Source organism: Gordonia metallireducens, assembly GCF_021245825.1.
Lineage (GTDB): Bacteria > Actinomycetota > Actinomycetes > Mycobacteriales > Mycobacteriaceae > Gordonia > Gordonia namibiensis.
Genome location: NZ_JAJQJP010000037.1, coordinates 1 through 57,671, shown reverse-complemented (window position 1 = coordinate 57,671; position 57,671 = coordinate 1). Strand labels below are relative to the sequence as shown.

53 protein-coding genes and 1 riboswitch (1 of these 54 running past the window's edge) are annotated in these 57,671 nt (G+C 68.7%); of the genes, 21 read left to right on the top strand and 32 right to left on the bottom strand.

Annotated elements, in window-relative coordinates; all coding sequences use genetic code 11:
- Nucleotides 1-144, top strand: the end of a protein-coding gene (locus LQD00_RS15595; RefSeq protein WP_232718088.1) for a universal stress protein. The gene continues 786 nt to the left of window position 1, outside the view; only the last 144 of its 930 coding nucleotides appear in the window; the start codon falls outside the window, past its left edge; the stop codon is at nucleotides 142-144.
- Nucleotides 145-179: 35 nt separating this feature from the next.
- Nucleotides 180-926 (top strand): type 1 glutamine amidotransferase, encoded by a 747-nt coding sequence (locus tag LQD00_RS15590; protein ID WP_232718087.1) that lies wholly within the window; start codon nucleotides 180-182, stop codon nucleotides 924-926.
- A gap of 5 nt (nucleotides 927-931) precedes the next feature.
- On the opposite strand, the gene LQD00_RS15585 is transcribed toward LQD00_RS15590, so the two are convergent.
- Together LQD00_RS15585 and LQD00_RS15580 are read right to left on the bottom strand one after the other, a co-directional pair.
- Complete coding sequence (locus tag LQD00_RS15585; protein ID WP_232718086.1) at nucleotides 932-2,362, bottom strand: NAD(P)/FAD-dependent oxidoreductase; 1,431 nt, start codon at nucleotides 2,360-2,362, stop codon at nucleotides 932-934.
- Nucleotides 2,359-3,858, bottom strand: a complete 1,500-nt coding sequence (locus LQD00_RS15580) for a gamma-aminobutyraldehyde dehydrogenase (protein WP_232718085.1) — start codon at nucleotides 3,856-3,858, stop codon at nucleotides 2,359-2,361. Before LQD00_RS15580 ends, LQD00_RS15585 begins: the two co-directional genes overlap by 4 nt.
- A 110-nt stretch (nucleotides 3,859-3,968) precedes the next feature.
- On the opposite strand from LQD00_RS15580, the gene LQD00_RS15575 reads away from it, so the two are divergent.
- From LQD00_RS15575 to LQD00_RS15565, 3 genes are all read left to right on the top strand, one after another.
- A complete protein-coding gene (locus LQD00_RS15575) occupies nucleotides 3,969-4,433 on the top strand; it encodes an Lrp/AsnC family transcriptional regulator (RefSeq protein WP_232718084.1) in 465 nt (154 codons plus the stop codon).
- Nucleotides 4,434-4,449: 16 nt separating this feature from the next.
- Nucleotides 4,450-5,841 (top strand): aspartate aminotransferase family protein, encoded by a 1,392-nt coding sequence (locus LQD00_RS15570; RefSeq protein WP_232718083.1) that lies wholly within the window; start codon nucleotides 4,450-4,452, stop codon nucleotides 5,839-5,841.
- A 76-nt stretch (nucleotides 5,842-5,917) separates the two neighbouring features.
- Nucleotides 5,918-7,222 carry a D-alanyl-D-alanine carboxypeptidase family protein gene (locus LQD00_RS15565; protein ID WP_232718082.1) on the top strand — a complete coding sequence of 435 codons (1,305 nt, stop codon included), beginning with the start codon at nucleotides 5,918-5,920 and terminating at the stop codon, nucleotides 7,220-7,222.
- 90 nt (nucleotides 7,223-7,312) lie between these two features.
- Here the strand turns inward: LQD00_RS15565 and yhjD are convergent, their stop codons facing one another.
- From yhjD to LQD00_RS15550, 3 genes are read right to left on the bottom strand one after another with little or no spacing between them, the layout of a single operon-like run.
- Nucleotides 7,313-8,377: an inner membrane protein YhjD gene (gene yhjD, locus LQD00_RS15560; protein WP_232718081.1), complete on the bottom strand. Its 1,065-nt coding sequence runs from the start codon at nucleotides 8,375-8,377 to the stop codon at nucleotides 7,313-7,315.
- A 48-nt stretch (nucleotides 8,378-8,425) separates the two neighbouring features.
- Nucleotides 8,426-9,460: a tryptophan--tRNA ligase gene (gene trpS, locus LQD00_RS15555; RefSeq protein ID WP_232718080.1), complete on the bottom strand. Its 1,035-nt coding sequence runs from the start codon at nucleotides 9,458-9,460 to the stop codon at nucleotides 8,426-8,428.
- A gap of 48 nt (nucleotides 9,461-9,508) precedes the next feature.
- Nucleotides 9,509-10,345, bottom strand: a complete 837-nt coding sequence (locus LQD00_RS15550; protein ID WP_232718079.1) for an exodeoxyribonuclease III — start codon at nucleotides 10,343-10,345, stop codon at nucleotides 9,509-9,511.
- 168 nt (nucleotides 10,346-10,513) lie between these two features.
- Between LQD00_RS15550 and LQD00_RS15545 the strand changes: the two genes are divergently transcribed.
- Together LQD00_RS15545 and bfr are read left to right on the top strand one after the other, a co-directional pair.
- Nucleotides 10,514-10,696, top strand: coding sequence for a (2Fe-2S)-binding protein (locus LQD00_RS15545; RefSeq protein WP_232718078.1), 183 nt, complete (start codon nucleotides 10,514-10,516; stop codon nucleotides 10,694-10,696).
- A 107-nt stretch (nucleotides 10,697-10,803) separates the two neighbouring features.
- A complete protein-coding gene (bfr, locus tag LQD00_RS15540) occupies nucleotides 10,804-11,289 on the top strand; it encodes a bacterioferritin (protein WP_232718077.1) in 486 nt (161 codons plus the stop codon).
- Nucleotides 11,290-11,296: 7 nt separating this feature from the next.
- Here the strand turns inward: bfr and LQD00_RS15535 are convergent, their stop codons facing one another.
- Nucleotides 11,297-12,571: an MFS transporter gene (locus tag LQD00_RS15535; RefSeq protein WP_232718076.1), complete on the bottom strand. Its 1,275-nt coding sequence runs from the start codon at nucleotides 12,569-12,571 to the stop codon at nucleotides 11,297-11,299.
- Nucleotides 12,572-12,660: 89 nt separating this feature from the next.
- Nucleotides 12,661-14,568 (bottom strand): cutinase family protein, encoded by a 1,908-nt coding sequence (locus LQD00_RS15530; protein ID WP_232718075.1) that lies wholly within the window; start codon nucleotides 14,566-14,568, stop codon nucleotides 12,661-12,663.
- 270 nt (nucleotides 14,569-14,838) lie between these two features.
- Nucleotides 14,839-14,960, top strand: a riboswitch (SAM riboswitch).
- Between the two features lie 63 nt (nucleotides 14,961-15,023).
- Between LQD00_RS15530 and LQD00_RS15525 the strand changes: the two genes are divergently transcribed.
- A complete protein-coding gene (locus LQD00_RS15525; protein ID WP_232718074.1) occupies nucleotides 15,024-16,346 on the top strand; it encodes a bifunctional o-acetylhomoserine/o-acetylserine sulfhydrylase in 1,323 nt (440 codons plus the stop codon).
- A gap of 16 nt (nucleotides 16,347-16,362) precedes the next feature.
- The gene (gene metX / locus LQD00_RS15520; RefSeq protein ID WP_232718073.1) at nucleotides 16,363-17,517 is read left to right on the top strand and encodes a homoserine O-acetyltransferase MetX; all 1,155 of its coding nucleotides are present in this window, start codon (nucleotides 16,363-16,365) and stop codon (nucleotides 17,515-17,517) included.
- Nucleotides 17,518-17,556: 39 nt separating this feature from the next.
- Here metX and LQD00_RS15515 read toward each other — a convergent pair whose 3' ends face one another.
- The 3 genes from LQD00_RS15515 to LQD00_RS15505 form a co-directional block, all read right to left on the bottom strand.
- Nucleotides 17,557-19,098, bottom strand: coding sequence for an Hsp70 family protein (locus LQD00_RS15515; RefSeq protein ID WP_232718105.1), 1,542 nt, complete (start codon nucleotides 19,096-19,098; stop codon nucleotides 17,557-17,559).
- 162 nt (nucleotides 19,099-19,260) lie between these two features.
- Complete coding sequence (locus LQD00_RS15510; RefSeq protein WP_154882920.1) at nucleotides 19,261-19,542, bottom strand: DUF3017 domain-containing protein; 282 nt, start codon at nucleotides 19,540-19,542, stop codon at nucleotides 19,261-19,263.
- Between the two features lie 119 nt (nucleotides 19,543-19,661).
- Nucleotides 19,662-20,567: a bifunctional methylenetetrahydrofolate dehydrogenase/methenyltetrahydrofolate cyclohydrolase gene (locus LQD00_RS15505; RefSeq protein ID WP_232718072.1), complete on the bottom strand. Its 906-nt coding sequence runs from the start codon at nucleotides 20,565-20,567 to the stop codon at nucleotides 19,662-19,664.
- 55 nt (nucleotides 20,568-20,622) lie between these two features.
- Here LQD00_RS15505 and LQD00_RS15500 point away from each other — a divergent pair, with 55 nt between their 5' ends.
- Nucleotides 20,623-21,561, top strand: coding sequence for a serine/threonine dehydratase (locus LQD00_RS15500; RefSeq protein WP_232718071.1), 939 nt, complete (start codon nucleotides 20,623-20,625; stop codon nucleotides 21,559-21,561).
- 55 nt (nucleotides 21,562-21,616) lie between these two features.
- Nucleotides 21,617-22,081: a tRNA (cytidine(34)-2'-O)-methyltransferase gene (locus LQD00_RS15495; protein ID WP_232718070.1), complete on the top strand. Its 465-nt coding sequence runs from the start codon at nucleotides 21,617-21,619 to the stop codon at nucleotides 22,079-22,081.
- Here LQD00_RS15495 and LQD00_RS15490 read toward each other — a convergent pair.
- Complete coding sequence (locus tag LQD00_RS15490; protein WP_005195902.1) at nucleotides 22,078-22,305, bottom strand: DUF167 domain-containing protein; 228 nt, start codon at nucleotides 22,303-22,305, stop codon at nucleotides 22,078-22,080. The two genes, LQD00_RS15495 and LQD00_RS15490, sit on opposite strands and share 4 nt — an antisense overlap.
- A gap of 46 nt (nucleotides 22,306-22,351) precedes the next feature.
- Nucleotides 22,352-25,636 (bottom strand): error-prone DNA polymerase, encoded by a 3,285-nt coding sequence (locus LQD00_RS15485; RefSeq protein ID WP_232718069.1) that lies wholly within the window; start codon nucleotides 25,634-25,636, stop codon nucleotides 22,352-22,354.
- A 173-nt stretch (nucleotides 25,637-25,809) separates the two neighbouring features.
- Between LQD00_RS15485 and LQD00_RS15480 the strand changes: the two genes are divergently transcribed.
- The gene (locus tag LQD00_RS15480; protein WP_232718068.1) at nucleotides 25,810-27,750 is read left to right on the top strand and encodes an SDR family oxidoreductase; all 1,941 of its coding nucleotides are present in this window, start codon (nucleotides 25,810-25,812) and stop codon (nucleotides 27,748-27,750) included.
- Nucleotides 27,747-28,832: an alanine racemase gene (locus LQD00_RS15475; protein WP_232718067.1), complete on the top strand. Its 1,086-nt coding sequence runs from the start codon at nucleotides 27,747-27,749 to the stop codon at nucleotides 28,830-28,832. Before LQD00_RS15480 ends, LQD00_RS15475 begins: the two co-directional genes overlap by 4 nt.
- A 5-nt stretch (nucleotides 28,833-28,837) precedes the next feature.
- Here the strand turns inward: LQD00_RS15475 and LQD00_RS15470 are convergent, their stop codons facing one another.
- The 3 genes from LQD00_RS15470 to LQD00_RS15460 form a co-directional block, all read right to left on the bottom strand.
- Nucleotides 28,838-30,487, bottom strand: a complete 1,650-nt coding sequence (locus tag LQD00_RS15470; RefSeq protein WP_232718066.1) for a DNA polymerase Y family protein — start codon at nucleotides 30,485-30,487, stop codon at nucleotides 28,838-28,840.
- Nucleotides 30,487-31,254 carry a hypothetical protein gene (locus LQD00_RS15465; protein ID WP_232718065.1) on the bottom strand — a complete coding sequence of 256 codons (768 nt, stop codon included), beginning with the start codon at nucleotides 31,252-31,254 and terminating at the stop codon, nucleotides 30,487-30,489. The genes LQD00_RS15470 and LQD00_RS15465 overlap by 1 nt, the downstream gene beginning before the upstream one ends.
- A gap of 430 nt (nucleotides 31,255-31,684) precedes the next feature.
- Nucleotides 31,685-32,716: an Rv2578c family radical SAM protein gene (locus tag LQD00_RS15460; protein ID WP_232718064.1), complete on the bottom strand. Its 1,032-nt coding sequence runs from the start codon at nucleotides 32,714-32,716 to the stop codon at nucleotides 31,685-31,687.
- 78 nt (nucleotides 32,717-32,794) lie between these two features.
- Here LQD00_RS15460 and LQD00_RS15455 point away from each other — a divergent pair, with 78 nt between their 5' ends.
- Nucleotides 32,795-34,057 carry a serine/threonine-protein kinase gene (locus LQD00_RS15455; RefSeq protein ID WP_232718063.1) on the top strand — a complete coding sequence of 421 codons (1,263 nt, stop codon included), beginning with the start codon at nucleotides 32,795-32,797 and terminating at the stop codon, nucleotides 34,055-34,057.
- A 93-nt stretch (nucleotides 34,058-34,150) separates the two neighbouring features.
- On the opposite strand, the gene LQD00_RS15450 is transcribed toward LQD00_RS15455, so the two are convergent.
- The gene (locus LQD00_RS15450) at nucleotides 34,151-34,870 is read right to left on the bottom strand and encodes a LuxR C-terminal-related transcriptional regulator (protein WP_232718062.1); all 720 of its coding nucleotides are present in this window, start codon (nucleotides 34,868-34,870) and stop codon (nucleotides 34,151-34,153) included.
- Complete coding sequence (locus tag LQD00_RS15445) at nucleotides 34,867-36,138, bottom strand: ATP-binding protein (protein ID WP_232718061.1); 1,272 nt, start codon at nucleotides 36,136-36,138, stop codon at nucleotides 34,867-34,869. Before LQD00_RS15445 ends, LQD00_RS15450 begins: the two co-directional genes overlap by 4 nt.
- A gap of 152 nt (nucleotides 36,139-36,290) precedes the next feature.
- Between LQD00_RS15445 and LQD00_RS15440 the strand changes: the two genes are divergently transcribed.
- Complete coding sequence (locus tag LQD00_RS15440) at nucleotides 36,291-37,778, top strand: PspC domain-containing protein (RefSeq protein ID WP_232718060.1); 1,488 nt, start codon at nucleotides 36,291-36,293, stop codon at nucleotides 37,776-37,778.
- Nucleotides 37,775-38,005 (top strand): hypothetical protein, encoded by a 231-nt coding sequence (locus LQD00_RS15435; RefSeq protein WP_232718059.1) that lies wholly within the window; start codon nucleotides 37,775-37,777, stop codon nucleotides 38,003-38,005. Before LQD00_RS15440 ends, LQD00_RS15435 begins: the two co-directional genes overlap by 4 nt.
- A 61-nt stretch (nucleotides 38,006-38,066) precedes the next feature.
- On the opposite strand, the gene guaA is transcribed toward LQD00_RS15435, so the two are convergent.
- Complete coding sequence (guaA, locus tag LQD00_RS15430) at nucleotides 38,067-39,659, bottom strand: glutamine-hydrolyzing GMP synthase (protein WP_232718058.1); 1,593 nt, start codon at nucleotides 39,657-39,659, stop codon at nucleotides 38,067-38,069.
- A gap of 49 nt (nucleotides 39,660-39,708) precedes the next feature.
- On the opposite strand from guaA, the gene LQD00_RS15425 reads away from it, so the two are divergent.
- Genes LQD00_RS15425 through LQD00_RS15415 form a run of 3 tightly spaced genes read left to right on the top strand, consistent with a single transcriptional unit; the run spans nucleotide 39,709 to nucleotide 41,634 of the window.
- Complete coding sequence (locus tag LQD00_RS15425) at nucleotides 39,709-40,335, top strand: biotin transporter BioY (RefSeq protein WP_154882784.1); 627 nt, start codon at nucleotides 39,709-39,711, stop codon at nucleotides 40,333-40,335.
- Nucleotides 40,336-40,360: 25 nt separating this feature from the next.
- Entirely contained in the window at nucleotides 40,361-41,035 is a 675-nt protein-coding gene (locus LQD00_RS15420) for an energy-coupling factor ABC transporter ATP-binding protein (RefSeq protein WP_232718057.1), read from the top strand.
- Nucleotides 41,032-41,634, top strand: a complete 603-nt coding sequence (locus tag LQD00_RS15415; RefSeq protein ID WP_232718056.1) for an energy-coupling factor transporter transmembrane component T family protein — start codon at nucleotides 41,032-41,034, stop codon at nucleotides 41,632-41,634. Before LQD00_RS15420 ends, LQD00_RS15415 begins: the two co-directional genes overlap by 4 nt.
- A 58-nt stretch (nucleotides 41,635-41,692) precedes the next feature.
- Here the strand turns inward: LQD00_RS15415 and LQD00_RS15410 are convergent, their stop codons facing one another.
- The 3 genes from LQD00_RS15410 to guaB all read right to left on the bottom strand — a co-directional run bounded on the left by LQD00_RS15410 (nucleotide 41,693) and on the right by guaB (nucleotide 46,313).
- A complete protein-coding gene (locus LQD00_RS15410; RefSeq protein ID WP_232718055.1) occupies nucleotides 41,693-43,447 on the bottom strand; it encodes a GMC family oxidoreductase N-terminal domain-containing protein in 1,755 nt (584 codons plus the stop codon).
- A 115-nt stretch (nucleotides 43,448-43,562) separates the two neighbouring features.
- The gene (locus LQD00_RS15405) at nucleotides 43,563-44,717 is read right to left on the bottom strand and encodes a GuaB3 family IMP dehydrogenase-related protein (RefSeq protein WP_232718054.1); all 1,155 of its coding nucleotides are present in this window, start codon (nucleotides 44,715-44,717) and stop codon (nucleotides 43,563-43,565) included.
- Nucleotides 44,718-44,801: 84 nt separating this feature from the next.
- On the bottom strand, nucleotides 44,802-46,313 hold the full coding sequence (gene guaB / locus LQD00_RS15400) for an IMP dehydrogenase (protein ID WP_232718053.1): 1,512 nt from the start codon (nucleotides 46,311-46,313) through the stop codon (nucleotides 44,802-44,804).
- A 169-nt stretch (nucleotides 46,314-46,482) separates the two neighbouring features.
- Between guaB and LQD00_RS15395 the strand changes: the two genes are divergently transcribed.
- Complete coding sequence (locus LQD00_RS15395; protein ID WP_232718052.1) at nucleotides 46,483-46,872, top strand: DUF5319 domain-containing protein; 390 nt, start codon at nucleotides 46,483-46,485, stop codon at nucleotides 46,870-46,872.
- Between the two features lie 91 nt (nucleotides 46,873-46,963).
- Here the strand turns inward: LQD00_RS15395 and LQD00_RS15390 are convergent, their stop codons facing one another.
- From LQD00_RS15390 to LQD00_RS15380, 3 genes are all read right to left on the bottom strand, one after another.
- On the bottom strand, nucleotides 46,964-48,025 hold the full coding sequence (locus LQD00_RS15390) for an anti-sigma-D factor RsdA (RefSeq protein WP_232718051.1): 1,062 nt from the start codon (nucleotides 48,023-48,025) through the stop codon (nucleotides 46,964-46,966).
- Entirely contained in the window at nucleotides 48,009-48,596 is a 588-nt protein-coding gene (locus tag LQD00_RS15385; protein WP_232718050.1) for a sigma-70 family RNA polymerase sigma factor, read from the bottom strand. Before LQD00_RS15385 ends, LQD00_RS15390 begins: the two co-directional genes overlap by 17 nt.
- A 120-nt stretch (nucleotides 48,597-48,716) precedes the next feature.
- Nucleotides 48,717-49,577: a hypothetical protein gene (locus LQD00_RS15380; RefSeq protein WP_232718049.1), complete on the bottom strand. Its 861-nt coding sequence runs from the start codon at nucleotides 49,575-49,577 to the stop codon at nucleotides 48,717-48,719.
- Nucleotides 49,578-49,994: 417 nt separating this feature from the next.
- Between LQD00_RS15380 and LQD00_RS15375 the strand changes: the two genes are divergently transcribed.
- Nucleotides 49,995-50,291, top strand: a complete 297-nt coding sequence (locus LQD00_RS15375; protein WP_004019187.1) for a WhiB family transcriptional regulator — start codon at nucleotides 49,995-49,997, stop codon at nucleotides 50,289-50,291.
- Between the two features lie 118 nt (nucleotides 50,292-50,409).
- Here LQD00_RS15375 and groL read toward each other — a convergent pair whose 3' ends face one another.
- The 8 genes from groL to alr form a co-directional block, all read right to left on the bottom strand.
- Complete coding sequence (gene groL, locus LQD00_RS15370) at nucleotides 50,410-52,026, bottom strand: chaperonin GroEL (protein ID WP_232718048.1); 1,617 nt, start codon at nucleotides 52,024-52,026, stop codon at nucleotides 50,410-50,412.
- A gap of 121 nt (nucleotides 52,027-52,147) precedes the next feature.
- Nucleotides 52,148-52,447: a co-chaperone GroES gene (gene groES / locus LQD00_RS15365; protein ID WP_004019185.1), complete on the bottom strand. Its 300-nt coding sequence runs from the start codon at nucleotides 52,445-52,447 to the stop codon at nucleotides 52,148-52,150.
- Between the two features lie 212 nt (nucleotides 52,448-52,659).
- Nucleotides 52,660-53,706 carry a tRNA (adenosine(37)-N6)-threonylcarbamoyltransferase complex transferase subunit TsaD gene (gene tsaD, locus LQD00_RS15360; RefSeq protein ID WP_232718047.1) on the bottom strand — a complete coding sequence of 349 codons (1,047 nt, stop codon included), beginning with the start codon at nucleotides 53,704-53,706 and terminating at the stop codon, nucleotides 52,660-52,662.
- Nucleotides 53,703-54,212: a ribosomal protein S18-alanine N-acetyltransferase gene (gene rimI, locus LQD00_RS15355; RefSeq protein ID WP_232718046.1), complete on the bottom strand. Its 510-nt coding sequence runs from the start codon at nucleotides 54,210-54,212 to the stop codon at nucleotides 53,703-53,705. The genes tsaD and rimI overlap by 4 nt, the downstream gene beginning before the upstream one ends.
- Nucleotides 54,209-54,946 (bottom strand): tRNA (adenosine(37)-N6)-threonylcarbamoyltransferase complex dimerization subunit type 1 TsaB, encoded by a 738-nt coding sequence (gene tsaB / locus LQD00_RS15350; protein WP_232718045.1) that lies wholly within the window; start codon nucleotides 54,944-54,946, stop codon nucleotides 54,209-54,211. The genes rimI and tsaB overlap by 4 nt, the downstream gene beginning before the upstream one ends.
- Complete coding sequence (gene tsaE, locus LQD00_RS15345) at nucleotides 54,943-55,461, bottom strand: tRNA (adenosine(37)-N6)-threonylcarbamoyltransferase complex ATPase subunit type 1 TsaE (RefSeq protein WP_232718044.1); 519 nt, start codon at nucleotides 55,459-55,461, stop codon at nucleotides 54,943-54,945. Before tsaE ends, tsaB begins: the two co-directional genes overlap by 4 nt.
- A 56-nt stretch (nucleotides 55,462-55,517) precedes the next feature.
- Nucleotides 55,518-56,660, bottom strand: a complete 1,143-nt coding sequence (locus tag LQD00_RS15340; RefSeq protein WP_232718043.1) for an alpha/beta fold hydrolase — start codon at nucleotides 56,658-56,660, stop codon at nucleotides 55,518-55,520.
- On the bottom strand, nucleotides 56,657-57,671 hold a 1,015-nt coding region (gene alr / locus LQD00_RS15335), incomplete at its 5' end, for an alanine racemase (protein WP_232718042.1). The genes alr and LQD00_RS15340, both read right to left, overlap by 4 nt.

Genomic DNA, 57,671 nt, shown 5'->3' with positions numbered 1-57,671 from the left:
AATCTCCCCTGGGACGCCAACGACATCGTCGCCATCGGCTCCGGTCACCTCGGATCACCCAACCGGGTCTTCCTCGGCAGCACCGCCTCTCGTATCCTCCGGTGGACCACAGCACCGGTTATCGTGGTCCCCAAGAGCGGCTGACCGAACCCGCACCGACCACGGAGACCGACACCGACTTGACCGACCAACGTGCGCGAGTGCTCGAGATCCGCCATGCCGACTCCGAGCCTCCGGGTTTCTACGGCCCACCGCTGACCGACCTCGCGGACGTCACCACCTTGCGGATCTGGCGCGAGCCGGTGCCCACTGACCTGACCGGGTTCGACGCCGTAGTGACCCTCGGCGGCGCCATGGGACTCGGTGATGCCCAACGGATCCCGTGGATAGCCGACGAGATCTCGCTCCTGCGCCGGGCGCTCGACCTGGACATCCCGATCTGGGGCGTATGTCTCGGCGCCCAGATGCTGGCCGCCGCGCTGGACGCCGACGTGTACACGGCCTCCTCACCGGAGGTCGGCATCCACACCGTCACATTGAACGATGCGGGCGCCGCCGATCCGGTCTGGGGCACCGCGCGCGACGACACGTCCGGAACGGTGCCGCCGGAATTCGACGTCGTGCAATGGCATTTCGACACATTCACACTCCCGCCGGGGGCCACGCTGCTGGCGTCGTCGTCGACATGTGTCAATCAGTTGTACCGCCACGGGAAGTCGTACGGCGTGCAGTTCCACCTCGAGGCCGGCGGTGAGCTCGTCGGCGAATGGCTCGACTCCACCGAGTCACGATCGCTGATCACCGAGACCATCGGCGCCGAGGCCACCGATCGTTTCCCCGGCGACGCCGCAGCCACCGAACCCGTCACCATCCCGCTCGCGCGCACCGTGCTGACCCGGTGGCTGACCGGAGTGGTCCGCGGCTGACGGCATCAGCTGTCGAATCCCAGTCCGATCCGGTCCAGCAGCGTGAGCCATGCGCCGCGGCGACCGTTGCGACGTTCGCTGCGCGCCATCTGATGTCGGGTGAGAGTGATTCCCGCCCAGCGGATCGGTTCCGGCGGGAACGGTAAAGGCTTGCGGCGCACCATCTCCAGGGCGGTGCGTTCGGTCCGTAGACCGTCGACGAGGTCGAGTGCGGTGGCAGCCGCGAAATGCGAAGCGCCGACGCCGAGTCCGGTGAAACCGACCGCCGTCACCACGCGCCCACCGTGGGAGGTGTCCCAGAAGGCGCAGAACCGCGAGCAGGTGTCGATCACCCCGCCCCAGGTGTGCGTCGCGGTGATCCCCTCGAGCTGCGGAAACATCTGCAGGAGATGCTCACCGAGCAGCGCCCATTCACCGGGCTGATGGGCGCGGCGGGGGTCGTCGTCGGACCCGAAGTGATACGGGGCATCCCAACCGCCGAACAGCATCCGGTTGTCGGCGGTGAGCCGAAAGTAGTGGAAGCGTGGACCACTGTCGGCGAGTCCCTCGCGCCCCGCCCAGCCCAGGGAGGCGAGCTGATCGTCCGACAACGGTTCGGTCATCAGCGCGTAGTCCCACACCGGAACCGTGTAGAGCCGTAGTCTACGGACCAAGGAACGGCTCGCCGACGTCGCGACGACGACCCGACCGGCGCGCACCTGACCGAAAGCCGTTCGGGCACAGACCTCGTCACCCGATGAACCCGTGGCGAGACCCAGAACCTCGGTGCTCTCGAAGATCCGCACGCCGAGCCGTTCGGCTGCTTCGGCGAGGCCGAACGCGAGTTTGGCGGGGTCGAGGATCGAGACATGCGGGTCGTAGAGGGCTCCGCGGACCATCGGGGAGTTGACGCGTTCCCGGGCCGCGGATGCGTCGAGCAGGACGAGATCCTCGCCGAGTGCCTGCCCGGCGGCCGCGGTCTCGGCGAGGTCGTCGAACTGCCAGTCGGTGGTCGCGAGATCGAGTTCGCCGGTGCGCTCGACGTCGGCGTCGATGCCCAGGTGGGTCAGGGTGTCGACGATGGCGTCGAGGGTCTCGCGACCCATGCGCAGCAGCGTCGGCATCTCGTCGGGGAACCGCTGCAGTCCGTTGCCGAGTCCATGTGTGAGGCTGGCCGCGCAGAAGCCTCCGTTGCGTCCGGAGGCATGTTCGGCGAGCCGGTCGCGTTCGACGAGCACGACCGATCGGGAGGGATTGCGTTCGGCGGCTTGCACGGCCGCCCACAGGCCGGTGAAGCCACCGCCGACCACCAGCAGATCGGCGGTGGTCTCGCCGACGAGTCGGGGCCGGGGTTCGGGACGCAGGTCGCGGTCGAGCCAGAAGGGGCGGGCCGCGGCCCGCGCGACCACCTCGACTCCCCGCTGGGTCGGCCGCGAGGCCCACGTCCGGTCGGTCACGCCGTCGGACCGCCGAGGGTGAAGATCGTTCGGTGCCATTCCTTTTCGGCGACGCCGTGGATGTCACTCATGACGTGCTTGATCAGCAGGTACTCGTCGAGCGAGTAGGTCGACATGTCCTTGCCGAAGCCGGAGGCACCGAATCCGCCGTGCGGCATCTCGCTGATGATCGGGATGTGGTCGTTGATCCAGACGCACCCGGCGTGAATCTCACGTGAAGCACGTTGCGCGCGATACACATCGCGCGTCCATGCCGACGCCGCGAGGCCGTACGGGGTGTCGTTGGCGCGACGGATCGCGTCGTCGTCATCGGTGAAACGACTGACCGCGAGCACCGGCCCGAACACCTCGTCGCGGTAGATCTCCGAGTCCTCGGCCACGTCGGCGACGAGCGTGGGCGGGTAGAAGGCGCCCGGACCGTCGGGGACGCCACCGCCGGTCACCACGCGCGCGCCGGCCGCCCGCGCACGGTCCACCATCCCGGCCACCTTGTCGCGGTGGCGCCGGGAGATGAGGGAGCCCAGATCCGTTGCCGGGTCGGTCGGATCGCCGATGACGACCCGCGACATGAGGTCCGCGACGCCGTCGACGAAGTCGTCGTAGAGCGCGGGCGCGACGATCGCGCGGGTGGCCGCGGTGCAGTCCTGACCGCCGTTGATGATCGAGCCCGCGACCGCACCGTGGATCGCGGCCTGCAGGTCGGCGTCGTCGAAGACGACGAACGGCGCCTTGCCGCCGAGTTCGAGCTGGATGCGGGCCCCGTTGGTGGCGGCCTGCGCCATCACCTGCCGGCCGACCGCGCTCGAGCCGGTGAAGGTCACCATGTCGACGTCGGGATGCCCGGCGAGATGGGCGCCGGCTTCCGGGCCGGTGCCGACGACGATGTTGAGGACACCGTCGGGCAGTCCGGCCTCGGTGGCGATGCGGGCCATCGTCAGCGTGGTCAGCGGCGTGATCTCGGCGGGTTTCAGCACCACCGCACAGCCGGCGGCGAGTGCCGGGATGACCTTCCACACTGCCATCTGCAGCGGATAGTTCCACGGCGTGATGGTGCCGACGACCCCGACGGGTTCCCGGCGGATCGAGGAGGTGTGGTCACCTGAGTATTCCCCGCTCGCCTTGCCCTCGAGATTCCGTGCGACTCCGGCGAAGAAGTCGACGTTGTCGATCGATCCGGGGATGTCGAACTCGGTCGCGAGCCGAACCGGTTTACCGGTGTGGGCGACCTCTTCGGCGATCAGCAGGTCGGACTCGGCGTCGAGCGCCCTGGCCAACGCGAGCAGGACTCCCGCCCGTTCGGCCGGGGTCGCACGACCCCAGGCGGGCTGCGCGGCGCGAGCACTGGCCACCGCGGTATCGACGTCACCGCGACCTGCGAGTTTCACGGTCGCGACCGGCTCATCCGTGGCAGGATTGATCACGATGTGATCGGCACCGGTCGAGTGATGGGGCTTTCCGTCGATCCAGCCGGACGGAATGCTGGTTGGAGAGGACATACCCCCAGATCCTACCGCCGCCGTTGCGGATTCACGTGTCGAAATCCGGTTTCGTTGCGGATTCAGTCGTCTGTGTTGCGGTCCACTGCGGAATCCGTCACGATCATGGGGTGGCTGACCCTGCATCCACACAGCTGGACGCAACTGCGAAGAAGATCATCGAACTCCTGCAGGCCGATGGTCGGAGTAGCTATGCCTCCATCGGCAAGGAAGTCGGTCTGTCCGAGGCCGCCGTCCGCAACCGGGTCCAGAAGCTCAGCGAGAGCGGACTCATGCAGATCGTCGCGGTCACCGATCCCCTCAAGCTCGGGTTCGCCCGACAGGCGATGATCGGAATCCGCTGTGTGGGTGACACCCAGGCTCTGGCGCAACACCTCGCCGAACACTCCGAGATCGACTACGTCCTGCTGACCGCGGGATCGTTCGACATCCTGATCGAGGTCGTCTGCGAGAACGACGACCATCTGCTGGAGATCCTGAACAAGAAGGTGCGCGTGCACCCGGAAGTCGTCGGCACCGAGACCCTCGTCTACCTCAAACTCGTCAAGCAGCAATACAACTGGGGAACCAGATGACCGACTGGAAGTCACGATGACACTGACCGCACCCTCGACACCACCCGATTCCGCCCGGTCGCTCGGCGAGCGCAGCGCGGCGCATCTCTGGGGACACTTCGCCCGGCACGGCGACGCCATCAGGCCGCCGGTGATCACCCGCGGCGAGGGTATGCGCATCTTCGACGATCAGGGACGCAGCTACCTCGACGCGCTCGCCGGACTCTTCGTCGTGCAGGTGGGTCACGGTCGCGAGGAACTGGCCGAGGCCGCCGCCAAACAGGCGAAGGATCTCGCCTTCTTCCCGTTGTGGTCGTACGCGACTCCCCCGGCCATCGAACTCGCCGAACGTCTCGCGGCCTATGCACCCGGCGACCTCAACCGCGTCTTCTTCACCACCGGTGGCGGCGAAGCCGTCGAGAGCGCCTGGAAGCTGGCCAAGCAGTACTTCAAGCTCGTCGGGAAACCCGGTAAGCACAAGGTGATCTCGCGTGCGGTCGCCTACCACGGCACACCGCAGGGCGCCCTCGCCATCACCGGCGTGCCGGCCCTCAAGGAGGCCTTCGAGCCGTTGACGCCCGGGGCGTTCCGCGTGCCGAACACCAACATCTACCGGGCGGCCGACGACATGTCCGCCGACCCGAAGAAGTTCGGCCGCTGGGCCGCCGACCGCATCGCCGAGGCGATCGAGTTCGAGGGCCCGGACACGGTGGCGGCGGTCTTCCTCGAGCCCGTCCAGAACGCCGGCGGGTGCTTCCCGCCGCCGCCCGGCTATTTCGAGCGGGTCCGCGAGATATGCGACGAGTACGACGTTCTCTTGGTCTCCGACGAGGTGATCTGCGCGTTCGGCCGCATCGGGTCGATGTTCGCCTGCGACGACTTCGGTTATGTCCCCGACATCATCACCTGCGCCAAGGGCATGACATCGGGCTACTCCCCGATCGGCGCGATGATCGCCAGCGACCGCCTGTTCGAACCGTTCCGCGACGGCACCACGACGTTCGCGCACGGTTACACCTTCGGTGGGCACCCGGTGTCGGCGGCAGTCGCGCTGGCCAACCTCGACATCTTCGAGCGCGAGGGCCTCAACGAGCACGTCAAGACCCAGGCACCGGCGTTCCGGGCGACCCTCGAGAAGCTCCACGACCTGCCGATCGTCGGCGACGTACGCGGCGAGGGGTACTTCTACGGGATCGAGCTCGTGAAGGACAAGGCCACCAAGGAGACGTTCACGGCGGCCGAGTCCGAGCGCATCCTGCGCGGATTCCTCTCCACCGCACTGTTCGACGCCGGGCTCTACTGCCGCGCCGACGACCGCGGCGACCCCGTCGTCCAGCTCGCCCCGCCGCTCATCGCGGGCCAGGCCGAGTTCGACGAGATCGAGCAGATCCTGCGGTCGGTACTGGGCCAGGCGTACTCGCTGCTGTAGTCCACGCGGCCGAACGTCGGACACGGCCGCTCCGCGAGTCCTGAGCCTGCCCGGTTCCGCTGGTAACGTGCGGTCGGTGACCTCGGGGTGGACTCGCCGGACCTCATCGGCGCTCGTCGCCGCCCTGCTCGGGCTGCTGCTGTGCGTGATCGCCGCAGGTCCGGCGGGCGTCGGACGAGCCGGGGCCGTTCCCGTCCCGACCGGTGCACCACCGGCCTTCACAACGCCCGTCACCGACCACTGTCCGCACAAGACCGGCACCCCGCCGGCCGTCGACGAGTCCGAGGTCGTCGCACCCGGCTCGACGACCCCGACCCCGCTGCCGGTCCCCACTCCGGCGATCGGGGGCGAGGACCTCGGGTACTGCGGCGTCGTCGCCGATCCCGCCGCGGGTCCGGTTCCCCCTCGGCTCACCTCGGCCGGGTGGCTGATCGCCGACCTCGACTCGGGCAACGTCATCGCGGCCAAGGATCCGCACGGGCGGTACCGGCCGGCGTCGACGATCAAGGTGCTGCTCGCGCTCATCGTGCTCGACGAACTCGATCTCGACGCGACGGTCGTCCCGACGACAGAGGACTGGGGCACCGAGGGCGACTCCTGCGGGATGGGGCCAGGCGGTCGCTACACCGTCCGCGACCTGCTGACCGGCCTTCTCATGGTGTCGGGCAACGACTGCGCCAACGCTCTCGCGCGCGAACTCGGCGGTGTGGAGACCACGCTGGAGAAGATGAACGAACGCGCCCGCGAGCTGGGTGCCGCCGACACCCGCGCGGCCAGTCCGTCGGGTCTCGACGCCGCCGGGATGTCCTCCTCGTCGTACGATCTCGCCTTGATCTACCGGGAAGCCATGGCGCAGGAGACCTTCCGGGAGTTGATCGCCAAGCCCACCTTCCGGTTCCCCGGGTATCCCCGCCGACCCGATGTGCCCGGCGACAAGGACCATCCGGCGTACGACATGTACAGCAGCAACCGCCTTTTGGTGGACGGTTATCCGGGCATGCTCGGCGGCAAGACCGGATACACCGACGACGCCCGCAAGACCTACGTCGGCGCAGCCGAGCGCGACGGACGTCGCATACTCGTCGTCCAGATGTACGGACTGTCGGTCGAGGGCGACATGTACTGGGACCAGGCGCGGGAGATGTTCGAGTACGGTTTCCGAGCCGACCCGAACATCTCGGTTGGACGCCTTGTCGAATCATCCGGGGAGGCAGTCGAAACCACCGCACCGCGCGCCGCGTCGTCGGTGGACTCACACCTCGCCAGCACCGGTTCCGACGCCGCCTCCCCCATCTCGGTCCGCATCCTCATCGGACTCCTCGCAGCCCTCGCCGCCGTGGTCCTGTTGCTGGTGGGATTGAGGCTCTTCGGGCGTAGGTGACGGATCAGACCCGTTCCCGCTCGTCCATTTCCTTCCCGCTGATTAGGCTCGATCAGCGGGAAGGAAATGGACGAGCGGGAACTTCGTCGGTCAGCGCGCTCGACTCGACAACCATCCGATCAGCACGCTGATCCCCGCACCGACGCCCGCGGCGGCTGCGAGTGCCGCGGGCCGTGGCGTCGGGTTGACCTCGACGGTCGGTGAGATGACCACGGGCCGATGCAGTTCCGCGTCCGGGTCCTCCTCGACCTGGAACTCGGCGTTCGCCGGATCGGTTGCGCACCAAGCGGCTGCGTAGAGCACGATGCGCGATGCGAGGTAGGCGAACACCATGACGCCGAGGATCGGACCGAACGCCACGCCCGCCGGGCTGCTCAGCACCGACTGGAGGTAGAGGCCGCCGACCGTCTTGACGATCTCGAATGCGACCGCGGTGATCAGACCGGCCTTGAGGGTGTTGCGGAAGGGCAACTGCACCAACGGGAGTCGGGCCATGATGAAGGTGAACAACGCCCAGGTGGCGAGGATCGACACGGCGATCGACACCGCGCGGACGAGGATCGGCGCCCACGACGCGTCATCGAGAGCCACCCACCCCAGGACCGTCTGCGTGAGACCCGAGTTGCCCAGCGCGGTGATCGCCATTGTCACGGCGAAGGCCACGCCGAGGCCGGCGAAAGTCACGAGGTCCCACACCTTCGACATGACCGCGTTGCGTTGAACGCGGCCGCCCCACATCTCGGTCATGCCGGCGCGGACGCCGGAGATCCAGCCGATGCCGGTGAACGCCGCACCGAGAAGACCGACGACACCGACCGTGGTGCGGGAATCGATGGCCGAGGTGATGATGTCGGAGACCTGGTCGCCCAGCTGCCCCGGCATCTTCTCCACGACGGCGTCCTGGATGGTCTGCAACATCTCCGGCTGCCGGGCCAGCACGAAGCCGGCGACCGCGAACGCGACCATGATGATCGGGACGAGCGCGAGGATGCCGTTGAAGCTGATGCTCGCGGCGTACAGGTTGCCTCGACGGTCGTTGTAGCGCTCGACGGTTCGGAGGAGGTGGTCGAGCCACGGCCAGCGTTCGCGCCGGTCCTCGTAGATCGACTTCGCCCGCGTTGCAAGCGACTTCCCCGAATCGACCACCGAACTCACCGCACGCCTCCTCGTCGTGTTGCCGAGGGCGCCGGACTCACGACCGTGTCAGCGCCTCGGTGACAGGAAACCCACCTTGTCATAGACCGACTCCAGCGTCGCCGAGGCCACCGACCGGGCGCGCTCCGCGCCACGCGCGAGGATCACGTCGAGCTGAGCGGGATCCTCCATGTACTCGGTGACGCGGCCGCGCAGCGGGGTGACGAACTCCGCGAGGATGTCGGCGGTCTCGACCTTCAGATCGCCGTACCCCTTGCCCTGGTACTTGTCGACGAGAACGTCCACCGGGGTACCGCTCAACGCCGACTGAATGGTCAGCAGGTTGCTGACACCGGGCTTGTTCTCCGGGTCGAAGCGGATCTCGGTCTCGGTGTCGGTCACCGCCGAACGTATCTTCTTGGCAGACTTCTTCGGCTCGTCGAGCAGATTGATGAGGCCCTTGTCGGTCTCGGCCGATTTGCTCATCTTCGCGGTCGGGTTCTGGAGGTCGTAGATCTTGGCGAACTCCTTGACGATGTACGCCTGGGGAACCTTGAGGACCTTGCCGAACCGCGAGTTGAACCGCTGCGCGAGATCGCGGGTGAGTTCGAGGTGCTGACGCTGGTCCTCACCCACCGGCACCTGATCCACCTGGAACGCGAGGATGTCCGCGGCCATCAGGATCGGATAGGTGAACAGGCCGACGCCGGCGGCGTCTACGCCCTGCTTGGCCGACTTGTCCTTGAACTGCGTCATCCGGCTCGCCTCACCGAAACCGGTGATGCACGACAGCACCCAGGTCAGCTCGGCGATCTCCGGGATGTGCGACTGGACATAGATCGTGGAGCGCTCGGGATCGACGCCGACGGCCAACAACTGCGCGACCGACAGCCGCGTGCGATCGGCGAGGGTCTTCGGATCGAACGACGCCGTGATGGCATGCATGTCCGGGATGAAGTAGAACGCCTCGAAATCGTCCTGCAGGGCCACCCACTGTCGAACCGCACCCAGATAGTTGCCGAGGTGGAAGGAATCGCTGGTGGGCTGGATTCCCGACAGCACGCGGGGGCGGGCGGCGCCGGATGCGGGTACGTCAGAACTCATTGGTCCATTTTCGCAGACCCGCAAAGCCCTTTTCCGCCGGTGCCCGCCTCACTCGTAGACGACGGTTACCGGCGCGTGATCGGACCAGCGCAGGTCGTATGCAGCCGCCCTATCGACCGTCGCCTTCACCGCACGTTCGGCGAGGGAGCGGTTGGTGAGCTGGTAGTCGATCCGCCAGCCGGAGTCGTTGTCGAAGGCCTTGCCGCGCCACGACCACCACGAGTACGGGCCGCTCTCGCCGGGATACAGCTCGCGGGTGACGTCGTGCCAGCCGGCTTCCAAGAGGCCACCCACCCACGCGCGCTCATGCGGCAGGAAGCCCGGGCTCTTCAGGTTGCCCTTCCAGTTCTTGATGTCCGCCTCGGCGTGGGCGATGTTCCAGTCGCCACCGACGACGACGTGGCTTCCGCTGCGGACGAGCCGGCCGAGGTGGGCGCCGAACTCGTCGAGGAACCGCACCTTCTCCTCGTACTTGGCGATGTCCTTCTCGGCGTCGGTGCGCGCCGCGCCCTTCGGCAGGTACAGACTGGCCGCGGTCACCGGCCCGAGGTCGGAGTCGAGGTCGACCTCGAGGTAGCGGCCGAGGTCGTCGAATTCCGCACTCCCGAAGCCGAACCGGACCGCGGCCGGCTCGGTGCGGGTCAGCACGCCGACACCGGCGTGCCCCTTGACCGACGACTCGCTCATCGTGAGATGCCAGCCGGCGTCGAGCGCAGGCGCCAGGGCGTCGCGGGCGAGACTCTCGCTCGCCCGCACCTCCTGCAGCAGTACGACGTCCAGCGACGAGTCCTCCAACCAGGGCAGAAAGCCGCGGTTGGTCTCGGAACGATGCTTGACCGCCGCGCGGATTCCGTTGACGTTGACCGTGGAGATGGAGAGTGGCACGGGGCCACATCCTACGGATGCGGTCCGACACGCCGACGCCCGCTGCACTGCTTCGAAGACGGCTACACAACGTCTCGGAATGAGACGAAAAAGAGGTAAGGCAACCCTTGCGCACCCCGGAAGAGGTATGTAAGCATTTCCTAATCCAGCACGAGGTTAGGTCCCGAGATGTTCGTTTGTATTTGCCGCGCGGTCACCGTCGACGAGGTTCATGAGCACTGCGATGCCGGTGCTTACACCGTCGACGACATCAGCGACCGCTGCGGCGCGGGCGAGGGCTGCGGAACCTGTCTGGAGAAGCTCGACAGCATCCTGAGTGAAAGGCTGGCCACCGCGACAAGCGCTGCATGATCTGACATCCGACAACTCCAGCAACAACCTCGCGCGAGTACGCGCGCGGGGCGTTTTGCCGTGTTAGCTTCATCACTACAAGTGTTCGGCTAACGGGAGGCTGTCATATGCGTGGCGACGACGAGGTCATTGCTCTTCTCAACGAGCAGCTCACGAGCGAGCTGACCGCGATCAATCAGTACTTCCTCCACGCGAAGATGCAGGAGAGCTGGGGTCTCACGGAGATCGCGGCCAAGACCCGCGCCGAGTCGATCGAGGAGATGACGCACGCGGAGATCCTCACCGACCGCATCCTCTTCCTCGAGGCGCTACCCAACTACCAGCGTCTACTGCCGCTGCGGATCGGTCAGTCCATCCGCGAACAGTTCGAATCGGACATGGCGATCGAGGTCGAGGTCGTCGAGCGCCTGCGCCCGGGCATCGCGATGTGCCGCGAGAAGGGTGACATCACCAGCGCGAACCTCCTCGAGAAGATCCTCGCCGACGAAGAAGAGCACATCGACTACCTCGAGACGCAGCTCGAGCTGATCAACAAGCTCGGCGAACCGCTCTACCTGTCGAAGACGATCGCGACGCCGCCGACCAACGGCTGACGCCCTCTCAGGCGAGTACCGGGCGCCGCCGCGCGGTCACGAACGCGACGACCGCGACCGCGATGCCGGCGATGGCCAGGGCCGCGCCGATCACCGCCGGCGACAGGAATCCCCACCCGGCACCGACCACCACGCCGCCGAGGAACGCACCTGCGGCGTTGGCGATGTTGAGCGCCGAGTGATTGAGGGCGGCGGCCAACGTCTGGGCGTCGGCGGCGACGTCCATCAGACGTGTCTGCAGCGCGGGAATCATGGTCGTTCCGGTCAGCGCGACGAGGTACGTGAGTATGAGTGCCGCCCAGGCATTCTCGGCGAGTACGGCGAAGGCGGCTAGCGTCACCGCACTGGTGGACAGTCCGGCGAGGATCGCGGTCGAGACGTTGCGGTCGGCCGCCCAGCCGCCGACGAAGTTGCCGGTCACCATGCCCAGCCCGTACAGCATCAAGGCGATCGGGACGACCGAGACCGGCAGCCCCGTCACCGAGGTGAGGGCCGAGTTCAGGTAGGTGTAGAAGGCGAACATCCCGCCGAAGCCGACGACCCCGATCACCAGGGTGAACCACACCTGCGATCGCCGGAGCGCGCCGAGTTCGGTCAGCGGGTCGGTGATCGTCATGCCGGACAGGCTCGGCAGCACACGGACCAGCGAGACGACGGTCGCGACGCCGATGACGACGACGATCGCGAAAGCGGTGCGCCAACCGAACGTCTCCCCCAGCCAGGCCGCAGCCGGTACGCCGACGACGTTCGCGACCGACAGACCGAGCATCACCTGCCCGACCGCCTTGGCCCGATTCCGCGGACCGGCCATGTGCGCGGCGACGAGCGCCGCGACGCCGAAGTACGCGCCGTGCGGGAGACCGGCGACGAATCGCGCCACGAGAAGCAGCCCGTACGACGGCGCCAGGACGGTGGCGAGGTTTCCGACGGTGAACGCCACCATCAAGGAGATCAGCAGCACCCGCCGCGACATCCGTGCCGTGAGTGCGGCGATCAGCGGAGCGCCGACCACCACACCGAGGGCGTAGGCGGAGATGACGTGACCGGCGGTGGGTTCGGAGACGCCGAGTGAACCGGCGATGTTCGGCAGCAGACCCATCGCGACGAACTCGGTGGTACCGATCCCGAAACCGCCGAGGGCGAGCGCCAGGATGGTCAGCCTGCGGGCACGGCTCGAGATCCTCGAGGAGGGGCGCTGTTCGACGTCCGACGTCGAGTTGTCGAGCACATCGATGGCGAGGTCGTCCGGTGCACCGGCGGTCGTCGTGGGGGCTTCAGGCACGCCTCATGCCAACCGGCCCTCCGCCACCTGCATTCCCCTGGGGTCGGTGAGTTCGTTCACACAGCGAACGACGAGTCGTTACGCAGCGCCTATTCCGAGCCGGAGTCACCACCGGAGGAGCTGTCCGAACCGCCACCGGTGTCGCCGGAGCCACTGGAATCCGAGCCGCTGCCACCGGAACCCGACTTCGAGCCTCCGGTCCCGCTGTCGCCGCCGGAACTGTTCGAGTCCGAACCTCCGGAGCCCGAGCCGGAACCACTGCCGGAACCGCTCGAGTCCGAACCACCCGAGTCCGAGGTCCCCGAGTCGGTGCTGCCGGCATCACCGGTGTCGCCGTCGGGACCACCCGCACCCGAGGCGCCATCATCCGACGACGGCCCGGCCGACGAGTCGGTCTCCGACCGCGTGACGCCCGGATCGGTCCCGCCGGTCGACGCGTCAGTGTCGTCCCCACCGCCGGCCGGGCTGTTGTCGTGGTCGACGGCCGGCGCCGAGGTGTCCCCGCCCGTCGAGGAGTCGCTGTTCGACAGGCCGCCGGCCACCTCGGTGACCGCAGGCGAACCGGTACCGCTGTCCGGCGCTTCGACCTCGGGAGCAGTGGTCTCGGGATCATCGTCGACGGTGGCGACGAACCGGGCCAGCGCCACCGACGCGGAGTCATCGTCGTCTGCGAGCACTGCGAGGGTGTTCGGCTGCGAGGTGATCGTCGGTCCGACGATCGCGCCCGCCCAGTAGCGCACGAAATTCACCGGCAACAGCACGATGCTTCGCACGCTGTCGGCCAGAGCAGTCACACCACGCATGAGTCGTGCCGGGGACAGACTGACGATGCCCTGCAGGATGTCCTCGAAGACGAAGAGATCGGGCAGGTAGGCGCCGTAACCGAGTTGCGGCAGCGGGGGCAGGAAGCCCTGGACCAGCCGGACGACGGGCTGCAGATTGGCCAGGGTGATGCCGAGCGGCAGGCCGATCGTCGGACGGCCGGACAGGAAATCGCCGATCTCGCCCGTGTACCCGATGTCGTTCGCCCAGCCCTGGACCAGCTCCGCGAACGCCGACTTCGCCCCGACCATGCAGACCGTCCCGGTCGCGGTCCCCGTGCCGCTGCACGAGACCGGCCGCGTATCCCACTGCGACGCGGGGTCGCGATACATCGCCCACGGGTAGAGGAAGTGCTTCGTCTGATATCCGAGGATGCCGTCGATCGCACCGATGGGGTCGTACAGCGGGTCCGGTAGGTCGCAGATGGGGTCGCCGTCGATGCACACCGACACCACCCGATCCGACACCGTTCCGAATCCCGCGTCCGCACCGTTGGCGCCGCGCGGGCCCGACATCGTCAGACCGGGGATCACACCGATCAGCGACAGCTCGATACCTCGCCCGGTCTTGTCGCCGGCGCGTCGGGGATCGGAGTACAGCTCGCCGCTGATCACATCCGGGTCGATGGTCACCATGACCGGGTTGCCCTCGTCGTCGAGAATCGGTTCGCCTGTCTCGTCGATCGCGGCGACCTCGCCGGCCGTGCCGTTCCCGATCTGCGACAGCACGTCGCCGGCGACGCGGGCGCCCTGCGAGTATCCGGCCACGACGACGGGCTTGCCCTGACACTGCGACTGGTAGCCGGCGATCGCCGACTTGGTCGCTGCGGTCCCCTGCGCGACGCTCGAGTCATAGCCCGTCGCACCCAGGGGCCACAGAGTCGTCGGATAGTCCGCGTAGATGACCTTGTAGGCACCCTCACCGGCGTACGGGGAGTTCGGATCGAGGTTGTTGTCGGGTCCGAGCCCGGTGTAGCGCTGTTTCACGCCGACGAGGTGCTGGCCCTCCGGATCGTTGGTCCCGCCCACGATGACGACCGCGCCCGCACCGCACGAGTCCGCCTTCGCCTCCGGGGCACCGCCGACCAAACCGAAGGACGCGGCCACCGCCACACCGGTCGCGGTTGCGATCAGAAACGACGTCCGACGCGACCTGAGATGCTCCATTGCCCTCACGAGGCCCACTCCTCACCACTCCCGGACACGCTTCAGGGATGAAGAGGCGTCTTCACCGGGTGAGCGGAACTCTAAGGGGAGAAAGCGAACCTGACAGGACGCTGAGAGTTGCTAACGATCCCGAACAGGTGATTCACGCTGCACATCCGGAGATTTCACCCGCTCGGAGGACACACCCACTACACGTTTTGGATGGCTAACGAGGACTTCGATTCGGCGTGACCGGGAGGGTTCTCTGGCACTCACATCCGTGTTATATCCTTGTCGCCAGGTCATGAGTATCAGCGACAAGCCCCGGCTAGCTGATCGGCAACCCTCCAACCGCGGTGGGGTGCTCCGGGTGATGACCGGGTTGTGGGATCGCGGAAGCGAAGCCCCGGCAAGCGCGGGTCCGAAGGTCGGACCCCAACAGGGTCGAGTTTGGCCCTGCCGACCGTAGAAAGTGATCAACAGTCATGTCTGATGCCAACGAAGGCACCAATCCAGCCGACAACTGGAGCTTCGAGACCAAGCAGGTCCATGTGGGCCAGGCTGCCGATGCAGCCACCAACGCCCGGGCGCTGCCGATCTACCAGACCACCTCTTACGTCTTCAACGACACGCAGCATGCGGCGAACCTCTTCGGTCTCGCGGAGCCGGGCAACATCTACACCCGCATCATGAACCCGACCCAGGATGCGGTCGAGCAGCGGATCGCGGCCCTGGAGGGTGGCGTCGCGGCTCTGCTCGTCGCTTCGGGTCAGGCCGCCGAGACCTACGCGATCCTGAACATCGTCGAGACCGGCGGTCACGTGGTGTCGAGCCCGCGTCTGTACGGCGGCACCTACAACCTCTTCCACTACACCCTGCCGAAGCTGGGCGTCGAGGTGAGCTTCGTCGAGGATCCCGAGGATCCCGCGTCGTGGCAGGCCGCCATCAAGGACAACACCCGGGCGCTGTACGGCGAGTCGATCTCCAACCCCAACAACGAGATCCTCGACATCAAGGGCATCTCGGAGGTCGCACACCGCAACGGCCTGCCGCTGATCATCGACAACACCGTCGCCACCCCGTACCTGATCAACCCGCTGGCCCACGGCGCCGACGTCGTCGTCCACTCGGCCACCAAGTACATCGGCGGCCACGGCACCGCGATCGGCGGCGTGATCGTCGACGGCGGCACCTTCGACTGGCGCGTGCAGCGCGACGGCAAGGACCTGTTCCCCGGTTTCACCACCCCGGACCCCAGCTACCACGGTGCGGTCTTCGCCGACCTCGGCGCTCCGGCCTACGCGCTGAAGGCCCGCGTCCAGTGGCTGCGCGACACCGGTGCGGCGATCGCCCCGTTCAACGCCTTCCTGCTCGCCCAGGGCCTCGAGACCCTGAGCCTGCGCATCGAGCGCCATGTCTCGAACGCGCAGAAGGTCGCGAAGTTCCTGGAGGGTCACGCCCAGGTCGAGTCCGTCGCCTACGCCGGCCTCGAGTCCTCGCCGTGGTACCAGCGCGGCCAGGAACTCGCCCCCAAGGGCCAGGGTGCGATCATCGCCTTCGAGATCACCGGCGGTGTGGACGCGGGCAAGAAGTTCGTCGACGCCCTGACCCTGCACAGCCATGTGGCCAACATCGGCGACGTCCGTTCGCTGGTCATCCATCCGGCCTCGACCACCCACAGCCAGCTGACCCCGGAGGAGCAGCTCGCCGCAGGTGTCACCCCGGGCCTGGTGCGCCTGGCCGTGGGTATCGAGGGAATCGACGACATCCTGGCGGACCTCGAACAGGGCTTCGCAGCCGCCAAATAGGACAGGTGAGGCAGTTTTGTCGGTGAGTATCGACCTGAACGCGCAAGCGTCTGATCAGCCCGACTGGGAGTCGGTCCCGGACGGGAAGCTCGTCGGCATGAGCATCGGCTCGCTGCCTCTCGACAGCGGTGAACGGATCGACAACGTCACCCTGGCGTTCCAGCGCTGGGGGACGTTGTCGCCGTCCCGCGACAACGTCATCCTCACCCTGCACGCCCTCACCGGCGACTCCCACGTCACCGGTCCCGCCGACGCCGAGCACGAGACGCCCGGCTGGTGGGACGGCCTCATCGGCCCGGGCCAGGCGATCGACACCGACGAGTGGTGTGTCATCTCGGCCAACGTGCTCGGTGGGTGCAAGGGATCGACCGGTCCCGGCTCCCTCGCCTCCGACGGTCAACCGTGGGGTTCACGCTTCCCGCAGATCACCGTGCTCGACCAGGTCCGCGCCGAGGTCGCACTCCTCGACCGCCTCGGAATCCGCAGCGTCGGAGCAGTTCTCGGCGGGTCGATGGGTGGCGCCCGCGCGCTCGAGTGGGCCATCGAGTACCCCGATCGCGTCCGCAGCGCACTGGTGCTGGCCGTCGGCGCCCGCGCCACTGCCGACCAGATCGGCATCCAGACCACACAGATCGCCGCCATCAAGTCCGACCCGGCCTGGCACGGCGGCAACTACCACGGAACCGGACAGACACCGCTGACCGGCATGGGCATCGCCCGCCAGATCGCACACCTGTCCTACCGCAGCGAACCCGAGCTCGACGAGCGGTTCGAGAACAAACCGCAGGGCGACGAGCAGCCGCTACTCGGCGGTCGTTACGCCGTGCAGAGCTACCTCGAACATCAGGCGTCGAAGCTGATGCAGCGCTTCGACCCGGGCAGCTACGTAGTGCTCACCGAGGTCCTCAACCATCACGACGTCGGCCGCAACCGCGGCGGCATCAAGAAGGCGCTCAACGAGTGCAAGGTCCCGGTCATCGTCGGCGGAATCGACTCGGATCGCCTGTACCCGTTGCGGTTACAGGCCGAGCTCGCCGAAGAACTGGGCAACTGCGTCGGCGGCCTGCAGGTCGTGCGATCCGACACCGGACACGACGGCTTCCTCACCGAGTTCGACGCCATCAGCGACCTGCTCAAGCGCACGGTCGAGCTCGCACGCCGCGACGCCTGACCCCCAGCCCTCCCGGGTTCGGAAACCGGCCGCCTGCGCTCAGCGCGGAGCGGGAACCGGGGTGCTCGACGACGCCGGCGGTGCCGTCCGAACGGCTCCGGATTGCGGTGTCTCTTCGCTGGGCGATGCCCCCGACGACTGACTGGGTGCCGACTTGTTCGGCGTCGGCTGGGTGAGCGGCGGCGGAGCCGGCGTGGTGTTCCGCGGCCGGACCTCCTTGGGCAGCAGGGTCGGCGGGATCGGGGGCGGCGTCGAGCCCGGCACGAACGGCAGCGTCGGCCACGGGAACGGCGACAGCGTGCGCGTGCTGGTCGTCCCGGTCGACGGCTCGGTCGGCGGCAACTCGGTGGTGGCCCAGCCCGGCTGTTCGTTCCACGCCGGCGGCTCCTCCGGCTGCACCGGCTGGACGGGCTGCTCATGGGTCTGCTCGACCGGCTGATCCGGAACCTGCGTCACCGGGGCCTGGGTCGTCGGCACCGGCGTCGAACTCTTCTCGCTCGACGTGGCGACGGCGGGGACGCTACCGACCGTCGACGACGGCTCGGGGACCTCGCGGTCGGCGAACGACGAGCTGACCGCGTAGAAGGTGATCAGGACCGCGGCGATGATCGCGCCCGCGGCCGCAAGCGGCGTGGCCGATAACCACTCGCGCTGCCGCTGCCCACCGATGAAGGCGAGCCGGGTTGTGCCCGAATAGGTTTCGCCGGCCAGAAGAGCCGCTCCGGTCGCCGCGACCAACTCCGGGGTCGACGGGCACACCGTGTCGAGGTCGTGGCCGCGGGCCATGTCGCGGACCGCGGGCAGATTGGCCAGACCGCCGACGAAGACCACCGCCTCCGGGATGACGCCACGGGCGGACGCCTCGGCGACGTACCGGTCGAACACCTCGCGTGCCTCGCGGACCATCGGTGCCACCGCGTTCGCCACATGGGACTCGGTCAGCGCGACCCGTCCCGCACCACCGGGGAGTGCCACCGAGGGGCCGTCTGATCCGGCGCCCGAATGTCCGTAGGCGATCTCTTCTTTCGCAGTCCGGCAGGCGCTGAGCAGTTCGCTGCGTCCGGCGCGCGTGCGGGCGGCCTCTCCCAGCGATGGGTTGTCGGCGGTGAGGTTCGCGGCGATGGCCCGGTCGAGGCGGCGTCCGCTGAGGACCGTCGAGCGTTCGAGCCCGGTGATCCGGCGACTGCTCGGATCAACGGTGTAGATCGACATACCGGTGTCGCCGCAGTCGACAACGACGGCGGTGGAGAAACGATCGATCTCGCCGGTGTCGGCGAGGCAGGCGACCACGGCCTCGTCCTCGGCGACCAGACGGATCTGGCGTCGGGGGCCGCTCCCCCGCGATCGCAGATGGCGCCGTTGGGCGGCGGTACGGGCGGCCACGCCGATCGGGCCCACCCGGGCGTCGGCCTCGCGGGCGGCGCCGAGCATGACGTCGATGCCGGCGTTGACGCGACCCGCGCCGTCGAGACCGTCGGTGGGGTCGACGTCGATGACGCGGGAATCCACCACGCTGCGGCCGAGATCGTCACGCGTCAGCAGGACGTAGTGGATCATGCCGGCACCTGCCGACACGCCCATCGACGTCACTTCATTCACATGGTCATCGGTCGGTGTTGCAGTGATACGTACTCCAGCGGTCGGTGCGTCTGCCCCAGCGTCGTACTCAGTGCTCGGCAGAGAGAATTGCCTGGTCAGGCGCGACCACTCGGTCTGAAGGTCACGCTCAGGTATCTATTGTAATCAATCCGTGCCCAAAGAGTCGATCGACGTGGCGAGCCAGAGCATCACACCGCCGACCGTCGCCATCACGGAGACGTCAAACAATTTCCCTCTGACCTGCAGTAATCCCGCCTGGGACGCCGGGATGAACGCACGGAGCAGTGCTCCGACGAGAAGCGCCGTGCCGAACACGAAGGATCCTCGGCGCCAGCGATCGAACATCACGAGCAGCGCTGCTGCCAGGACACCCAGCATGACCAGCAGGTACGGGATCTGGACGAGAACCGCGCGCACCCCCTGCACCGGCTCGGGCCCGGGTGCGGTGTCGTGATGTCCGTCACCAGGGGCCGGCGGACGCAACCGATTCGGATCCGACGAGGGCAGATCCGCCCCGGCCGGACCGACCCGCGGCTCGTCCGGACTCACGCCGTGCCGCCGCCCTCAACGCCGGCGACGGCTTCGGTGGCGGCCTGCTGGGCGGCGAGTTGCTGCTCGGCCCGTTCGACGACGTTGACGAGCAGGAAGGCGCGCGTGAGGGGTCCGACCCCGCCGGGGTTCGGCGAGACGTGTCCGGCGACCTCCCACACGTCGGGATGGACGTCGCCGACCAGGCCGGCGTCGGTCCGGCTGACGCCCACGTCGATGACCGCGGCACCCGGCTTCACCATGTCCTTGGTGATCAGATGCGGCACGCCGGCGGCCGCGACGACGATGTCGGCGCGCTCGACCTCGGACCGGAGATCGGCGGTGCCGGTGTGGCAGAGGGTGACGGTGGCGTTCTCGCTACGCCGTGTCAGCAGCAGGCCGATCGGCCGGCCGATGGTGACGCCGCGCCCCACGACGGTGACGCGGGCACCGGCGATCGGGATGTCGTAGCGACGGAGGAGATGGATGACGCCGCGCGGCGTGCACGGGAGTGTCGACTCCTTGCCCAGGACCAGGCGACCGAGGTTGATCGGGTGCAGTCCGTCGGCGTCCTTGAGCGGATCGATCCGCTCGAGCGCCGCGTTCTCGTCGAGGTGCTTGGGCAGTGGCAGCTGCACGATGTACCCGGTGCAGGCCGGGTCGGCGTTCAGTTCGTCGATCGCCGCGTTGAGCTGCTCGGTGGTGGCGTCGGCCAGCAGATCCTTGCGGATGGAGGCGACCCCGATGCGGGCGCAGTCCGAGTGCTTGCCCTTCACATAGGAATGCGAGCCCGGGTCGTCGCCGACGAGCACTGTGCCCAGACCGGGGGTGATGCCCGCCTCGCGCAGTGTGTTCACCCGTTCGGTGAGATCTGCGAAGATCTCGTCGCGCGTGGTCTTGCCGTCCAGTCGTATCGCGGTCACGCCCGACATTCTTCCATCCACGACGACTGCGATGTGAGCCACTACTGTCAGAGCCGTGAGAGCAACACGGGCCGACGTCGACCTCGCTGCGGCAACCATCTCCCCTCTCCTGCGACGGACACCGACACTGCGCACTGTCATCGAGACCGTCGACGGCCCCCGGGACGTCGTGTTCAAACTCGAATACCTCCAGCTCGGCGGCTGTTTCAAGGTGCGGGGCAGCCTGTCGGCGACGCTGCATGCACGCGCCCGGGGAGCGCTGACCGACGCCGGCGTTCTCGTCGCATCCGGAGGCAACGCGGCGATCGGCGCGGCGTGGGCCGCACGGATCGCCGGCGTGCCGTGCACGGTCGTGATCCCCGAGACCGCACCCGAGGTCAAGGTCCAGACGTTGCGCACCCTGGGCGCGCAGGTCCATCTCGTCGGACTGCGCTATCAGGACGCCGCCGACGCCGCAGGCGAACTCGCCGCAACCACCGGTGCGCTCCCACTGCACGCATACGATCTGCCCGACATCGTCGCGGGCGCGGGCACGATCGGTCTCGAGATGACCGAGGACGTCCCCGATCCGCTTACCACCGTGGTCTGCGTCGGCGGTGGCGGCCTGCTGGCCGGTCTCGCGGCGACCCTGCGTCCCGGTGACCGCCTCGTGGGTGTCGAACCCCTCGGGGCGTCCTGTCTCCACCAGGCACGGGCGGCGGGATCACCGGTCCCGGTCGAACTCGAGAGCGTCGCCGCCGATTCCCTCGGCGCCACCCGCGTCGGCGACATCTGCTGGGAGACCGCCGCGCAGCGCCCCGACGTCGACAGCGTGCTGGTGACCGACGCCCAGCTCATCGACGCACGGCGGATGCTGTGGGACTCTCACCGCATCCTCGTCGAACACGGCACCGCCGCCGCCGTCGCCGCGGTGACCACCGGAGCGGTTCGCCCGGAACCGGATTCGACGCTGTGCATCGTGCTGTGCGGGGCGAACACCGGCTTCGACCTGTAGCGGAGTTCCGCGCGCTGTCATCGGCGCCGAGCCCGGCGACTACGCTGAGCACATCATGTTCCGGATCATGTTCTATCAACCCTGCATCCCGCCGAACACCGGAAACGCGATCCGGCTGGCCGCCAACACCGGGTGCGAACTGCACCTCATCGAACCGTTGGGGTTCTCGATGTCCGACGCCCAGGTCAAGCGGGCGGGGTTGGACTATCACGAGATGGCCACCGTGACCGTGCATCCCAACCTGGTGACGGCGTGGACCACACTGAAGCCCGAGCGGGTGTTCGCGTTCACCGCACACGCGGAGCGCTACCACACCGACGTCGACTACCGGCCCGGCGACGTGCTGCTGTTCGGTCCGGAACCCACCGGTCTGCCCGACGAAGTGCTCGCCGAACCCGAGGTCACCGACCGGGTGCGCATCCCGATGCTCGCCGGCCGTCGATCCCACAACCTCGCCAACGCGGCGAGCATCGTCGTCTACGAGGCGTGGCGGCAGAACGGCTTCGTCGGCGCCGTCTAGTCGACGCGGTACCGCTTGGTGCGGGCGGTGGCCCCGCCGATGAGCGCGACCTTGCTCTTGGGTACGCCGAGATGTGAGGCGAGCAGCTCGGCGACCGCCTTGTTGGCACGACCCTCGGTGGCGGGTTCGCGAACGTAGATGGTGAGGGCTCCGTCGGGTCCGGCCTCCACCAGCGGACCCTTGCTGCTCTTCGGCTTGACGGTCACCACGACCTGCTGCGACATCGATTTCCCCGATTCGTAGTTTGTCACTCCGGCAGACCCCGACGGGTCACTGCCAGTCCCTGGATCTGGTTCCCACCCGAAGATCCATGCGCTGCAAACGATCTGCGACAACGGTCACGGCGCCTTCAGCATTCTGTACCCGACCGCGCACCAGCAACGCCGGTGCGGTCTGTGCCAGTACACGGTACCGCGCCCACAGGCCGACGGAACACACCACGTTGACCATCCCGGTCTCGTCCTCGAGGTTGATGAAGGTCACCCCTGACGCCGTCGCAGGTCGTTGGCGGTGTGTCACCGCCCCGCCGATCAGTACGCGCGCGCCGTCGGGCACCGACAGCAACCGGTCCGCGGCCACCACCCCCATCGCGTCGAGCCGAGGGCGCAGGAATTGCGTCGGATACGACTTCGGGGTGATGCCGGTGGCCCAGGCGTCGGTGGCCGCCAGTTCGATGTCGGACAGCCCGGGCAGCGTCGGCGTGGCACCCGACGAGCGGAGTTCCAGCTGGTCGTCGCGAACGGTCGCGGCCGCCCCGGCCTCCCAGAGCGCCTGGCGCCTGCTGAGACCGAAACCGTCGAAGGCCCCTGCCCCGGCGAGACCCTCGAGTTCCTTGGCGCTCAACGCTGCCCGGCGGGAGACGTCGGTGATGTCGGTGTACGGTCCGTCGGCGCGCCGGTCGACGATCCGCTGGGCCACCTCCTCCCCGACCCCGCGCACCTCGTCGAGCCCCAGACGCACGTCGAGGCCCTCGTTCTCCAGGGTTGCGTGCGCGAGGGAGGCGTTGATGTCGGGGCGATGGACCGCCACCCCGTGCCGGCGGGCGTCGGCGACCAGCGTCTGCGGCGAGTAGAAACCCATCGGCTGAGCCCGTAGCAGCGCCGCGCAGAACGCGGCCGGGTGATGCAGCTTGAACCACGACGAGTAGAAGACCAGCGAGGCGAAACTCTGCGAATGGCTCTCCGGGAAGCCGAAGTTGGCGAAGGCGGCCATCTTCTCGAAGATACGGTCGGCGGCGTCCCCGGTGATGCCGTGGAGCTCTTCCATCCCGGCATAGAAGCGTTTGCGCAGGCGTTCCATCTTCTCCGGCGACCGTTTGGAGCCCATCGCCCGACGCAGCTGGTCGGCCTCGGAGGCGTCGAAGCCCGCGACGTCGACGGCCAGCTGCATCAACTGTTCCTGGAACAGCGGCACCCCCAGCGTCCGCTCGAGGGCCTTGTGCATCGACGGGTGTTCGACGGTGACCGGCTCGTCTCCGTTGCGTCGCTTGATGAAGGGATGCACCGAACCACCCTGGATGGGACCGGGACGGATCAGCGCCACCTCGACGACCAGGTCGTAGAAACAACGCGGTTTCAGCCGCGGCAGGGTCGCCATCTGGGCGCGGGACTCCACCTGGAACACGCCGACCGAGTCGGCGCGGCACAGCATCTCGTAGACCGCCGGTTCGGCGAGGTCGAGGGTGGCGAGATCGACCTCGATGCCCTTGTGCTCGGCGACCAGATCGATCGCGTAGTGCAGCGCCGAGAGCATCCCGAGACCGAGCATGTCGAACTTGACCAGCCCGATGGCCGCGCAGTCGTCCTTGTCCCACTGCAGCACGCTGCGGTTCTCCATCCGTGCCCACTCCGTGGGGCAGACGTCGGCGATGGGCCGGTCACAGATCACCATGCCCCCGGAGTGGATGCCCAGATGCCGTGGCATGCCCAGGATCTCACCGGCCAGATCGGTCACGTCGGAAGGCGCGGTGTCCGGGGACTTGGCCCAGGCGTCCTGCTGCCCGGGTGCATACCCCAGCGCCCGCGCCATGTCCCGGATCGCCGAGCGGCCGCGATAGGTGATGACGTTGGCCACCTGGGCGCTGCGATCCCGGCCATACCGGCGGTAGACGTACTGGATGGCCTCCTCACGACGGTCGGACTCGATGTCGATGTCGATGTCGGGTGGCCCGTCGCGCTCTGGGGCGAGGAACCGCTCGAACAGCAGCTTGTTGGCGACCGGGTCGACGTTGGTGATCCCCAACGCGTAACAGACCGCCGAGTTGGCGGCACTCCCCCGGCCCTGACACAGGATGTCGTTGGCCTTGCAGAAGTCGACGATGTCGGCGACGACGAGGAAATAGCCGGGGAACGTGAGGGTTTCGATGATGGCGAGTTCGTGTTCGATCTGCCGGTAGGCCTGCGGATGTTCGACGGGTGTGCCGTATCGACGCCGGGCGCGGGTCATGGTGAGTTCGCGCAGCCAGCTGGCCTCGGTGTAACCCTCCGGCACGTCGAACGGCGGCAACTCCGGTGCGATCAGACCGAGCTCGAAGGCGCAGTCGGCGGCGATGCCGACCGCGTTGTCGATCGCGTCGAGGTGCGCGGGCATCAGCCGGGCCATCTCGTCACCGCTGCGCAGGTGTGCGCCGGCGACACCCGGCATCCATCCGGCGATGGTCTCGATGTCGGTGCGTGCCCGTACCGCCGCCATCGCCATCGCCAGCCGGCGGCGTCGGGGTGCGGCGAAGTGCGCACCCGTGGTCGCAACCGTCGGCACTCCGACGCGGGCGGCGAGACCGGCGAGCACACCATTGCGTTCGTCGTCGTCGGGCATGCCCTGGGCGGTGAGTTCGAGGACGACGTTGCCGTGGCCGTAGGTCTCGATCATCTCCCGCAGCGCGATCTCCGCGGCCGGGACGCCGCCGCGGTCCAGCGCACGCCGGACCGCGCCCTTCCGGCAACCGGTGAGGACCAGCCAGTGCCCGTCGCCCGCACCGGCCAGGGCGTCGCGGTCGTAGCGCAGCAACCCCTTCTCACCCGCCACCATGTGCGCCTCGGCGATGGTCCGCGACAACCGCCGGTAACCCTCTCCGTCGCGGGCGAGGACCAGCAGATGCTCTCCCGGCGGATCGTTGAGACCGGTCCGGGCGATGTCGGGTTCCAGCGACAGCTCGGCACCGAAGACCGTCGGCATCGCGAACTCGCGGGCGGCCTCCGCGAACCGGACGATGCCGTAGAAGCCGTCGTGATCGGTGACGGCCAGCGCCTGGAGTCCGAGGCGTTCGGCCTCCTCTACCAGTTCCTCCGGCATCGACGCGCCGTCGAGGAAGCTGTACGAGCTGTGGGCGTGGAGCTCGGCATAGGCCACCGACGACGAGCCACGCGCGATGTCCTCCGCCTGGTAGGCGCCGCGTTTGCGCGACCAGGCCGGGCTGTCGCCGCCGTCGCCCGGGAACATCGCGTGGTCGCTGTCGTCGGGACCGAAGGCGGTGCCCGGACGCCCGCCGTCGGGCGCGCGACCGGAGAGCACCCGCTCCATCTCCGACCATGTCGGTGGTCCCTGATCCCAGCCCACCCGAACAGTCTATCGAACATATTTTCGAATGAACATCTCGATTCCACACCCGGAAGTCATTGCGCTCAGGCCAGGTAAGTGCAACTCTGAGTACCAGACAGATTCCATCTCCCATCCGGGGGGACGAGGACATCAAGCGGGCCTCACGCCCGCTCACATGATGGGATCCCTACATGACCAGCTACTTCATCACCGGAGGCAGCGGATTCATCGGCCGACGCGTCATCGATCGACTTCTGACCGTCGACCCTGGCGCGACCATCCACGCCCTGGTGCGCGAATCCTCCCGATCGGCGTTCGACGCCCTGCTCGACGAGCTCGGTGCCACCGGCCGGGTGACCCCGGTCGTCGGGGACCTGACCAGCCCGGGCCTCGGCCTCGACGCGCATGACCTGCCGGAATTCGACCACGTGGTCCACCTCGCCGCGATCTACGACATGGCCGCCGACGCCGAGTCACAGCGCGCGGCCAACGTCATCGGCACCTCTCGCGTCGCCGACTTCGCCATCGCCCACGACGCCCTGTTCCACCACGTGTCCTCGGTCGCCGTCGCCGGCGATCACCGCGGCCGGTTCACCGAAACCGATTTCGAGGTCGGCCAGGGCTTTCCGACGGCGTACCACCGGACCAAGTTCGAGGCGGAGCGGGTCGTCCGCGAACGCGAGGGCCTGCGGTGGCGGGTCTACCGGCCCTCGATCGTGGTCGGCGACTCGCGAACCGGCGAGATGGACAAGATCGACGGTCCCTACTACTTCTTCGGCCACCTCGCCGCGCTCGGCCACCTGCCGTCGAGGCTGCGGTTGCCGATGCCCGACCTCGGCAAACTCAACATGGTGCCCGTCGACTTCGTCGCCGCCGCGATGGTCGCACTCATCGCCGTGGACCCCGAACGCAGCGGGCTGGTGTTCCACCTCGGCGACCGGCGTTCGCTGACCACCACCGAGATGTACAACGCCCTCGCCCCGGCGTTCGGCGCGCCTCGCGGTTTCGACGTCATCCCGCACTCGGTGGTCGAGCCCGCGCTGGCACTGTCGGCCATGGGACCCGCTCGCATCGGCCGCAATCTCCTTGCCGCCCAACAGGGTATCCCGTCGGCGGTGCTCGACGCGGTGTCGCTGCCGGTGGACTTCTCCTCCGACGCCACCCTCGCCGTCCTCCACGAGCACGGGATCAGCGTTCCGGACTTCACCGAGTACGCACCGGGCCTGTGGCAGTACTGGTCTACCCACCTCGACCGGTCCCGCAACCGGCGCCGCGATCCCCGGGGTCCGCTGGTGGGCAAGAACATCCTGATCACCGGCGGGTCGAGCGGTATCGGCAAGGCCACCGCCCGGATGTGCGTCGCCCGCGGCGCCAATGTGATGATCGTGGCCCGGTCGGCCGAGGAACTCGATTCCGCCGCAGACGAATTGAACTCGACGACCAGCAAGAAGGGCATCCCGCCGGGCCGGGCGGTGGCGTACCAGTGCGACATCACCGACGAGGAGTCGGTCAACGCGCTGGTCAAGTCGGTGCTCGCCGAGCACGGTCACGTGGACGTGCTGGTCAACAACGCCGGCCGGTCCATCCGGCGCGCCACGGTGAACTCGGTGCAGCGCTCGCACGACTACCACCGGGTCATGGCGGTCAACTACTTCGGCGCGGTCAACCTCATCCTCGGGCTCCTGCCGCACATGGTGGCCCGGAGGTCGGGGCATGTGGTCAACGTGACCTCGATCGCGGTGCAGTCCCGCGGGCCGCGCTTCGGTGCGTACGCGGCGTCGAAGGCGGCGCTGGAGGCGTTCAGCGACGTCACCGGCACCGAGACCGTCTCCGACCACGTCACGTTCTCCAATGTGCGTCTGCCGCTGGTGAAGACGCGGATGATCTCGCCCACCGAGGCCTACGACAACCAGCCCGGCACCTGGGATGTGGACAAGGCCGCCGCTCGCGTGTTGCACGCGATCGTCGACCGGCCCAAGCGGGTCAGCTCGGTCGTCGGGACGATCGCCGAGATCGGGCACCGCTTCACCCCCGGCCTGACCACCCGCATCCTGCATCAGGAGTATCTGCTGTTCGGTGAGTCGGCGGCAGCGATGGGGCGTGCCCGCCGTTCGGGTGGGCGCGACGCGTGATCGACACCCCGTACCTCGAGGTCGACGTCGACCGCCTGGACCGCAACCTCGCCACCCTCGCCGGAGCAGCCCGGAGCTTCGGGGTCGACGTCCGACCGCACGCCAAGACCCACAAGTGCGCCGAGATCGCCCGCCTGCAGATCGAGCACGGCGCGGTCGGACTGACCGTGGCGACCATCGGCGAGGCCGAGGCCTTCGCCGACGCCGCGGAGATCACCGGGTGCACCGACATCTTCATCGCGTATCCGTTGTGGCCGACCGCCGGTCAGGCAACACGGCTGCGCGCCCTCGCCGAACGGGTCACCCTGCGACTGGGGATCGATTCCCTCGCCGGCGCACGGCATCTCGCCTCGGCGGTGGGTTCGGCGCCGATACAGGTGCTCGTCGAGGTCGACTCCGGTCAGCACCGCACCGGCGTCACCCCCGAACTGGCCGGTTCGGTCGGCGCCGCGGGCGTCGCAGAAGGACTCGACGTGATCGGCGTGTTCACCTTCCCGGGCCACTCCTATGGCCTCGGGGACACCCGACGCGACGCCGCCGCCCAGGAGCTGGCCGCACTGGCGACGGCGGCCGACGGCTTGCGCGCCAACGGAATCGAACCGCGCGTACGCAGCGGCGGCTCGACCCCGACGGTCGGCCTGCTCGACGCCGGGCAGGCGAACGTCCTGACCGAGATCCGGCCCGGCGTGTACCCGTTCAACGACGCGCAGCAGGTGGAGATCGGCTCGTGCGGTTTCGGCGACGTCTCGTTGACCGCGGTCGCGACGGTGGTACGCCGTGACAACCACCGGATCGTCCTCGACGCGGGCAGCAAGATCCTCGGAGCCGACCGCGCCCCCTGGGCCACCGGGTACGGCCGGCTCCTCGATCATCATGACGCCCGCATCGTGATGCTGTCGGAACATCATGCGGTGGTGGAGTTCCCGGCCGGGGCGTCCGACGAGCGCATCCCCGGTATCGGGAGTTTCGTGCGCGTGGTGCCGAATCACGTGTGCAACGCGGTCAACCTCGTCGACGAACTGGTGGCGATCGACGGCTCGGACACACGCTGGCCGGTGATCGCGCGGGGACGCAACAGCTGAGGCCTTCACTCGTAGACCCCTTCGACGATCCACTCACCGCCGCGATAGCAGAGCAGCAGCGCGCGTGAGTCGTCGAGCAGGACCTGTGCCCGGGCGGTCAGCTTCGTGGCCCCAGCCGCGGATGCCCGTTCCATGCCGACCGGCCACGGGCCGGCCCACCAGCACAGTCCCCAGCTCGCCTTTCGACCCTTCCCGCGACCCGACGACCCCGACAACCGGACGGTCACCGGTTCGGCGGTGAACGCTCCCCGCTCGGTCACCCGCACCGGCTGACCGAGTGCGTCGAGCACGCTGATCGCCGTCTCCACCAGCACGGTGGGCGTGGGTTGCGGCAGGTGGCCCGGCCACGGCGCGGAGGGGTCGCGGCGCGGTGTCCGCTCGTCACCGAGGGACACCATCGTGATCCGTTCGGCCGGGCCGCGCCCGCCGCTGAGCACCGGGATGCGCACGGCATCGCCTCCCAGCAGACCTTGGATGCGGACCAGGGAGCGTCGGGCGCGTTCTTCGACGTCGGGGTCGACCGCCGAGCCACCGGTGAGGGTGTCCGAGAGCTGGTAGTGCAGGGCACCGGCCTCGACGACCTCCACCGGCTCCAGCCGCAGACGCACGATCGGCGAGTCGGGGCGGGTGTCCTTGACCTGGCCTCTCGCCCGTCCGTTACCCCGCCGGCCACCGGTCAGCCAGCCCTCCAGCTGCCATCGGATGCGGTCCGCGGTGGTCTCCGGGGTCAGCGGCTGCGCACAGTTCCACGTCCGCGAATGCTGCTGTCCGCGTTCGGTGGTCGCCTCGATGGTGAGTCGGGTGCAGGCCACGGCGGCATCGCGCAGGCGCCGGTGGAGCTTCTCGGCGAGGGTGCGGCCGATGAACGCCGCGGCGTCGATGCGGTCGACGGGCGGATCGCAGGTGTGGTCGACGTCCAGCTCGGCCGGCAGGTGTCGGCCCGACGGCACTCGACCCGGCAACGCGTTGGCCAGACGGTGCGCGAGCACCGCGTCCCGGGCGAAACGGGTCGCCACGTCGGCGATGTCCATCTCGGCGAATGCGCCGATGGTGCCGATCCCCAGGCGCCGCAACAGGTCCACCAGCTCGGCACGCGACGGATCGCTCATGCTCGGTTCGAGGGCGAGGTCGGCGATGGGCCGGTCGGCGAGATAGGCCCGGTCTCCGCCCGGCTCGACCTGATGGCCGCGCCGCGCGGCGAGGACCGCGGTGAAGATCTCGTCGGCGATGCCGACCTGCGACTCGATGCCGCAGGCCGACACGATGTCGACGAGTTCTTCGGCAAGTGCCTCCATGCCGCCGAAGTAGCGCGCCGCCCGATCTCCGGGGATCACCAGCAGACCGGGCCGGAGCACCTCGAGGGTCGGGAGCACCTCGGCCACCGCGGCCACCACCGGATCGAACAGCCGACCGTCGCGGACCTCGTCGGCCGCGACGACGGTCATCTCCGGGCAGAGTGCCTGCGCCTGACGTTTGCGCATGCCGCGTCGGACGCCGACGGCCCGGGCGGTGGACGAACAGGCCACCACCCGATTCGCCGACAACACCGCCACCGGATGCAACGGCGGCAGATCGGCCTCGGCGGCCGCCGCCATCGCCGGCCAGTCCGGGCACCAGAGCGCAAGGGTCCGCCTGGCGGGTTCCTGCCGTGTCATCAGTTCGCGACCGCGAGGACCGGACGAGTGCTCGTCGTCGAGACCATCTCCACCGATCGATCGGACCCCTGGCCTCGTGCCAGGAGATCGACCTCGGTGCTCTGCGTCTGACGGCCGCGTCCCGATGCCGTGACCTGCAGTCTCATCCCGCCGATGCGGCCATAACCGCTGCGCGCGGAGTCGAGGTCGGTGGCGCCGGACAGCAACGGACTGTGCCGGTAGGTGAGCACCCGCGCCTCGATGTTCAGCTGCGCACCCGGCCAGGTGCCCCCGGCGACCAGCAGGACCGACGACTGCTTACGGACGCGTCCCATCACCACGCGTGCCCGCGACGGGGGCACCGCATCCGCCGTACCCGGCCCCACACGGCCGAGCACCACCAGGTCCATGCCGTCGAGCAGGACGGCGGCCACCTCCACCGGATCGATGCCGGGGTCGGGGATGGTGGCGATGCGCGAGAGGTCCGCGCCCATCTCCACCGCCGACAGCAGGCTCAGCCGGGGCATCCCGACGATCCCGACCTGGCCGCCCGCACGGGTGACCGACGCGATCATCGCGACCAGCAACGAATTGGCGCCATCGAACCGGGCGACCGTACCGCGCGGAATCCCGTTGTGCGGCAATATCTCCGACAACGGCTCCGGAATCGGCAGCACGCCGGCGGCCGGATCGCGGGTCTCCACCACAGGCCGGTCGGGGCGTCCCGACATCGCCGCCATGCGTCGGCGGAGTCCGGCCAATTCATCCGTACGGGACGACACATCCATGACACTCTCCAGTCGCGTGGTGGTACTCGAGCGAGCCGGGAAGGTGCTGCGCCATCTGGTCCTCGAACCGCCGTGGGAATGATCCGAGAGGGTGATCTCGTCCGCCGATCATTCGAACATTGTTTCGATAAGCAGAGAGTAGAACCACCCACCGGCAAGCGTCAACCGAGGACCGTCAGCACCCGGATCGCGCTCGTAACACGTTGCACTGGTGCATCTTTCGCCACAGACCCCGAGGTGCGAGCACCAACCCCGCTGCCTGAGGTGAGAGGAGCGCAAGCGACGAGCCACGAAGGCCTGGTGACGTCATCTCACCAGGCCTTCGTGGCTCGCTTCGCTCGCACCTCAGGCAGCGGGGGCAGCTCGCTTCGCTCGCACCTCAGGCAGCGGGGGCAGCTCGCTTCGCTCTCGCACCTCAGGCAGCAGAGGGTCAGAACAGAGTGAGCGCGTGCTGCAGCTCCGGTGCGGCGACCGATCCGGGCGATCCCGCGTCCGAGCCGGACTGTCGCAGCCCACCGGAGCCCGCCAGCCCGTGCTGCTGCACCAGGGGCTGCATCCGCTCACGCAGCCATGAGGAGTACTCCGGCGTCACGTAGGCACCGCGCCCGTAGAGTCCGCGGTATCTGCGGATCAGTGCGGGATGTTCCTCGGCCAGCCACTCCAGGAACCACGGCTTGGTCGAGGATCGCAGGTGCATGGGGAACGCGGTCACGCCCGACGCCCCCGCGTCGGCGAGAGCCCCGAGCAGCTCGTCGAGATGGGATTTCGCATCCGTGAGATACGGGATGACCGGTGCGACCATCACGTGCGGCGCGAGGCCGGCGTCGGCGAGGTCGCGGATCAGCGACAGTCTGGCTTGCGGCGACGGGGTGCCGGGTTCGATCTTCTTCTGCAGATCCGGGTCGATGATGGCCAGCGAGATGCCGATGCTCACCGGGACCTGGCCCGCCGCCTGCCGCAGCAGAGGCAGATCGCGCCGGATCAGCGTCCCCTTGGTGAGGATCGAGAACGGTGTCCGGGACTCTGCGAGCGCAGAGATCACGCCCGGCATGAGCTTGTACCGGCCTTCCGCGCGCTGATACGGGTCGGTGTTGGTGCCCAGTGCGACGGTCTCCCGCGTCCACGAGCGACGCTTGAGCTCCTTGCGCAGCACCGCGGCCACGTTCAGCTTCACGACCACCTGGGAGTCGAAGTCCTTGCCTGCGTCGAGGTCGAGGTATTCGTGCGTCGGCCGGGCGAAACAATAGCGGCACGCGTGAGTGCACCCGCGAAAAGTGTTGACGGTGAACTGGAACGGGAGATGAGACGCTTCCGGGACACGATTGAGAGCACTCTTCGCGAGCACCTCGTGAAAGGTGACACCCTCGAAGTCGGGAGTCCGCACCGACCGCACCAGGCCGGAGCGGCTCAGCCCGGGGAGCGCCCCGTCGTCGACCTCGACCGCCTGCTCGGACCATCGCATGGAGCGAGTCGAACACATGTGCGATCACACTGTCAAGCGCAGTGCCCGCCGACGAGCCCTCGCGGCTATCATCGCCGTATGCCACCGTCCGTCGGAACCCATCATGCCCCAGGTCCCCAGTACCTGGTGGCCGGCCGATACCGCCTGAAGTCGCGGATCGGTGGCGGCGGCATGGGCACGGTGTGGCTGGCCCGCGATCAGCTCCTCGATCGCGACGTGGCCGTCAAGCAGGTCGTCTCCACCGAGGGCCTCACCGAGGATTCCGCGGACAACGTCCGCAAGCGGGCGATGCGCGAGGGTCGCATCGCGGCGAAGCTGTCCCATCGCAATGCCATCGCGATGCACGACGTAGCCCTCGACCGCGGCGAGCCGTGGCTGGTGATGGAGTACCTGCCGTCGCGCAGCGTCGCCCAGATCCTGCATGCAGTAACGACACTCGAGCCGAGGGAGGCGGCCCAGATCGGCGCGCAGGTGGCCGATGCGATGGTCGAGGCCCACGCGGCCGGTATCGTCCACCGCGACATCAAGCCGGGCAACATCCTGATCGCCGAGGGCGGCCGCAACGCGGGGCTCGTCAAGATCACCGACTTCGGCATCTCGCGGGCCAAGGACGACGTCAGCCTCACCCAGACCGGCGTGATCACCGGCACCCCAGCCTATTTCGCCCCCGAGGTGGCTCGTGGCGCGGAGCCGATGGAGGCCTCCGACGTCTACTCGCTGGGCGCCACGATCTACACGATGGTCGAGGGCCAGCCGCCGTTCGGCGTCGACGACAACTCGATCGCCCTGCTGCACAAGGTCGCTCGCGCGCGGATCAACCCGATGACCAAGGCCGGCGACCTCGAACCGGTCCTGCTGCGCCTGCTGGAACCGAGCCCGACGAAGCGGCCGACCATGGCCGAGGCACGTGACGCCCTCACCGCGTTCGCGGCGGGTTCGCGCGGCACCAAGGACCAGGTGCTCACCGGACTCATCACCCGCCCCGGCGCCGGTACGCCGGTGTGGGCGCAGCGCAACAACCGCTCGTCGACCACGGGACCTCACCGCCCGGTCGCGGGCGCGACGCTGCCGCCCTACGCCCAGACCCTGGCCGGCGACCGCGCCTCACGCGACATCCCGCACACCCGGCAGGAGCACCACTCCCCGACCCTGATGTCGACGCCGCCGCCGTATGCGATGACGTCCCAGTCGTCGTCGCCCCACCGTCAGCCGATGAACCCCGGGTTCGGGGAACCGACCCGGAACTCGGCGACCTCCAGCACCGCGCTCGCCGTGTCGGTGTTCGTGTTCTTCGCGGTGCTGGCTGTGCTCGTCGTCCTGGCGATCGCGCTGCTGCGCTAGGGCCTTTGGAGTTGAATCCGCCGCAGCTCCCGCGTGGCCGATTCCCTCCCGCTTATGGGATAGCGCCCGCGGGAGGTAAACGCTCCCGCGGGATCAGCCGATGTGGCGCGTGGCCGCCCAGCGGGTCAACGCGTTCCGGTTGGACTGCTGGGTCTTGCGCAGCACGTTCGACGCATGCGTCTCGACGGTCTTGATCGAGATGAAGAGTTCCTCGGCGATCTCCCGGTAGGTGTAACCGCGGGCCAGCAGCCGCAACACCTCGAGTTCACGGCGGGTGAGGGAGTCGAGTTCGGGATCCAGCGGAGGTTCGGGGGCCGACGACTTCCCGGTGAACGAGTCGAGCACGAACCCGGCCAGCCGAGGGCTGAACACCGCGTCACCCTCCGCGACCCGGCGCACCGCATCGGCGAGTTCGGCGCCGTCGATCGTCTTGGTGACATACCCCCGGGCGCCGGCCCGGATCGTCGCGATCACGTCCTCGGCGGCGTCGGAGACGCTCAGGGCGAGGAAGACCGGCGCGTTCTCGGCATCGGCGCCGAGCCGGTCGAGGACGCCCCGCAACACCGCGACCCCGCCGCCGGCGGGCATGTGGACGTCGAGGAGCACCACATTCGGTGCGGTGGACACGATTCCGGCGATGGCCTCCGGCACGGTGCCCGCCTCCCCGACCACGCGTAGTCCCGACTCGTCGGCCAGTTCCGCGCGCACCCCGGAGCGGAACACGGCGTGGTCGTCGACGAGGTACACGGTGTAGGTCGACGCCGGGGCGTCGGTCGTCGTGTCCGTCGGGTTCGGGGTCTGCTCGGGGGTCATCTCACCTTCCGGTCGTCCGTCGGTTCGTTCTCTGCCTGCTGTTCTACCGGGGATGCCGCGGTGCCGCCGGATTCCTCGACCACCGACACACCGTCGATGCGCGGCATCGTCAGCGCGACGTTGGTACCGCGCCCGGGGTTCGAGGTGATCGACACGCGGCCACCCATGCGTTCCATCCGTGCCCGGATCGACCGGCTGATGCCCTGCCGATCCTCGTCGATGACGTCCGGGTCGAAGCCGACGCCGCGGTCGCGGACGAACACCTCGACCTGGTCCTCGGTCACCTCGCTGTACACGTCGACGGTGCGCTCACCGGAATGCTTCGCCGCGTTGACCAGCGCCTCACGGGTCGCACCCGCCAGCGCCGACCAGCGCTTGGCATCGCGTGCGTCGCTGGGGCGAAGATCGCCGACGGTGATGATCTCGACGTCGACCCCGTACGCGTCCTCGACCTCCGCGCCGACGCTGCGCAGCGCCGCGGCGAGCGAGCCGCGTTCCTGGGCGGGGTCGCCGAACAGCCACGCACGCAGCTCACGCTCCTGACTTCGGGCGAGGCGCGCGACCTCCTCCGGGCGATGCGCCTTCTTCTGGATGAGGGCGAGGGTCTGCAGCACCGAATCGTGCAGGTGCGAGGCGATCTCCTCGCGCTCGGCGTTGCGGATGCGTGCAGCACGTTCCTCGTTGAGTGCCCGCCACATCCGCATCCACAGCGGAACGGTGAGGAGTACGACGCCGATCAGGGTCGCCACCACCGCGAGGATCGTCGAATTGAGTCCGCCGAAGCTGCGGTCGCCCGCGAGGACGATCACCACGAGCCCGCCGACCACCAGCAGCACACCGCCGATCAGCCGTGTCCAGGTCAGCAGCGGAGCGCGCGGCGCACGATGCGAGGTGTCGAACTCGCGCCACACCAGGCTCGCGCCGATGGCGATGAAGACGAACGGAACCAGATACTCCGCGGGCGTGCCCGATGCGGCGAAGCCGACGACCGACATCGCCACGAGCCCGATCACCGCGAGTCCGAGGGACTGCCTGCGTTCGCCCGGTGCGGGCGGTGCGGTGTCCTTGCCGGGCGGGCAGAAGAACCAGAGCAGACCGTAGGCCGCGACCCCGGCCCCGGCCAGCGCGGCGAGCACCACGAACACGATCCGGACGCGAAAGACGTCGACCCCCAGATGGTCGGCTATGCCACCGGCGACCCCGGCGACCACCCGGCCGCCGTCCCGTCGGACCAGCCGCGGGGCAGGCTCCACCTCCGTTCCACTCACACCTCGATGTTCCCACGGGCGGCGAATCCGGACATCGGGGTTCACCCCTGTTTCTGTGCCCGCGATCTCGGGGTCGAGCGTCGCATCCCCGATCAACCCCGGGCGGAAATCAGGGGATCACCCGATGTGCGGCGGGCACTCGGCAGAGCACGATGATCGCCATGGACACCAAGGAGTTCCAGAGTCAGATCAGGGAGATGTGGTCGACACGCCCCTACCGTCCGGAGAACCGGACCATCGCCGGCGTGTGCAGCGGCATCGCCGCCCGCTACCGCGTCGATCCCACGCTCGTGAAGATCGCCTTCGTGGTGTCCGCCTTCTTCGGCGGCAGCGGGCTCATCCTGTACCTCGCGGCGTGGATCGCGTTCCCGGGCCGGCAGCGAGCCCACGCCGAGGCGGTACGCGCCGCGACCACCGGGCACCGCGGTCACCGACGCCACGGACCGCCGTGGGGCAATCCGCAGTTCATCGTGCTGGCGGTCCTCGCGATCGTCATCGTCACCTCGGTCGGCCCGAACCGCACCTGGGGGTCGGGCGGCCTGGTCGGCGCGATCCTCATGCTCGGCGGGTGGTACCTGCTCCACCTGCGCACCCCGACTCCCCCGCCCGGTACCAGCATCGACACCGTCGCCGTCACCGACGTCGTCGTGCCCCCGCCGACGGCGGGACAGTTCGAACGCTGGGTCCCGCGCGCCATGGCCGGCACCGGGATCACCGGTGGCCCGGCTAACACGCCTACCGCCACGAGTGCACCGAACGTCGACCTGCAGAAACCCGCGTCCGACACCGGAACACAACCGGCTCCGGCGACGAGCGAGAACCCCACCACGGAGGCAACGGCGAACCCCGCTGGCACAGAGGAGATCTCCATGACCAAGAGCGACGTCGACACCGCATCGGACGGGACGCAGCGCTGGTCGCCCCTGCCGACCCCGGCGCCCGCCTCCGACGACGTCGACACCTCCCCACCTTCCTGGGATCCGCTGGGTGTGGCCCCGTTCGCCTGGGACCTACCCGAACCCGCCACACCGGCGAAGCCGGTCGAGCAGCGGCGTCGCCGCTCCCCGTTGACGCTGATCGTCCTCGGGCTGGCGGTCATCGTCGGAGCGATCGGGACCGCCCTGCATCAGGCGGGGGTCGACTGGTTCACCGTGCCGCGCATCCTGTCCCTGTGTCTGGCGGTCGTCGGTGCCGGCCTCGTGCTGGCCGCGACGCTGCGTCGACGCACCGGTGAGCACAGCACCGGCCTGTTGCCGGTCGCCATCCTGCTGGGTGTCGCGACCATCGTGACCACCACGGTCTCCGGTGTCACCCTGCCCACCGGCGGGGCCGGCGACCGGAACTGGAAGCCGCTGAGCGAGAATGACATCCAGCCCGAGTACACCCTCGGGATGGGCGAGATGACCCTCGACCTGCGGGAGATCGACCTCACCGCCGACCGACGGGTGGAACTGCGCAACGGGATGGGCGTCATCGAGGTCGCGCTGCCCGAGAACATGAACGTCCGCGTCACCTGCGACACCGGCATCGGCGACATCGATTGCCCCGACGGACTCGACGGTGGCCGTGACGGCACGGACGGTCCAGTCCTCGAGATCGACGCACACACCGGCATGGGAGAGGTTCGGGTCATCCGATGAACGAGCAACTCGACAGCGGCCCGAACGTGGCCGACGACTACACCGAATCGACCCACCGCGCACCGGGATTGGGGGTCGTGGGCATCGCGGCCCTGGCCGTCGCGGGGTGGGGGCTCGCCGGCGGACCGGCACTCCCCGACGCGGCGAACCTCGGCTGGGCGGCCGTCGGCATCGGACTGCTCATCGGCCTGATCCTCATCATCTCCGGAACACGAAACCGGGGATGAGGGACGAGGGGTGAATGCGATCAGGCCGGCGTGAAGTCCACGCCGGCCTGATCGTGTTCGGTCATTCCCACTCGATGGTGCCCGGCGGCTTGCTAGTCACGTCGAGGACGACGCGGTTGACGTCGGGGACCTCGTTGGTGATGCGCGTCGAGATGACCTCGAGGACCTCGTAGGGCACGCGGGTCCAGTCGGCGGTCATCGCGTCCTCGCTCGAGACGGGACGCAGCACGATCGGATGTCCGTAGGTGCGGCCGTCGCCCTGGACGCCGACGCTTCGGACGTCGGCGAGCAGCACCACCGGGCACTGCCAGATCTGGGCGTCGAGACCGGCGGCGGTCAGCTCCTCACGGGCGATGAGATCGGCCTTGCGCAGCATCTCCAGACGATCGGCGGTCACCTCGCCGACGATGCGGATCGCGAGACCCGGACCCGGGAACGGCTGGCGTGCCACGATCTCCTCGGGCAGGCCGAGCTCACGGCCGACGGCGCGGACCTCGTCCTTGAACAGCAGGCGCAGCGGCTCGACGAGGCTGAACTCGAGGTCGTCGGGCAGGCCGCCGACATTGTGGTGGCTCTTGATGTTCGCGGTGCCGCTGCCGCCACCGGATTCCACGACGTCGGGGTACAGGGTGCCCTGGACCAGGAAGTCGACCTTCTCCCCTGCCTCGGCCTCCTCGCCGAGGACCTCGCTCACCGCCCCCTCGAAGGAGCGGATGAACTCGCGGCCGATGATCTTGCGCTTGGTCTCCGGGTCGCTCACACCGGACAGTTCCTTCAGGAACTTGTCGGCGGCGTCGACGGTGACGAGCTTGGCGCCGGTCGCACCGACGAAGTCGTGCTGGACCTGCTCGCGCTCACCGGCGCGGAGCAGTCCGTGGTCGACGAAGACACAGGTGAGGCGGTCGCCGATGGCGCGCTGCACCAGCGCGGCGGCCACCGCGGAGTCGACGCCGCCGGACAGACCGCATATCGCCCGGCCGTCGCCGATCTGATCGGCGACCGCATCGATGAGGGCGTCGGCGATGTTCGCCGCGGTCCAGGTGGCCTCCAGACCGGCGACCTCGTAGAGGAAGCGGGTCAGGATCTGCTGGCCGTGCGGGGTGTGCAGCACCTCGGGGTGGTACTGGACGCCGGCCATGCGGCGCTTGAGGTTCTCGAACGACGCGACAGGGGCGCCCGGCGTCGAACCGGTGACGGTGAAGCCCTCCGGGGCCTGCTGCACCGCGTCGTTGTGGCTCATCCACACCGGCTGGGTGTCGGAGAGGCCCTGGTGGAGGATGCCCTCACCGTTCACCGTCAGGGTGGTGCGACCGAACTCGCGGCCACCGGTGTTGGCGACCTCGCCACCCAGCTTCGCGGCCATCGCCTGGAAGCCGTAGCAGATGCCGAAGACCGGGACGTCCAGGTCGAACACGGCGGGATCGAGTTCGGGGGCGTCCTCGGCGTACACCGACGCCGGTCCGCCCGAGAGGATGATCGCGACCGGGTTCTTCTCCTGGATCTTCGCCAGCGGCGCGTCGTGGGAGATCACCTCGGAGTAGATCCGGGCCTCACGCACTCTTCGTGCGATCAGCTGCGCGTACTGCGCTCCGAAGTCGAGGACGAGTACGGGCCGCGGGCCCTCGAGGAAATCCTCAGCAGAAGAGTCTGTCACCCGGTCGAGTCTAGTGGTCGACCACGACGTGAAATACTTCGACACCGACATGACTGCATCTCCCCGCACCTCCGCATGGTCGCTGAGCATCGGCGATCTCACCCAGGCCGCCGTTTTCGCCGCGTTGATCGCCGCGCTCGGCCTGCCCGGGACCATCAACATCGGCACCAGCGGCGTGCCGATCACGTTCCAGACCCTGGGTGTGATCCTGGCGGGAGCCGTCCTGGGGCCCAAGAAGGGCACCCTCGCGGTCGTCATCTTCATGGTGCTGGCCATCGCCGGACTACCGATCCTGTCGGGCGGACGCAGCGGCCTGACCGCGCTGGCCTCGCCGACCGCCGGTTACTTCGTCGGCTTCCTGCCCGCGGTCATCGTGATCGGCGTGCTCACCGCGGCGATGATGTCCGTCGGCGACAAGCCGCGCTACCGCGTGCTCTGGGGCATCGGGATCAACGCACTGGGCGGGATGTTCGTCCTCTACCTCTTCGGTGTGCTCGGACTGGTCCTGCGCACCGACCTGACGGTGTGGGCGGCGATCACGTCGAACGGACCGTTCATCATCGGCGACGTTCTCAAGGTCGTCGTCGCCGCGCTGGTCGCCGCACAGATCCATCGCGGTCGCCCCGGCCTCATCGAGCCGCTCCGACTGTCCCGGCGCACCGCCGCCGGCAGCTGAGCCGCTCCGCGATCGCCCCGCTCCGATGATCGAGTTCACGAACGTCTCGCATGCCTACGACGACCGGGTCGTGCTGCGCGATGTCTCGTTGGATCTGACCGAGAACCGGATCGGCATCGTCGGGGCGAACGGCAGCGGGAAGTCGACGCTGGCGCGGATGATCAATGCGCTCGTCGTGCCCGGGTCGGGCACGGTGACCGTCGACGGCCTCGACGTCTCCCGCAACAAACGTGAGGTCCGACGCCGCGTCGGGTTCATCTTCTCCGACCCCGACCGGCAGATCATCATGCCGACGGTCATCGAGGACATCGAACTGTCGTTGCGGCGCACCGACCTCGCCAAGAAGCAGCGCGCGGCCCGGGCCCTCGAGGTGCTCGACCGGTTCGGGCTGGGCGCGCACGCCGACCATCCCGCGCAACGGTTGTCCGGCGGGCAGAAGCAACTCCTCGCGCTGGCGTCGATCTTCGTGACCGACCCGGCGATCATCGTCGCCGACGAGCCGACGACGCTTCTCGACCTCCGCAACACCCGCATGCTCACCGACGTCTTCGCGACGCTCGACGAGCAACTCATCGTCGTCAGTCACGATCTCGACATCCTCGACGGATTCGACCGCGTCATCGTGATCGACGACGGCCGGGTGGTCGCCGACGACGAGCCCGCGCCGGCGCTCGCCTACTACCGCACACTGATGTCGTGAACGTCCTCGGCGTCTACCGTCCCGGGAACACCCTGCTGCACCGGCTCTCGCCGGGGGTCAAGTTCGTCGCGATGGCCGTGGCGATCCTCGTGATGTCGCTGACCGTCCGCACGCTGCCCACGCTGGGGATCGCGGCGCTCGCGGTCGCGGCGACCTTCGCGCTCGCCGGGATCGGTCCCCGTGAGGCCTGGAAGCAGCTGCGACCCCTGCTCTGGATGTTGTTGTTCATCTTCGTTTTCCAGGTGATCTTCACCGACTGGCGGCGCGCCGTGGTGATCTGCGGGTTGCTGGCGTTGTCGGTCGCGCTCGCCACGGTCGTCACGCTGACGACCCGCACCACCGACATGCTCGACGCGATCGTCCGCGGTCTGAGCCCCCTGCGCCACGTGGGCGTCCGCACCGACCTCATCGCCATCGCGTTGGCGCTGACCATCCGTGCGATCCCGCTGATGGTCGAGGTGGTGCGCGAGGTCGACGAGGCGCGCAAGGCCCGCGGGCTCCGACCCGGACCCCGCATCCTCGTCGCGCCGGTGGTGCTGGCCGCGTTGCGCACTGCCGACGGATTCGCCGACACCCTCACCGCCCGCGGCCTCGACTGACCCCCGCGATCCGTAGAAGAAATGCGCGCTATGTCCGCATTTCTTCTACGAAATCCCGTCAGGCAGGCCGGTTGACCGGCGTGATCGGCAGGCGCAGCGCGCCGGGAGCGTCCGCCGGGACCACCGGAGCGGCGGGCACCACGGGATCGATGCGCTGGTAGCCCTCCCCTTGCGACGGTCGGCGGTCGTCCTCACCCTTGTTCGGCCACAACGCGATCGCACGCTCGGCCTGGGCGCAGATCGTCAGCGACGGGTTCACACCGAGGTTCGCCGAGATCGATGCACCGTCGGTGATGTGTAGCGTCGGGTAGTTCCACACGCGCTGGTAGGGGTCGATGACGCCGGTCGACGGGTCGTCGGAGATGGCACAGCCGCCGAGGTAGTGGGCGGTCAGCGGCATGTTGAAGATGTCGCCCCAGGTGCCGCCGGCGATACCGCTGTTCATCTTGGCGGCGATCCGGCGGGTCGCCTCGTTGCCCTTGGGGATCCACGTCGGATTCGGTTCGCCGTGCCCCTGCTTGCTGGTGACATAGCGCAGCGGACCCCGCTTGCGCACGAAGGTCGTGAGCGAGTTGTTGTTGTTCTGCATGACCAGTGCGATCACCGTGCGCTCGCTCCACTGCTTCACGACGAGCAGCCGAACCAGGAGGAACGGGTTCTTCGCGACCTGCTTGAGGAACTGACCGAACCGGTTGCGACGCGTGCCACCGTCGGTGAGCAACGTCTGCAGATACGCGATCGCGTTGGAGCCCTTGCCGTATCGCACCGGCTCGATGTGGGTGTTCGGCTCCGGATAGAACGACGAGGTGATCGCGACGCCGCGCGAATAGTCGTTCTCCGGATCGATCCGCGACCCCATCGCGCCCAGGATCGACTCCGAATTCGTGCGCGTCAGTTGCCCCATCGCATCCGAGATCTGCGGCAGCGTCGAATACTTCGCGTGGTGCAGCAGACGCTGGGTGTTGAATGTTCCGGCGGCGAGGATCACCTGTCCGGCGGTGTAGGTGCGCTTGCGTTGTCCCAGCGGCCCCCACGACGACGAGTGGTGCGTCCCGACCTCCCACGAGCCGTCGGCGCGCTGGACGAGCGAGTCGACCGTCGTCCGGTCGATGATGGTGGCGCCGTTGCGTTCTGCGAGTCCGAGATAGTTCTTCAGCAGCGTGTTCTTGGCGCCGACGCGACAGCCGGTCATGCAGGCACCGCACTCGGTGCACGCGGTGCGATCGGGTCCCGCGCCGCCGAAGTACGGGTCGGGCACCGTCTCGCCGGGTGCGCCGGCGAATCCGGTCTTCGCACCGAAGAACACGCCGACGGGCGTGGCGGTCACGGTGTGGCCGACGCCCATCTCCTCCGCCACCTCGGCGACGATCCGGTCCGAGGAGGTGATGGTCGGGTTCTTGACCACACCGAGCATCCGCCGTGCCTGGTCGTAGTACGGCGTGAGCTCGTCCTCCCAGTCGGTGATGTGGTTCCACTGGGGGTCGGTGAAGAACGGCGTCGGCGGCTTGTACAGCGTGTTCGCGTAGTTCAGCGAACCGCCGCCCACACCCGCACCGGCCAGGATCATCACGTCCTTGAGAGCGTGGATGCGCTGGATTCCGTACAGGCCCAGCTTCGGGGCCCACAGCCAGCGGTTGAGACGCCAGCTGGTCTTCGCGAACTCGTCGTCGTCGAAGCGGCGACCCGCCTCGATGACGCCGACGCGGTAGCCCTTCTCCACGAGGCGCAGCGCGCTCACGCTGCCGCCGAAACCGGAGCCGACGATGAGGACGTCGAAATCCGTAGAGCTGTCGGATCGCTTCTTCACACCCATGCAGACCATGCTAATGGTCGTTGTCACATGGGATGACCCAGGTCACCCTAACCCTTCGATACGCGTCCGCCGCAAGCTCCGGACGCTACTCAGGGAGCGAGTGTGCCGGCGAGCATCAGGCGTGGACGGACAACCCCACTCGCTGGAACTCCTTGAGGTCGCAGTACCCGGCCTTGGCCATCGCGCGACGCAGGGCGCCGACGATGTTCAGCTCGCCGAACGGGTCGTCGGACGGACCGTTGAGGACACGCTCGAGGCTCGGACGGTCGGCGTTGCCGGCGACCTGCAGGAGCGCACCGCGCGGGGTGTCGGGGTGGGCAGCGGCCGACGGCCAGTACCAACCACCGCCGGGAGCCGATGCCGAGGCGGCGAGCGGCGTGCCGAGCACGGCGGCGTCTGCACCGCAGGCGATGGCCTTGACCAGATCGCCGGAGTTGTGGATGTCGCCGTCGGCGATGACGTGGACGTAGCGCCCGCCGGTCTCGTCGAGGTAGTCGCGGCGGGCGGCGGCCGCATCGGCGATGGCGGTGGCCATCGGCACGCCGATGCCCAGCACCTCACCGGTGGTGGTCGCACCTGCGGCCGAGCCGTAACCGACGATCACGCCGGCCGCGCCGGTACGCATCAGGTGCAGCGCCGTGCGATGGTCGTGCACGCCGCCGGCGATCACCGGGATGTCGAGATCGGCGATGAAGGTCTTGAGGTTCAGCGGCTCGCGGGCACCCTCGCCGTCGACCTGGGCGACGTGCTCGGCGGAGATGATCGTGCCGTGCACGACGAGCAGCTCGACACCTGCCTTGAGCAGTGCCGGGGTCAGCTCGGGCGCGTGCTGCGGGCTGACGCGGACCGCGGTGGTGACACCGGCGTCGCGCACCTGCGCCACGGCCTCGGCGAGCAGTCCGCTGTCGAGGGGTGCGGCGTGCAGTTTCTGCAGATGTCGCACGGCGGCATAGGGATCGGGATCGCCGGCGGCGATGGCGGCCAACTCCTCGAGCTTGGCGTCGACGTCGCGATGGCGTGCCCACAGTCCCTCGCCGTTGATGACGCCGAGCGCACCGAGCTTGCCGAGCTCGATGGCCACCGACGGCGACACCAGCGCGTCGGTCGGGTGGCTCAGGATCGGCGACTCGAACCGGTAGGCATCGATCTGCCACGCGGTGGAGACGTCCTTGGAGGAACGGGTCCGACGGGACGGGACGATGCTGATGTCGTCCAGTTCGTAGGTCCGTCGGGCCGTCCGGCCCATGCCGATTTCGACGAGGTCACGCACCAGTGCGCCTTTCTGGGGAGTTCAGCTGCACATCGACCCTACGGTGTCCCCGGCCCGAACGGACCGGGGACACCGGGGGGGATGTCAGCGGGAATAGTAGTTGGGTGCCTCGGTCGTCAGGGTGATGTCGTGCGGATGCGACTCCTTGAGCCCGGCCGCGGTGATCTGGACGAACCGCGCCGTCTGCAGATCGGTGATCGACGACGACCCGGTGTAACCCATCGCGGCGCGCAGGCCACCCACGAGCTGGTGGATCACCTGGGACAGCGGCCCGCGGAACGGCACCCGACCCTCGATACCCTCGGGGACCAGCTTCTCCTCCTTGAGGACGTCGTCCTGGAAGTAGCGGTCCTTGGAGTACGACTTGGCCTGGCCGCGTCCCTGCATCGCGCCGAGCGAACCCATGCCGCGGTAGCTCTTGAACTGCTTGCCGTTGACGAGCACGAGCTCGCCGGGCGCCTCTGCGGTGCCGGCGAGCAGCGAACCGAGCATCGCGGTCGACGCGCCGGCCGCGAGGGCCTTGGCGATGTCGCCCGAGTACTGCAGACCGCCGTCGGCGATGACCGGGATGTCGGCCTTCTGACAGACGGCGACGGCCTCGAGGATCGCAGTGATCTGCGGTGCGCCGACGCCGGCCACGACGCGGGTGGTGCAGATGGAGCCCGGTCCGACGCCGACCTTCACCGCATCGGCACCGGCGTCGATGAGGGCCTGTGCGGCCTCACGGGTGGCGACGTTGCCGCCGACCACATCGACGCGGTCGCCGACCTCGGCCTTGAGCTTGGCGACCATGTCGAGCACGAGGCGGTTGTGTGCGTGGGCGGTGTCGACGATGATCACGTCGACGCCGGCATCGGTCAACGCCATCGCGCGGTCCCACTGGGGTCCGCCGGTGCCCACGGCCGCACCGACGAGCAGACGGCCGTCGGAGTCCTTGGTGGCGTTCGGGTGCTGTTCGGTCTTGACGAAGTCCTTGACGGTGATCAGACCGGTGAGGCGACCGTTGCCGTCGACGATCGGCAGCTTCTCGATCTTGTTGCGACGCAGCAGGCCGAGGGCGGCCTCGGCGGAGACACCCTCCTGCGCGGTGATCAGCGGGGCCTTGGTCATGACCTCGGCGACCGGACGGTTCTGGTCGACCTCGAAGCGCATGTCGCGGTTGGTGATGATGCCGATCAGCTCGCCCTTGTCGTCGACGACGGGCAGGCCGGAGATGCGGTACCGCGCACACATCGCGTCGACCTCGGCGAGGGTGTGGGTCGGCGAGCAGGTGACCGGGTCGGTCACCATGCCGGCCTCGGATCGCTTGACGGTCTCGACCTGGGCCGCCTGTGCCTCGATGGAGAGGTTGCGGTGCAGCACGCCCATACCGCCGGCGCGCGCCATCGCGATGGCCATGCGAGACTCGGTGACGGTGTCCATCGCCGAGCTCACCAGCGGCACGCGCAGGGTCACGTTCTTGGTGACCCGCGAGGAGGTGTCGACCTCACTGGGGATCACGTCCGAGGCCGAGGGCAGCAACAGGACGTCGTCGAAGGTCAGGCCGAGCATTGCGACCTTGCCGGGATCGTCTCCACCGGTGCGAACATGCGTCATCGGTCCATCGTATCGACTCGCCCGATGCGGCGATCGTCACACGTGCACTACGGTACCGACGACCGTATCCAGGGGCGGCGTTCCCGCCTCCCCCACGCCCGCCGTATATCGCCTGAATACCTTCGAAGGCCTAAGGCGTGACAGGCCGGGAATCCGCTACGGTGGTGGTGTGCGTGACCACCTCCCACCCGGCCTCCCGCCGGATCCGTTCGCCGACGACCCGAGCGACCCCGCTTCCGCATCGGACAGCGTCGAGCCGGGCATCCCGTTGGACGAGAACGAGCGGCTGGCGGTCGAAGAGGACCTGGCCGACCTCGCCGTCTACGAGGCGCTACTCGCCCATCGCGGCGTCCGGGGCCTCGTCGTCGTCTGCGACGACTGCCACGAGGACCACTACCACGACTGGGACATGCTCCGCGCGAACCTGATCCAGCTCCTCATCGACGGCACCGTCCGGCCGCACGAGCCGGCCGTCGACCCGCGCCCCGACGCCTACGTCACCTGGGACTACTGCCGCGGCTACGCCGACGCCCGCAACCACTACGACGAAGGCCGCTGACCCGGGGCGGTCTCGGACACCTCTCCCTCTCATACGACTGCGCCCGTACCGATCTCGGTACGGGCGCAGTTGTCTGTGCAGTTGGTGCGGGCTAGCGCGGACGCCCCTCGGAGGCGTCGACGCCGGGCGGCGGTGTCCACGGGAACGCCGGGAAGTCGGCCGGGGTCCGCGTCATCGACGAACTCGTCGACGGCACCTCCTCGGTCGGCTCGCTGGGCGGGCTCGACGGGACGGTCGGCTCGCTCTGACCGGGTTCCTCGACCGGGGCGGGCACCTCGGTCGTGGGCGCGGTGGTCACGGAGATGTCGGAGGGCGACGGGCGCTCGGACCGCTTACGTACATCCGGCTTGGTGGTCGGCTCACCCGACTCGGTAACCGCGGGCTCCGACCGATCGGCCGACGACGTCGCCTCCCGGGTGGACGGCAAACCGGCCCCGGCACGGAGCCGGTTCATCCAGTCCGACATCTCCTCGCGGGTGTCCTTGTCACGCATCGGCCCCATGCTGTCCTGGGCCTTGGCGATGAAGCTCGCGGCCGCGGCGGTGTCGCCGGCGGCGATGGCGGCCTCGGCGCGCTCGAGGTTGCCGCGCACATCGTGGGCTGCCTTGGTCTCGGAAGCGGCCTCGGCGAACACGACCTGCTTGACGCCCCACAGCGGGTCACCCGGTTGCGAGCCCTCGGACATGACGGTGAGGCCGGCTGCCGCGACGATGACGATCGCGGCCGCGCCGGACACGACGCGGAGGTGCCGCACCATACGGCGGCCACGACTCGCGCGTTCGGTGCTCTCGATGGCCCGCTCGACGTCGTCGACGGAGACGAGCTCCGGCACCGGGGTCGACACGACCTCGTTGCGCCAGCCCGAGAGAAGTTCTGCGAGTTCGTATTCCGTGTCGTCGCGCGTGGGGACGGGGGCGTCGTGGGCGAGCGCCTCGAGGAAGTTCTCGTCGAAGCCGACCTCGGAGAGGTCCAGCGATTCCCCGCCGGGCGCGCTCAGGTCGTGCTCGAGGTCGTCGCCGGCGGACGCGGGGCCACCGGTGGACGGGCCGCTCGGGCCGGAACCTCGACCGTGGGCCGGCGGCTGACCGGGACGGTTGAGCTGCTCACGCCCGTGGACGGAGCGACGATGGCGCCAGTCAGATCCTTCGCTCATCGTGACCTCCTGTCCGTTTCAACTCGTCCTTCAACTTCGCCAACGCCCGGTGCTGGGCGACGCGAACCGCTCCTGCGGTGCTTCCGATCATCTGGGCCGTCTCCTCGGCTGACATGCCGACGACGAGCCGGAGTACCAGCACCTCGCGCTGTTTCTCCGGAAGTATGTCGAGTAGGGCGCGCATCCGCCTGTTGCCGTCGGCGTCGAGGGCGAACTGTTCCGGCCCGCCGGTGACGTGTCCGACCTCGGGCACGTCCTCCACCGGATCGGACTTGACCCGGGCGGCGACCCGCATGGCGTCGGCGACCTTGTGTGAGGTGATGCCATAGACGAAGGCCATGAACGGCTTGCCCTGGTCCCGATAACGGGGCAGCGCGGTCATCACCGCCATCAAGGCCTCCTGCGCGATGTCATCTGCGGAGAACAGATGGCGTTCTCCGATTCCGATTCGTCCTCGGCAATAGCGCAGGATCGGTTCCTGCACGCTTTCGAGGACTGATGTGAGAGCTGAACGATCGCCCTGGCCCGCGGCCCGGACGGCGTCGTCCAACTCACCACCTGTCAACTTCATCGCGTGTAGGAATCCCCGTGTTACAGATCGGTTGACCGCTTGTGAGCCGGTCCTGTTACGGGCCCCGACACCCCTGGACGTCACGTCAACGCCGAGGCAGACCCTCAAACACCTTAGCCATCAGCCCTCGGGCTTCAGTGCCATGCCCTTGCCGATCAGCGTGGCGCGAAGGTCCCGGTACCTCTTCTCCTCGGAGGCCGACGCCGCACCGATGCCGGTCAGGAGGCTCAGTCCCGCCCACTCCAGGGGCAGCAGACCGCGTTCACCTGCGTCGACGACGACCTCGCGGGCCCGGGCGGTCGACACCTCGATCTCCCCCACACCGGCGAGCGCCGCCGCGTGGATGAGTGAGGTCTTGACGCGGTGTCGCGCCGGCACACCGGAGTCGCCGGACAGGTGCCGGACGAGCGCGGTGCCGGCCTCCGCGTGGGACAGCCCCGCTGCGGCGTCTCCGGAGTAGAGGCCGAGTTCGGCACTGACCCACTCCCAGCGCAGTCGGCACCGTCCGTGTGTGAGCCAGTCCACACGGCCTGACGAGGCCCGGCCCTCCGAGGACAGCAGCTCCCGCGCGCGTTCGAGCAACCGCCCCGATACTCCGAAACGGAAGAGACCGAGGTTGTCCGCCGCGAGTCCGATGAGGGCGTCGGCCCGCGCCGCGCGTACCGGGTCGACGCCCGGATCGATGCTCCGTGCCGGACCCACCTTCGCGACCGTCGCGTATGCCAGACCGTCGAGCCCCTGCGCAAGATCGTGGCGCCCGCCCTGCCGCAACAGGGAGGCCGTCGTGCTGCGGCACAGTGACAGCAGTGCCGCAGCCTCCGGTTCGCGCGGCATCGACCCGTGCGCGGACCTCACGTCCACGCCCAATCGCGCCAGATCGGTGAGCGCCGCGGCGTACTCACCACGGCCTCCCGCCTCGACTGCAGCCTTCCAGCGCAGTTCAGAGGCCGTGTCGAGGCCCGGTGAAGTGGTCTTGATCACTACAGCCCTTTTGGTTTGCATGAATTTAACGAACGATTCCCAACGTTAATCCTGAGACCAGATCACCGGCGGATAAGAAGAAGATTTCCTCGGTGTTAACCGTTGACATGGTCGTCGTTTGCCGGTCGGCGCGCACGCGCCCTTCGAACGAATGACGATTCGATCGATCATTGCAGGTCATCGACCATTCCTTTCGTCCGGTCAGAGGGCATGGCGACCGCTGTCAGGCATTGTGCTAGCACCTTCGGTTCATCTAACGCGCCGTTAACATTTCCGAGACTTTCACCCGGCGGATGGCCGATTCCGGCGGTATTGACGCCATTTCTCAGGCCCGCTTAATGTGAGCCACAGCGTTGCAGGAAATCGACGTTTCTCCACCGCGCACCTCGGTGCGGCCCTAGACAAGGAGCAGCTGCCATGCCTCAGCCCAACCATCTTCCCGGCCCCAATGCAGACATCTGGGACTGGCAGATGTCCGGCCTCTGCCGCGGCGTCGACTCTGCGATGTTCTTCCATCCTGACGGTGAACGCGGCCGTGCGCGCGCCCAGCGTGAGCGCCGGGCCAAGGAGATGTGCCACCAGTGCCCCGTCATCGCGCAGTGCCGCGAGCACGCACTCGCCGTGGCCGAGCCCTACGGTATCTGGGGCGGGCTCTCCGAGTCCGAGCGCAGCATCCTGATGAAGCGCGGCGTGGGCCGCCGCATGGCGAGCTGAGCCGTCCGTAGCCGCCGGCGATAGGGCCACCTCGGCACACCGCGAACGACGCAGGAGCCGGGCATCCGCAGAGGATGCCCGGCTCCTGTGTTGTGTCTACCGAAGCGACGCGCTCAGATCAGTGGGCGTGACCGTGTCCGGCGTGGCCGGCCGGCTCCTCCGCGGGCTGATCGACGATCGCGGTCTCGGTGGTGAGCACCATCCGGGCGACCGACGCGGCGTTGACGACCGCGGAACGGGTCACCTTCACCGGGTCGATGATGCCCTCGCCGACGAGGTCACCGTAGGTGAGGCTCGCGGCGTTGAAGCCCTCGTTCTTGCCGAGGTCGGCGACCTTGGAGACCACCACGGCACCGTCGAGACCTGCGTTGGAGGCGATCCAGTACAGCGGGGCCTTGGCGGCGTCCCGGACCACGCGGACGCCGAGCGCCTCGTCGTCGGTGAGCGAGGCGGCGAGCTCGTCGAGCACCTTCGATGCCTGGACGATGGCCGAACCGCCGCCGGGGATGATGCCTTCCTCGACCGCGGCCTTGGCCGCGGCGACGGCGTCCTCGACGCGGTGCTTGCGCTCCTTGAGCGAGGTCTCGGTGGCCGCACCGACGCGGATGACGGCGACGCCGCCGGCCAGCTTGGCCAGACGCTCGGCGAGCTTCTCCTTGTCCCAGTCGGAGTCCGACTCCTCGATCTCGCGACGCAGCTGCGCGGCGCGACCGGCGATGGCCTCCTTGGTGCCCGCACCCTCGACGATCGTGGTGGCGTCCTTGGTGACGACGACACGACGCGCCGAGCCGAGGACCTCCAGACCCACGGTCGACAGGGAGAGGCCCACGTCCGAGGTGACCACGGTGCCGCCGGTGACGACCGCCAGATCCTCCATGAACGCCTTGCGACGGTCACCGAAGAAGGGCGACTTCACCGCGACGGCGCGGATGGTCTTGCGGATGGAGTTGACCACGAGGGTCGACAGTGGCTCGCCCTCGACGTCCTCGGCGACGATCAGCAGCGACTTGCCCGCCTCGACGACCTTCTCCAGCAGCGGCAGGAACTCCGGCAGCGAGCTGATCTTGTCGCGGTACAGCAGCACGAGCGCGTCCTCGAGGACCGCTTCCTGGCTGTCAACGTCGGTGACGAAGTACGGCGAGAGGAAGCCCTTGTCGAACTGCACGCCCTCGGTGATGTCGAGTTCGGTCTGCAGGCCCGAGCCCTCTTCGACGGTGACGACGCCGTCGGCACCGACCACGCTCATCGCCTTGCCGACCATCTGGCCGATCTCCTCGTCACGCGAGGAGACGGTGGCGATCTGGGCGATGGACTGCTCGCCGTCGACCGGGGTCGCCGCGGCCAGGAGGGCCTCGCTCAGTGCGTCGGCGGCCTTGCTGATGCCCTGACCGAGTGCGATCGGGTTGGCACCGGCGGCGACGTTGCGCAGACCGGCCTTGACCATCGCCTGCGCCAGCACGGTTGCGGTGGTGGTGCCGTCGCCTGCGACGTCGTTGGTCTTGGTGGCGACCGACTTCACCAGCTGGGCACCGAGGTCCTCGAAAGGATCCTCGAGGTCGATGTCCCGGGCGATGGTGACGCCGTCGTTGGTGACGCTCGGGCCGCCGAAGGCCTTGGCGAGCACCACGTGCCGGCCGCGGGGGCCGAGGGTGACCTTCACGGTGTCGGCGAGTTGATCGATGCCTCGCTCGAGCGCCTTGCGCGCTACTTCGTTGAATTCAATCTGCTTGGCCATGAATCTCTTTCTTCGCGGGAGTCGTCCGGCACAACGCACACCGCCCCGGTACCCCTGCACGGGGAGCCGGGGCGGTGCGTCGAGTCACGAGACGACTCGCGGGGTCTGTGTGGCCCGAGTCCTACTTGCCGATGACGGCGAGGACGTCGCGCGCCGACAGGATCAGGTACTCCTCGCCGGCGTACTTGATCTCGGTGCCGCCGTACTTGCTGTAGATGACGGTGTCACCTTCCTTGACGTCCACGGGGACGCGGTTGCCCTGCTCGGTGACCCGACCCTCGCCGACGGCGATGACGGTGCCTTCCTGCGGCTTCTCCTTGGCGGAGTCCGGGATGACCAGGCCCGAGGCGGTGGTCGTCTCGGCCTCGACGGCCTGCACCAGGATCTTGTCCTCAAGCGGCTTGATGTTCACGCTCGCCACGATGTGAGTCCTCAACTTTCGTACTGAGAAAGAATCTGCACGTTCATGGCCCTGGGACAAAACCTCGTCGTCGCGGGTGTCCGAGGCTTCACTCAGCGCCGACTAGCACTCTATACGTGCGAGTGCCAGCACTCAAGGGTGGAGGGTGCAAAATGCCGGAGTTTCGCTCGCCGCGATCACAGCTCAGGGACGTGGGGACCACCGGAGTCGGCTCAGAGCTGACTCACGCGCACCGACATCGCCGGGTCGGAGGCCACCGTGAGCGGCGACGGCGCCGCCCCTCCGGCGATCACATGTGCACCCAGGGTTGCGATCATGACCCCGTTGTCGGTGCAGAGTCGCGGCTTGGGCACGCGCAGCGTGATCCCGGCGGCCGCGCAGCGTTCCTCGGCGAGCGACCGGATGCGCGAGTTGGCGGTGGCTCCGCCGCCGAGGACCAGGGTGTCGACCCCCAGATCGCCGCACGCACGGACCGCCTTCATGGTGAGCACGTCGGCGACGGCCTCCTGGAACGACGCCGCGACGTCTGCCACCGGGACCGTCACCCCGTCGCGCACACACTTCTCCACATACCGCGCCACCGCCGTCTTGAGACCGCTGAACGAGAAGTCGTTGCGGGCGTCGCGCGGTCCGGTCATCCCACGGGGGAACGCGATGGCCTTCGGGTCCCCCTCGCGCGCGGCACGGTCGAGGGCCGGACCACCGGGGAAACCGAGGTCGAGGAGTCGGGCGACCTTGTCGAAGGCCTCCCCCGCCGCGTCGTCGACCGTGGTGCCGAGTTCGACGATCGGCTCGGCGAGATCGGTGACGTGCAGCAGATGGGTGTGTCCGCCCGACACGAGCAGGGCCACGCACTCGGGCATCGGGCCGTGCTCGAGGGTGTCCACCGCGACGTGGCCGCCGAGGTGGTTCATCGCGTACAGCGGCACGTCCCAGGCGAGCGCATAGGCCTTGGCCGCGGCGACACCGACGAGCAGCGCACCGGCGAGCCCGGGACCGATGGTGACGGCGATGGCGTCGGGCCGGTCGATGCCGGCGGCCTCACGGGCGCGACGCATCGTCGGCACGATGGCCTCGAGGTGTGCGCGCGAGGCGATCTCGGGGACGACACCGCCGAAGCGGGCGTGTTCGTCGACGCTAGAAGCGACCTCGTCGGCGAGCAGCGTCACATAACCGGGGGTGTCACCGTCGGCCGGCGTCCAGCGCACGATCCCGACCCCGGTCTCGTCGCAGGAACTCTCGATGCCCATGACGATCACGCCGGGCCCTCCTCGGGATCGAGCGGCCGCCCCGAGCTCGGGACCCGCAACATCGTGTAGGCATCCGCGCCGGACGGCTGATAGTAGTTCCGGCGGATTCCGGCGGTGCTGAAGCCGTGCCGGGAGTACAGGGTGATCGCGACGTCGTTGTCGGTGCGGACCTCGAGGAAGACCGGCGCGTCGACGGCGTCGGCCACCGTCAGCATCGCCTCGAGCAGGGCCTTGCCGATCCCCCGCCCGCGATGGGCGGGATCGACTGCGATCGTGTGGATCTCACACTCGTAGGCGTCGGGCTGACCGAGCGTGGAGATCCCGGCGTAGCCGATGACCTCCCCGCCCGCACGTTCCCGCGCCGCGAAGTAGGTGTTGTAGGGCGCGTTCAGTTCGGCCCGGAACGCCGATGCCGGCCACGGCGAGTCCTCGGCGAACATCTGCTTCTCGAGCGCCGCGCACTGCGGGATGTCGCCGTAGGTCAGTGCGTCGATGATCAAATTCGGTGCCGTCACCGCGGGGCTCCCAGTTTCCGGGCCTTCTGCTCGACCGCGTCGGGGCGTCGGAGATACAGCGGCACAAGGGGTTCGGGGATCTCGCCGGCGATGATCGCGGGGGCGGCCGCCGCGACGAGTCCGCGAGCCGACGGCACGGTGGCCTGCGGTGGCGCTCCCGTCCAGCCGACCAGTTCCAGATGTGACGCCGAACCCGATGCCGCGCCGACCTCGCCGGCGGTGAAGACCGGGGACAACTCCTCGGCGACCGTCGCCGGGGCGGTGACCTCGGGTCCGCGCACCCGCGCACCGTCGCGGTACAACGCCCAGTACACCTCTCGGCGCCGGGCGTCGGTGACGACGAGGAGGTCGGTGCGGCCGGCCGGCGGGGTCGTGTCGAGGGCGAGCGCATCCAGCGAACACACGCCGTGCGCCGGGATGCCGAGTGCGTCGGCGAAGGCCGCACCGGTGGCCATGCCCACACGGAGTCCGGTGAACGGCCCGGGGCCGCATCCGACGACCACCGCGGCCAGCGCATCGCGGGAGATCCCGGACTCGGCAAGGCATTCGGCGATCAGGGTGGTGAGTAGTTCCGCATGCCGGCGGTGATCGGTGATCACGCGCTCGGCGAGCACCCGCACGTCGGAGCCCGTCTCGCCGTTCAGTTCGACGATCCCGGTGACCACCGAGTCGGTCGCGGTGTCGATCGCGAGCACCGTCCGCGCCGCGTCGAGACCTCGTTCCGCGGAACTCATTCCTCGGTCACCCACTCCCATTCCACATGTCGCACATCGGTGTCGACGTCGCGGCGCAACCGCACCACGAGATAGCGCTGGGCCAGCCGCTCGGCAACACCCTCACCCCATTCGACCACGACGACCGCGTCGGTCAGCTCGGTGTCGAGATCCAGGGCGTCGAGTTCGTCGAGACCGCCGCGCGCCAGGCCGCCTTCCCCGTCGTCACCGGCCAGCCCGAGCCGGTAGGCGTCGACGTGGACCATCGCCGGACCGCCGGGACGGCCCGGCCGGTGCTCGCGCGCGATGATGAAGGTCGGCGACGTGACGCGGCCCTCGATCCCCAGACCTGCGCCGATCCCACGCGCCAGAGCGGTCTTGCCCGCACCGAGCGGACCGTCGAGGATCACCAGGTCGCCCGGGGACAGCACGGTCGCGAGTTCGGCGCCGAACGCCTCGGTGTCGGCGACCTCCGGCAACTCGCGGGTCCCGGTGCGGTCGGTGACCGGCGTCGGGTGCGTGTCGCCTGTGTGCATGTCGTCGGTGTGCATTCCGTCGGTGCGTGTTCGGTCTGGGTGCGTTCCCTCGGGGCTCATGCCTTCGCCCGCCTCTTCCACCAGCGTCGACGAGGGGCCGGCAGGGCGACCCGGGCGCGGTCCACCAGGTCGACGATCGCGTCGCTGACCAATCGTGGTTCCTCCATCTGGACCATGTGTCCGGCGCCCTTGACCACCACGAGACGGGAGTCCGGACCGAGCTGGGCGAACATGCGCACCGAGTTCGGCAGGGGTGTCAGCCGGTCCTTGTCGCCGCAGACGACGGTCGTGGGCACTTGCGCCAGCACCGGCAGAGCCGTCGACTCGTCGTGGATCTCCAAGGCGTGCAGGAAGTTCACGATGGTCTCGATCGGCGTGGACTGGATCATCTTCTCCACGGCGCTACCGAGCGCCGGACTGAAGAACGCCGGACCGAAGCTGGCCGCGACGAGCACCGGTTCGAGGGCCTGGCGGGTCAATCCGCGGCCGGCCTGGACCAGGCGCGGTGCTCGACGAACACTCAGCCGGAAGGCGTCGACCACCGGATTGCCGAGGCCCTCACCGAGGCCCGCTTCGGTCAACCCCCGAGAGGCGGTCGCGACGAGACCGACCCCGGCAACCGGTCCGGTGGACGAGAACAGCGCCGGGTGTCGGCGCGCCAGACCCATCACCGTCATGCCGCCCATCGAATGTCCCACCACCACAACGGGTCCGCTGGTCACCGTCGAGCGGATGACGGCCGCGGCGTCGTCGGCGAGCTGCGCGATCGTGCAGGTCTCCGCCGGCGCGGGATCGCTCTCGCCGTGGCCGCGGTGGTCGTAGAACACGAAGCGGTAGTTGCGGTCCGCCCACTCCTCGGCAAGCTGTTCGCATTGGAAGTGCCAGCTCGCGAGCCGCAGGCTGAACCCGTGCACGAAGACGATGGTGAGCTCGGGCGGCGTGCCGTTCGGGACGTCACCGAGGTCGATGGTCCGGACCGCGAGATCGAGGCCGTCGTCGGTGGTCACGGTTCGCGCGTTCTCGTCGTACATCGTGGTGAGGTCGATGTCGGCGTGCGGGTCGGTCTTGCCGACCACGCTCTTGCGCGCGAGGTTGCGCGCCGCACCGATCGCCGCCATTCCGCCCAGTGCGGCGACACCGGCCACCCCGGCCAGCAGCCCGACGCGTTCGGAATCGTCCACCACACTCACCCCGCTCACTCGTCGGCCACCGCCTCATCGCCGACCGCGTTCACGTAGCGTCGAACCGCACGGCTGCCGACCTGGGAGACGATCTCGTAGTCGATGGTGCCGATGGCGTCGGCCCAGTCCTTGGCCGTGATGCCACCACGGGCACCGGTGCCGAAGAGTTCGACCTCGTCGCCCTCCCGCACCCCGGACCCGTCGGGTCCGAGGTCGATGACGAACTGGTCCATGCAGATACGGCCGATGCCGTCGAACAGTCGGTCGCCGATGCGAACCCGGATTCGACCCGACAGCAGTCGCGGCACCCCGTCGGCGTAGCCGGCGGGGACGACCGCGACGACGGTGTCGTGCGGTGCGATCCAGGTGTGGCTGTAGGAGACGCCGGTGCCGGCGGCGACGTTCTTCACCAGCGCGACCCGAGCCGTCAGCGTCATGGCCGGGATGAGTCCGAAGTCACCGAGTTCGGGGACCGGCGTGCGGCCGTAGAGGGCGATCCCGGGCCGGACCATGTCGCGCGCCAGGTCCGGACGGGTCAGTGCCGCAGGCGAGTTCGCCATGTGCATGATCTCGGGCGCCGCGCCGAGGCGGGCGAGGTCGGCGGCCGCGGCGTCGAGCCGGGCGGCCTGTTCGCTGTTGAGCGGATGCTCGGGTTCGTCGCCGCGGGCGAGGTGGCACATCACCGCGCGGACGGTGACCGCGCCCTCGGCGTGCGCCTTCGCGATCTTCTCGGAGAAGTCGTCCCATTCGTCGGCGGCGACCCCGCTGCGGTTGAGGCCGGTGTCGACCTTGGCCGTGACGCGCGCAGTGACTCCGGCGGCCCGGGCGGCGGCGACCACCGCGTCGAGCTGCCTGGCCGAGGACAGGGCGATGTCGATGTGGTCGGCGACCGCGCCCGCGAAGTCCGCACCCGGGGCGTGCAGCCATGCGGTGATCGGGGCGTCGAGGCCGGCGGCGCGCAGTGCGCGGGCCTCGGCGATGTGCGCGACGCCCAGCTCGGCGGCCCCCGCGGCCAGCACGGCCTTGGCG

Coding starts and splice junctions, on each gene's coding strand:
- LQD00_RS15580 (WP_232718085.1), bottom strand. CDS start 3,858: ATGTCCTCTCCAACCAGCATTCCGTCCGGCTGGATCGACGGAAAGCCC.
- LQD00_RS15570 (WP_232718083.1), top strand. CDS start 4,450: ATGACACTGACCGCACCCTCGACACCACCCGATTCCGCCCGGTCGCTC.
- trpS (WP_232718080.1), bottom strand. CDS start 9,460: ATGAGTTCTGACGTACCCGCATCCGGCGCCGCCCGCCCCCGCGTGCTG.
- LQD00_RS15545 (WP_232718078.1), top strand. CDS start 10,514: ATGTTCGTTTGTATTTGCCGCGCGGTCACCGTCGACGAGGTTCATGAG.
- bfr (WP_232718077.1), top strand. CDS start 10,804: ATGCGTGGCGACGACGAGGTCATTGCTCTTCTCAACGAGCAGCTCACG.
- LQD00_RS15525 (WP_232718074.1), top strand. CDS start 15,024: ATGTCTGATGCCAACGAAGGCACCAATCCAGCCGACAACTGGAGCTTC.
- LQD00_RS15515 (WP_232718105.1), bottom strand. CDS start 19,098: ATGGGCGTGTCGGCAGGTGCCGGCATGATCCACTACGTCCTGCTGACG.
- LQD00_RS15495 (WP_232718070.1), top strand. CDS start 21,617: ATGTTCCGGATCATGTTCTATCAACCCTGCATCCCGCCGAACACCGGA.
- LQD00_RS15490 (WP_005195902.1), bottom strand. CDS start 22,305: ATGTCGCAGCAGGTCGTGGTGACCGTCAAGCCGAAGAGCAGCAAGGGT.
- LQD00_RS15480 (WP_232718068.1), top strand. CDS start 25,810: ATGACCAGCTACTTCATCACCGGAGGCAGCGGATTCATCGGCCGACGC.
- LQD00_RS15470 (WP_232718066.1), bottom strand. CDS start 30,487: ATGACACGGCAGGAACCCGCCAGGCGGACCCTTGCGCTCTGGTGCCCG.
- LQD00_RS15465 (WP_232718065.1), bottom strand. CDS start 31,254: ATGGATGTGTCGTCCCGTACGGATGAATTGGCCGGACTCCGCCGACGC.
- LQD00_RS15460 (WP_232718064.1), bottom strand. CDS start 32,716: ATGCGATGGTCCGAGCAGGCGGTCGAGGTCGACGACGGGGCGCTCCCC.
- LQD00_RS15455 (WP_232718063.1), top strand. CDS start 32,795: ATGCCACCGTCCGTCGGAACCCATCATGCCCCAGGTCCCCAGTACCTG.
- LQD00_RS15450 (WP_232718062.1), bottom strand. CDS start 34,870: ATGACCCCCGAGCAGACCCCGAACCCGACGGACACGACGACCGACGCC.
- LQD00_RS15440 (WP_232718060.1), top strand. CDS start 36,291: ATGATCGCCATGGACACCAAGGAGTTCCAGAGTCAGATCAGGGAGATG.
- LQD00_RS15435 (WP_232718059.1), top strand. CDS start 37,775: ATGAACGAGCAACTCGACAGCGGCCCGAACGTGGCCGACGACTACACC.
- LQD00_RS15425 (WP_154882784.1), top strand. CDS start 39,709: ATGACTGCATCTCCCCGCACCTCCGCATGGTCGCTGAGCATCGGCGAT.
- LQD00_RS15420 (WP_232718057.1), top strand. CDS start 40,361: ATGATCGAGTTCACGAACGTCTCGCATGCCTACGACGACCGGGTCGTG.
- LQD00_RS15410 (WP_232718055.1), bottom strand. CDS start 43,447: ATGGGTGTGAAGAAGCGATCCGACAGCTCTACGGATTTCGACGTCCTC.
- guaB (WP_232718053.1), bottom strand. CDS start 46,313: ATGACGCATGTTCGCACCGGTGGAGACGATCCCGGCAAGGTCGCAATG.
- LQD00_RS15390 (WP_232718051.1), bottom strand. CDS start 48,025: ATGAGCGAAGGATCTGACTGGCGCCATCGTCGCTCCGTCCACGGGCGT.
- LQD00_RS15385 (WP_232718050.1), bottom strand. CDS start 48,596: ATGAAGTTGACAGGTGGTGAGTTGGACGACGCCGTCCGGGCCGCGGGC.
- LQD00_RS15375 (WP_004019187.1), top strand. CDS start 49,995: ATGCCTCAGCCCAACCATCTTCCCGGCCCCAATGCAGACATCTGGGAC.
- groL (WP_232718048.1), bottom strand. CDS start 52,026: ATGGCCAAGCAGATTGAATTCAACGAAGTAGCGCGCAAGGCGCTCGAG.
- tsaB (WP_232718045.1), bottom strand. CDS start 54,946: ATGAGTTCCGCGGAACGAGGTCTCGACGCGGCGCGGACGGTGCTCGCG.
- tsaE (WP_232718044.1), bottom strand. CDS start 55,461: ATGCACACAGGCGACACGCACCCGACGCCGGTCACCGACCGCACCGGG.